Below are 57179 nucleotides of genomic sequence, written 5' to 3' on the forward strand. Positions count from 1 at the left end.
GCCGGTGATGGTGCGTCGCTCGACGTCGACCTGCGGCGGCTCAGTACCGCCGGCGAAGTCCCCGCCGGCGAACGTCATCGCAGGACCCTGGTCGTCGGCGGCGAACGTCACGCCCGCCGGCCGGGCCGCGTCGACCGATTCCTCTTCGCCCTCGGCCGCCGGCGCGGGCGGGGTGGGCTTCGCCTTCGGCTTCGGCGGCGCTCCGGACCAGCCAGCGGCGGCGCGGATCTCCGCCTCATCGATCACGTTCATGTCGTAGAGGCCCTTCCAGTAGGCGACCTGCCCGGCCGGGTCGGGCTTCAGGTAGTCCGACAGGTCGAAGCGCACGGTGTTCCCGCGCGGAGTCACGTCGCCCATGGACAGCCGCTGCGTGATCGCGGTCATGTACGGCGCGTACGTCTCATTGATCTTCGTCATGCGCCGGTCGGCCGCGTTGAAGTACGTGCGCGACGTGGTGCTGACGCCCAGGTCCTCGGGGTCCACACCGAGGCCGTTGGCGATCTCCAGCGTCACCTGCTGCTGAAGCTGCACCAGCTGCAGCTCCGCCGGCGACGGCGCGTTCGCGTCGACGCGCTTGACGTTGCCCGGGATCCAGCCGGTGGAGCCACGCTTGCGGCTCGCCTTCCAGTCGGCCAGGAACGCGTCGATCTCGTCGTCGTCCATCGGCTCGAACGACGGATCATCGCCGTCGGTGAACCAGTCCAAGGGCCTCGGGTTGTCGGCGTACGTCGACGCCAGCCGGTCCAGCAGCAACGCCCGCCGGATTGCCCGCGCGTTCGCCGACAGCAGGCCGGGGTTCGGGCTGTCGAACCGGATCACCTTGTCCACCGGCGTGCCCACCCCGGCCACCCACACGATCTTGATACCGCGTGCGTCCCGACCAGACGGAAACGGGTTCGGCTGGCCCTTCGGCGGATCCAGGCTCACCGTGGCCACGTCCAGGTGCCGGGCCGCGAGCGGGTACCCCTGGAAGTCCTGCGCGGTGATCAGCCACCACGAGATGCCGTCGAACGCCAGGTCCTCGATCGTCTGGCTGAGTGTCACGACGTTGGCGACGTCCGGGTCGATCTGATCCAGGAACGGTGAGCGGACGATGTCCAGTTTGCGGTATTGGCGCAGCGGTAGCGTCGCGATCGAGCAGAGCGAGTTGCGGCCCTTCTGCACGGCCGCCACCGACAGCGCCTCTTCCCGGGTGACCCGGCCCGTGCCGGCCGCGTTCAGCGCGGCGAACACCTGCTCGATCGGTCGCGGCGTCGAGTCGAACTCGACGTTGGCCGGCTCATCCAGGACCAGCGGCCGGGGCAGCGACAGCAGGTCGCGCAGCTGACTCGCCGCCGCCTTGATCCACCCCATGGCGAGCAGTGTACGGCGCGGAGCCGAAGAATCTACGGCCACAGCGCGTGGCGTCGAATAATCTACGGCGCGGCGCGAGTATGACGCGAAATCTTCCTGGTCTTGGGCAGAGTGCGGGCCAGCTGGGCAGCACCGGCGACCGCGTACACGGCGTCGACGTTGCCGCCGCCGGCGCGGGTGAACACCCAGGCGTCACCGCGCTTGGCCTTCTCCGCCTTGAGCACCTGAGCGTCGAGCATCTCCTGACCGGAGTGCGCCAGCGTCTTCGCCGCGATCTCCTTGCTCAGGCCCAGGCAGACCGCGGGCGTCTCGCCCCGAATCTCGGCGACCTTCACCCCGCGCGGCGGCCAGCTGTAGACGCCCTCCTTGCGGCGGTCGGCCACCTTGGACGCCACGGCGGCGGCCGGGCCCGCCGGGAACCACCCGAGCACCTTCGGCTTGACCGCGAGCACCCAGCCGGGCAGCTCCCGCTCCAACGCCATCGCCGCGCTCGGGCCGGTCCACTCGTGCACCGTCTCCACCCGCACCCGCTCGTCGTCGAGCACCGCCGCCACCGCAAGGGTCGCGTGCGTGCCGGCCGGGTTCAGGTCGATGCACGCCGCGAGGCGGCCCCGCTGCTCGGCCAGATCCCCGACGTCCAGGCACGCCTGCCAGGCGACCGGGTCGATCGCCGGATCCAACTTGTCGACCGACATGCACAGCGCCTCGGTCTTGAACCCGGCCAGCTCGGCGGGGTCCGCGTCCGGCTGCGACACCCGGGCCGCCGGGCCGGCCAGGACGGCCGGGTCCATCCGCCGGCCGAGCTGCGGGTTCGCCGCCGCCCACGCGGCCGGATCGGTCACGGCCGACCCGGGCGGCGCCGACCACTCCAGGATGCCCAGCGCCGGATCGTCGCCGGCGAGCGCCGAGCGGCGCAGCGCCGCCAGCACCACCGACCGGGCGTCGCCCTGGTTGGTGATGTAGACGATCTGCGCGTCCGCGACCGCGTTGGTCGCGAACGTCACCGCGTTGTACGCCTCCCAGGTGTGCTGCTCGCGCAGCTCGTCACCGATCGCCCGCCGGATCGTCTTACCGCGCCCGCCCTTGCGGTCGGCCGCGCCGATCTTGTACCGGCACCGGTCCGTGGTGGAGAGGACCTGCTGGCCGTTGCCGATGCGTACCGAGCTGACCCGGGCCGCGAGCGCCTCCGTCTGCTGGGCGGTCTCGACGGTGTGCTCCCACGACTCCTTGGCCTGCTCCAAGTTCGTCGACGTGCCGAACACCATGGCCTGCCGCTCGACGAACAGCCAGTAGAGCGCCAAGACTTTGCACAAATGAGTCTTGCCGTTCTGGCGTGCGACGAGCAGCAAGACCTGGCGGAAGCGCGGGCGCCCGTTCGGGAGCAGCTCGCCCAGGTGGATGACGGCCCATTGCTGCCACGGATCCAGCGGCTCACGCAGGATGAACGCGGCGAACCAGATGACCCGGAAGCCGTAGCTAGTCTCCGGCGTCAGCGGCCGTAACGGCCGGGTCCACAGCCGCGGCGTAATCGACCCCAGCGGTACCGGCTGCGGCGTCGGCTCGGAGCTCGTCGAGGGCGCGAGTGCCTGGGTCACCTGATTCCCCCTCTCCGCCACCACGAACGGCCGGCCGCGCGCCGGGGGACATGCCGAGTCGATCGAGCACGGCCTCCAGGCGGCGGCCCATGATGTCGATCTCCGTGATCACCCGCTTGTGGTGCGTGGCCGAGTCGGTGGCCTCGTCCTCGCCCAACCGGGTGAACAGGGCGTCCAGCTCACGGGCGTACACGCGGGCCAGCTCGGCGATCGCCGAGTCGCGCTTGAGTAGCGGCGTCGATTCCAGCGCCCTTTCAAGCGACGCGGCGATAGCCGATTCCGCTTTGTTGCTATTAGTCACGATTGCCCCGGAATGGCGAAAAAACGTGGGGCCGTGAAACTCGGGGGGAGAGAAAAAGGACAGGGCGGGCTGTCCACCGGGCCCCCCGATGGGGAAAACCGCAGGTCACGCGTCGACTCGACTGCGCTCGCGGTCGTGAGCGCAATGATAGGCCGCGCCATTCTGAATGCGAGGACCGACGCGCGGTCACAGTCGCCACTCATCATGGCGCGTCCTCGAAGCCGAGGTCCCGCAGTTCCTTGCATCGTTCGCATGAGTCGGGTGCGTACTCGTGCACGACCAGCTCGAACGTCTCGCGGTCCCAGTGCTGGACGATGCCCGGCTCTGGTCCGCCGGTCACCTCGCCTGTGCTCATGTTGATCACGTACAGCTCAGGCTTGGGCGCTGTGACCTCGATCAGCTGGTCGTCGATGGTGGGGCGGTGGTCCTCGGTGACGTGCTGCTCGGCCTGCTCGACGACTCTCGGCACGGTGTCGTTGTCGCCGACGAGAGGCAGCTCCCAGGCGTCGTGCTGGTGGCACCGGAGTACCGCCCCGCCGCCGTCGTCCCAGGACACGTAGACCATGGTCAGATCCATCTGGTGACCGCCTTGTTCGGTGGGTCGCTGCTCTTGGCTGGGTCCCCGATGTGGAGGTTGCACGGGGCGCACGCCGCCACGATGTGCCGCGGGTCGTCGCCCGTGACCGCTTTGCCGAGGGTGTGGTGGGCGTGGCCAGCGTCTGGTCCAGTCAGCGCGGCCACGCCCGTGCACAGGTGTTCGCCCTCCACCTGTGCACACCACCCGTCGGCGTGGGCCCGGCACCGTTCGAGATCCCGGGTGAGCACGTAGGCGCGGGTGCGGCGCCACCTCCTGGTGCTGCCGCCCTGCCAGCCCTCGCTCATGCCCACCTCCCCGCTGTCTCCGTACAACCGATCATGGCTGCGAAGGGTTCTCGGGCGGCGTGCGTGGGGGAGCGGGGCGGGAGCGTGGTGCTCTTCGTCCTCGCTTGCGGTTCGTCTGGGCTGGGCGGGGTGGAGCGCCCGACCCGTCCCGACCCGACCCGGGCTTTCCAGATCCTGGAGGCTTGGGTTCTGCCGGATCGGCCGATGATCGGCCGATGGGCTTCCCCCGCACCTGTTGATCTTGGGTCGGGTTGCGCGGTGTCGGGCCAGCGGCCCGGTCGCGCGAAGCGCGGTGTCCCTTGGCAGGGGTCGCGCTGGTGGTGGTGTGAGCGCGGTGTCCCGGTGGTGGGGTCGCGCTGACGGTGCGAGCGCGGTGCCCCTCGGTGGGGGTCGCGCTGGGTTGCGGGCGGCTGGCTGCGCGCTCGCGGCGGGTGGGCGTGGTCCGGCCGGGTGCCGGGTCGCCCTGGTCGTCGTGGTCCGGCCGGGTGCCGGGTCGACGCGGGTGCTGCTGGAGCGCGGGGTCCGGCTGGTCGTCGGGTCGCGCTTCGTCGATGCGGGGTCCACCGGGCAGGCCGGTGGGCCGCTTGCCGCTGGAGAGCGGCACGTCGTAGCCGTGCTTCGCGAGGTGCGTCACGGTGATCTGCCCGTAGTACGGCTTCGCGGGCGTGGGGAGCAGCTGCCACCGCTCCGGGTGGGAGTCCTTGCCGCGGCGGCCGTTGCACTGGTTGCAGGCGACCACCAGGTCGTCCGGGCCGGCCGCGCTGCGGCCCGGGTTGCGGTGGTCGTACGTGCCGGCCAGACCGCCCTTGCGGGCGTCCCAGTTGACGACTCGGCCGCAGTAGCGGCACGCATCGCCGTCGCGCAGCCGTACCGGGATGGTGAGGGCGGGGTTGCCGTTGTCGTTCTTGCGATTGCGTTCCCACTCCAGTTCGGCCTTGAGGCGGATGTGGAACAGGTGTTCGGAGTCGTCGGCGAGCAGGTAGCTACCGTCCGCGAGCGGGGTCCAGATGCCGGCGCGGGTCGCCCACTCGGCGAGGCGGCGCCACTGCGGGCCGCCGTAGAGCGCGACTGTCGCTGCGGGCACCACGTAGTCGGTGGTCTGGTCGGCGGAGTACGTCGCGCAGAGCCAAGCGATGCCGGCGACGGCTGGTAGCCGGAGGTCCCAGCCGTCCAGGTCGTCATCCGGCCCTTTCTCCCACGCCAACGGGGCTAGCACCGCCGGATGTTGGTTGCTGCTGTCGGACGACTTCAGCCAAGCCACGGGACACCCGGTCTAGCGATCTTGGTCAATGGATCTCCCGTTGTGCAGCGGCGCGGCCACCCGACGGGGATGGCCGCGCCGGAGGGTCGGAGCAGCAGAACAGGCAGGGACGTCCGTGCCTACGGGATCGGTGGATCCTCTGGTCGGTACGCCGCGAGCGCCGTGGCGTTGGTGATGAGCACTACGTTTTCCAGGCCCGGCAGCTTGGCGGAGAGCGCCCCCCTGATCTCGTCGGCTTCGGCCATCGTCAGGTCACCGGTTAAGGCCACAATCAAGGTGTCCCCGGGCCGAATGACCAGAGTTGCGGCGACGGCGCGGTGCTGCTCGGTGGTGTGGTCACAGGGTGGGCGACCGTAGGAAAGCAAATCATCCTCAGTCGGGATCGGAATGCGGATGCCGTTCGACTGGTCAGCCACGCTGGCCACCGCCGACCGAGGTCAGGTGCACGCCGGCACCGTCGCGCAGGTCCATACCCGGCAGCGGGTCCGGCCGCGTCGGCGGCGGGATCCGCTTGTCAGTCAGCCGCTTCGCATGGGCGAGCAGCCGGGCGGCTTCGTCCGGGTCGGTCTCCGGCTCGATGCGCAGGATCCGGATCGTGGGGGTGGGGACCAGGTCACCCTCCACCACGTCGTGTTTGATGCTCACGCAGTCGAGCACCACGATCGCGACGTGCTGGCCCTCCGGGTACTCCAGCAGCTGCTGGCGGATCTCGGACAGGCCGTTGACCTCGTACGGCGGCAGCGACTGCTTGATCTTCGTGGCCATCAGCGGGCCTCTGCCTGTCCGTTCGCGATGCGCTCCTGCTCCAGGGCCACGGTGAGCACCTGCTCGCCGAGGTCCGTGAGCTTGTACGGGCGGGCGGGCTTCCCGCCGGCGGCGTCGTCGTCGACCAGCTCCACCAGTCGTGCGGCCTTCAGCGGCCGAAGTCGCGCGGTGGCGCGGCGCTGGCCGAACGGGTACTCCGCGAGCTTCTCGAAGTCCGGCGAGTTGAACTGCGGGTCTGTGTGCACGCGGCCCTGCGCCACGGCGGTGAGCAGCTGCACCTGCTCCAGGTCCAGGGCGATCTCCATCAGTTGCTCCGATCGTGTGTTGTGCGGGCGGGCGGTCACGCCGCCGCCGTGGTGGTCGCGTCGCCGCCGACGACCCGCAGGTGCCGGCGGCGGACAGGTGGGGGCGGGGCGGGCAGCTCGGCGGGCGCCCGCACCACCGGATCCGGGGCGACGGGCGGGGGAGGCAGGTGCGCGTACCGCTCGACGAGGAGCAGCTCCATCAGCTTGTCCTTCGTCACGGCGCCGCCGACGAGTCGGGCGGTTCGGTGGCGGCCATGCGACGCAGGAGCAGCAGCATCCGGTCCGCGGTGCCCGGGTCGATCGCCGCGCGGGGGTGCAGGGTGTCCGGGTCGAGGTCGCCGCGCCAATGCGCGGCCCGGACGGCGAGGGCATTCGGGTTGCCGCCGTACCAGCCGCCGGGCGCCTTGATGCCGTACATGTCGCGGAGCAGGAAGACGCCGCGCTCGTGCCAGGTGACGAGCACCGGCCAGCCGAGCACCGCCCGCACCTGCTCGGCGACGTCGTCCGGCGCGACCGCGTCGGCGGGGACCGCCTTGACCCGCGCGCCGGCCAGCCGGATGGTCGCGTCGAGCAGCCGGCGGCCCGTGGCGTCCACGGCGTCGACGCGCAGCGCCACCGGGGTGAGGTTCTGACGGCCGGACAGCGCCGGCGGTCGCAGCACCTGCTCGATGCGCAGCACCACCGCAGGCTCGAACAGCGGGTCCAGGACGGTCCGCGCCCACTCGCCGACCTCGGCGCGGGAGCGGCGGGCCGACTCCACTGCCTTCTGCAACCGGGTGATCTGCGCGCACGCCACGCAGAGGCCAGCCGAGGCCGGCGGCCGGTCCGGGTACGCGCCGCACGCCTGACACTCGCGGGCGCCCGGGGCGCTGCGGTTGCGGGCCGCTTCCAGCTGCGCTGCGCTCGCTGGCGACGGCACCGACTCCGACAGCCGGTACAGCTTCACGCTGGTCTTGCGGTCGTTCCAGTCGCGGGTGTGCACGTACGCGCGGACCGGTCCACCCGGTGTGCGGGGGAAGTCGAGACCTGTCAGCTGCGTCTTGCTGAACAGGCCGGCCGGCACCTGCCGCCATCCCTCGTAGGCGGGCAGCTCACTCGGCAGAGGATCACGCATCGGTCGTCTCCGTCCACTCGCCGTCGATGGCGTTGCCGGCGCGCATGCCGGCCTGGACGCCGGCGGCGTACTGGCTGGACAGGCGGGCCGGCAACAGACGCAGCGCGCACAGCATGTCGATCGCCTGGTTGACGTCGGCGGCGTACAGCTCGGTGGCTGCCTCGCAGTAGCCGCCGGCCCTGAGGAAGCGGACGTGCATCTGCCCGTCGCTCCACCAGGTGACGTCGGCGGCGTCCACGGGCTGCGGGCTGGTCAGGCACGGCGCGGTCGGCGCGTACGGCACCTCATAGCTCCGCGCGTCGGTGCGGTTGCCACCGCAGGCGCTGAGGTGAGCGAGCGCAGCGCGGACCAGGCCGATCTGCGTCAACGCCAGCTTCGGCCGGTCGCTGGGAGTGGGGGTTACCCCCGCCCCGCCGGCCGCCGAGGAAGTGGCGGCCGGCGGGGCGGGAGCTGGAGCGGCGTGGTCGACGTCGGGCACCACCGGCGTACCGGGTCTCAGGGCCTCGGGTCCGACGTCCGCTCCATCCGCCGGGCGGGACGTGAGGTGCCCGGTGGCCGTTTCGGTGGTGGGGGTGCCTGCCGGGGCGGAGTCGCGACGCTCCGCCCCGGCTTCCCGTGAGGCCCGGGGGTCGTGGGCCTCGCCGGCCGGCCCGGTCGGGACCGGTTCACCCGCCGCGAAACGGGTGACGATCAGTGGGTCGCAGTCTTGGCAGCGGACGACCTCGTAACGCTTCTCGGCCTGGCTGAGCAGCATGGTCAAGCCGTTGCGGGTCGACCGGCCGCACACGGTGAAGTCGGCGGAACGCAGCTTGTGAACCGGAATGCCCTTGCGGGCTGCGGCGACCCACACCGACGTGTCCTTGCCCTTGGCCGGACGAGCCGGGGCGGTAGGAGGGCGGTTGGCGGGGCGCTCGCGGCCGTCGAGAGACCGGACGGTGTCCGGGAGGTCGTCTGTCTCAGTTGCGACAGTCGTGATGGCCCGGGCGGCGGTGTCCTTGCTGATGCCCAGCGTGCTGCCGATCGCCCTGGTCGACATGCCGACCCTTCGCAGGGTCTCCACCGCCTCGTCGCGGTGGACCTTCGGCACCCGTAGGCGCAGCTCGCCGAACTCACCGTCCAGGTACGCCTGCCAGTCCGCGTAGCCGAGGACCTGCCAGTCCTGGCGCTCCCACGCCAGGGCGAACTCGGCCACCGTTTCTAGGTAGTCGCGAAGGCCTTGGCGGATCCGCTCGGCGCGGGCCCGGGCGACCTCTTCCGTGGACCGTTCGGTCAGCTCTTCGAGGGTCACCGCGCTGCCCTCCGGGCCGCCCGGGCGGTGCGGCGGCGGGCGCCGCCCTGGGTCCAGGCGTAGCCGAGCTGCTTGCGGCCGTCGGCGGCGAGGACGCCCCAATGCCAGCGGGGTTGCCACCACGGTCTGGCTTCGATCAACCGGGGAACGAAGTCGTAGATGCGGGCCGGCGGCAGGGACTCCAGCAGCAGTGTCACGGTGGTCTGCGACGACGTCGGCAGCGGGCGACGTCCGTCCAGCGGATGCCGGACGTTCGCCGGCTCGGCACGGTCCGCGACGACCGGAACAGCAGGCCGAACCGCAGCGGGCAGACGGCCGAGGCGTTCGGCCTGGCCCGGCCGGTACTGCGGGTACGTGGCGTACCCGGGCCGACGGGCGGCGGCAACGCGCAGTTCGGCGTCGTTCAGTCCACGACCACTCACCGGTACTCCTCTCGATCGTGTTCGCCGAGCACCGCGGCGTCGAGCGCTGCGGCGGCCTCGATGCGCCACGCCGGTTGCGGCTTCGGTGCGGGCACGGTTTGGGGCGGGGGTGCGGTGTGGCCGGCGTCGCCGGCGGCGCCCACGCGCTGGCAGGAGCGGCAGACGCGGCGGCCTCGGTGGTCCGGGCCGATCCCCGGGTCCGGATCCCACGTGTCGCAGTAGCGCGGTGCCGTCACCGGTCGCCGCCCTCGGTCTCGTCGACCACCTGGTCGACGTCGGCGAGCAGATCCGGTCCGGTCTGGGCGGGCCCGCCGCCCGCCCGGCCGAGGCCGGGCAGGACGGCGGGTTCCGGTCTGGTGTTCGCGTCGCACACCGGGCCGCGACCACGAGCTCGGCTCTCCGGCGTACGCAGCTTCCGCCCGCACAGGTCGCAGTTCTTATCCATCGCTGAGCCCGGTCCGGACCGGCCAGCGGTCGATCACGTCGGTCGGGTGCACCGCGGTGATCGGGTGCCGGACCAGCTGGTGGGGGAGCGCGGCGGTCGCCTCGGCCGCGCCGATCAGGATCGCCCGGAGGCGGCCACGGACGTCTGGGGGCACCCAGCAGCCGGACAGGTCGACCGGGTCACCGGTGCCGTATGCGTCGACGATGCGGTGCACGTACACCGGCGTCACCTGGACGTCGGCCTGGTTGCGGTAGAAGGCGGCCAGGTGCAGCCCGTCGGGCCGCCACTGGTCCCAGATGTCCGCCGCCTGCCGCATCAGCTTGGGGACGTCGGCGGGGTTCGCGCAGTGCAGCGCGACGTCGCGCAGCTCCCGGTACGCGGCGCCGGCGCGTTCACCGTCGTCGAGCTGCCGGGCACGGGCACCGAGTCCGGTGACCAGGGCACCGAGGATCCCGCCGGCGATGAGCGCGCCGATCACCAGACTGGTCACGGCGTAGATGTCGAGCTTCATCGGGGGACCTCCGGGGTCTCGAAGCCGGTGGGGAGCAGTCGGGCGAGCGCCCGGGTGGCCCGGTACTGGAGCGCCTTGACCGCGCCCTCGTTCTTGCCCATCTCGGCCGCCACCTCGGCGACGGACAGGCCCTGCAGAAAGCGCAGGACGATGCACTTGCGCTGCTCCGGGTTGAGCTGCTGCACTGCGGTGAGCAGCGTCAGGTTCGTGATGTGGTCGACGACCAGCTGGTCGGGGCGGCCCTCCGGCGTGCGGTCGACGCGATCCGCGCCGTACTCGGCGACGTCGGTCGGGCGCTCCAGGCGGTACCGGCCCGACTTGAAGTGGTCGACGGACAGGTTCCGGGCGATCGTCACGAACCAGGCGCCCGGGTCACGGCCCAGCCAGGTCACGCGGTCGATGCTGCGCAGAGCGCGCACGAACGTGTCTGCTGCCAGGTCCTCGGTCAGGTGGTGATCGCCGACACGCCTGCGGATCACCTTGCAGACCATCGGGTGGTACAGCCGGTACAGCTCGGCGAAGGCCTCTCGGTCGCCGGTCTTCGCCGCGTCGATCAGCTGCCACCGCTCGCGGCCGTCGTCGTCGGTCTGCTCGATCGCCGGCGGGCCGGCCTGCCCCGGCACCCGCGCCAGCACGGTCACCGCGGCGGTCACCGGACACCCGCCGGGGACACGTCGAGCACGGTCAACAGGACCAGGTCGCCCTCGTCGGTGTCCGGCCACGGATCCGCCGGCGGCGGCAGTACGCCCCACGCCCCGGACACCGGCGGGAGCACGGCCGACGTACGCAGGGCACGCCGGCGAGCGGCGCGCTCTTCCCGTCGCCGCTGCGCCACCCGCACGTCGTGCCTGCGGCACAGCCACGCGACCAGCGCGACCAGCAGCACGGTGACGAGCAGCCCGCCGACCTCCGGAGCGGCGTCCCGGATGCCCTGGGCGATCCCGGCGATCACGCGCCACCGTCCCGGGTCTCGGTGTCGCGAGCCGCGTCGTGCTTGATCAGAGCGACCGTGATCGCCGACTGGAGGGACTGCACGAGCAGGTTCGCGGCCTCCAGATCCTTGACGGACATCTCCGCGACCGCAGCGATGAGCAGGTCCTCGCTGCTGCACGGCAGCGCCCAGTCGTGATCGATCTGCACGGCGGCGGCGAGCATGGCCCGGCCCTCGGGCGACACGCAGCGCCGACGCTCTTCCATCCGCTCCAGCGCCTGCTGGACCGTCAGCTTGACGGTCATGCCGAGGCCGCTTCCCGCTGCTGGGCCGGGCGGATGCAGGCGGCGACGGTGATGGGGAAGCCGCGCCAGGTCGCGTGCACGGTGTAGATCAGCCACCGGTCGCCGGCCAGGTCGACCGTTTCCTCGGTCTTCGCGTCGGCGGCCACGCCGAGCACGACGGCCCACTCCGCCGCGTCGGTCGGGGTGTCCAGCTCCACGTTGATCGCCTCGTCGGCGGTGAAGCGGACGATGCGGGGTGCGGGCAGGGCCGGGTCGTCTACCGCGAAGCAGAGCCGGGAGATCTCGCGGAGCATGTTCGCCCGAGCGATCCGGATCCGCGCCGGCTGGTTGGCGGGCGCCGCCGCGACCGGCACGTGCGCCGCCGATACCTGGGCGACCGGCTTGGCCTCGGCGCGGACCTGAGCGCGGCGGCGGTCGGCAAGCGACACCGGCTCAGCGTCGGTGAAGTCCACGCCGGAGCCGCACGGGCGGTTGCGGACGTCCTGGGTCAGACCGAAGGGCGTGAAGCCGGCCGCGGTGATGATGCTCGCCGCCGGGCCGGAGTGCTCGGCGCACAGGTTGACCGTGCCGACCAGGTCGCCGAGCACCCTGGCGTCGAGGTCGGGGGCGACCGGCCGGCGGATCTCGTAGCGGGTCGTCGACCGGTTGGCGCAGTGCGGCAGCTCCGGCAGACGCACCGGCGTTACCGCGGCGAGCGCGTCCTGCGCTGGAGTCGGTACGTTGGTCATCTCGACCGTCCTTCCTGACTGGGTTGGTTGCGGGTAGAGATCTGGGGTCACGGCGTGTGGAGCGCCGTGACCCCTTCTTGCTGGATCCGGTCCATCTCCTCGTGCAGCCGCTGCCGCTCGTACTCGCGCCGCTCTTCGGCGGTCGCCGGACGCAGCCACATCCGCAGCGGCTCCGCCGACGGCGGAGCCGGCGCGGTGACCGTGGCGACGACCAGGACCAGACCGGCCGCGATCAGCGCGATCGCCTGCGCGGCCAGCGCCACGGCGCGACCCGGCCTCGGCTGCGGCTGCGGCCGGGGCTGTGGACGCGGGCTGACCGGCGCACTGGGGCGAGGGCCTGGTGCCGGAGCCGGCGTCCACGGAGACGGGCGCGGGCTCATGCGACCGGGCTGAGCGACGGGGACAGGAACTGGGCGGCCGGTACGCCCAGCAGACGCCCGATCTCTTCGAGCTCGGACACGTTGAACGGGACGACGCCGCGGATCCGGCGGGAGACGGCCTGCTGGGAGATCCCGAGGCGCACCGCCACGGTGGTCTGCCGGATGCACTGCCGGTCCATCTCTTCGAGGACCCGACGGCCAACGTCGGTGGCGGTTCCATCGCTAGGCGACGCACTTGTTCGCATGGCGGTATTTCTACTCGCTCAGCGACTTAGCGTCAAGTCGCTGAGCGAGTTATTCACGCACGTGGATGAAGGATCATGGCGCCTAGGCTTGCTGTTACTCGCTCAGCGCGTCAGAATCACGCCATGAGTGACAACGCTGCGGGGACCGCGACCCCGATGCGCGAGCTCGTCGCCGAAGAGATTCGCGTGCTGCTGGCCCGGCAACGCATCTCCGCCAGCAAGCTCGCGCGCACGCTCGGAATGACGCAGTCGTACCTGGCGAGGCGCATGTCGGGGGATACCGCCTTCGACGTCGACGACCTCGCGCGCATCGCAAACGTGCTCGGCGTCACCGTCGTCGACCTGCTGCCCTCAGCTAAGGTGCGTCCTAACAATCGTTAAGGCGTACAGCTCGGCACCCCCCTCGGAGGCAGGCATGGCTTCGGTGATCGTCAGCGGCGCGCGCACCCCGATGGGGCGGCTGCTGGGCAACCTCAAGGACCTCCCGGCCACCAAGCTCGGCGGGATCGCGATCTCGGCGGCGCTGGAGCGTGCCGGGGTCAGCCCCGACCAGGTCCAGTACGTGATCATGGGGCAGGTGTTGCAGGCCGGCGCCGGCCAGATCCCGGCCCGCCAGGCGGCCGTCGAGGCGGGCGTGCCGATGTCCGTGCCGGCGCTGACGATCAACAAGGTCTGCCTCTCCGGCCTGGACGCGATCGCCCTGGCCGACCAGCTGATCCGGGCCGGCGAGTTCGACATCGTGGTGGCCGGCGGCATGGAGTCGATGACCAACGCCCCGCACCTGCTGTTGGGCCAGCGCTCCGGCTACAAGTACGGCGACGTGGTGGTCAAGGACCACATGGCGCACGACGGGCTCAGCGACGCCTGGGACTGCTGCTCGATGGGCGAGTCGACCGAGCGTCTCGGCACGAAGCACGGCATCTCCCGCGAGGAGCAGGACGCGTTCGCCGCGGCCAGCCACCAGCGGGCCGCCGCCGCGCAGAAGAACGGCCACTTCGCCGAGGAGATCACCCCCGTGGTGATCCCGCAGCGCAAGGGTGACCCGCTGGTGATCAGCGACGACGAGGGCATCCGCCCGGACACGACCGCCGAGTCGCTGGCCAAGCTGCGGCCCGCGTTCACCAAGGACGGCACCATCACCGCCGGCAGCTCCTCGCCGATCTCCGACGGCGCGGCGGCCGTGGTCGTGATGAGCAAGGCCAAGGCCAACGAGCTGGGCCTGACCTGGCTGGCCGAGGTCGGCGCGCACGGCAACGTCGCCGGCCCGGACAACTCCCTGCACTCGCAGCCGTCCAACGCGATCAACCACGCCCTGAAGAAGGGTGGCCTGAGCGTCGAGGACCTGGACCTCATCGAGATCAACGAGGCGTTCGCGCAGGTCGGCATCCAGTCCACCCGTGACCTCGGCGTCAGCCCGGACCGGGTCAACGTCAACGGCGGCGCGATCGCGCTGGGGCACCCGATCGGCATGTCCGGCGCGCGTCTCGTCCTCACTCTCGCCCTGGAGCTGAAGCGGCGCGGCGGCGGCACCGGTGCCGCGGCGCTCTGTGGCGGCGGTGGCCAGGGCGACGCGCTGATCATCCACGTGCCGGGTAAGGCTGAGACCGACAAGTGAGCGCAGAGGTGACCACGTCGGTGCGCCGCAGCCGGGACGTACCGATGCTGGTCGAGCGGGCCCGCGCGGGTGACCCCCGCGCGGTGGCCCGGCTGATCACGCTGGTGGAGAACGGCGACGCGCTGCTGCCGGAGATCGCCGCCGCGCTCGCGCCGTACGCCGGGCAGGCCCAGGTCGTCGGGCTGACCGGCTCCCCCGGGGTGGGCAAGTCGACCACCACCAACGAGCTGGTCCGCGCGCTGCGGGCGCGCGGGCACCGGGTGGGGGTGCTGGCGGTCGACCCGTCCAGCCCGTTCACCGGCGGCGCGATCCTCGGCGACCGGGTGCGGATGCAGGACCACGCGACCGATCCGGGCGTCTACATCCGGTCCATGTCCAGCCGGGGGCACCTCGGCGGGCTGTCCGCGGCGACGCCCCAGGCGGTCCGCGTGCTGGAGGGCGCCGGTTGCGACGTGGTGCTGGTGGAGACCGTCGGCGTCGGGCAGGCCGAGGTGGAGGTCGCCTCGCTGGCCGACACCACGCTGGTGCTGCTCGCACCCGGGATGGGCGACGCGATCCAGGCGGTCAAGGCCGGCATCCTGGAGATCGCCGACGTGTTCGTGGTCAACAAGGCCGACCGGGACGGCGTCGACGCCACCGTCCGCGACATCCAGGGCATGATCGCCCTCGGTGAGCGCGGGCCGGGGCAGTGGCGACCGCAGGTGGTCCGCTCGGTCGCCGCGCGGGGTGAGGGCATCGACGACATCGCCGCCGCGATCGACAAGCACCGTGGCTGGCTGGTCGAGCACGGCGAGCTGCGCCGCCGCCAGGAGGCGCGGGCCGCCGCCGAGGTCGAGGCCATCGCGCTCGGCACCCTCCGCGCCCGGATCGGCTCCCTGCGCGACGGTACGGAGCTGAGCACGCTCGCCGCCAGGGTGGCCGAGGGTGCCCTCGACCCGTACGCGGCGGCGGATACGCTGCTCGCCCAGCTCGCCCGCTGACCGTCTACCGGGGACACCTCGGCGGCACCTCGTCCTTGTAGGCTCGCACCGCCCCACGGCGGTGGGGTCGGCACGAGGAGCAGGGGAGCGGGCATGGATCACGAGGCGACGCAGGAGCTGAGCAGGGCATCGGTGCCGGCCGGCGGTACGACGCACGTCTCCGACGAGGTGATCGAGAAGATCGCCGTGGCGGCGGCCCGCGCGGTGCCCGGCGTGGCCGAGCTGGGCGGGGACGTGGCCCGGTTCTTCAACTCCGTGCTCGACCGGGTCGGGCTGGACCAGGTGGGCGACGCCCGGCGGGGCTGCTCGGCCCACGTGACCGGGGACGCCGCCGTGGTCAACCTGGTGCTGGTGATCGAGGCCGGTCAGCCGGTGCCGGAGATCACCGGCGAGGTGCGTGCCCGGGTCACCGAGGCCGTCGAGGCGTACGGGCTGCGGGTCGACGAGGTCAACATCCGGGTCGACGACGTGGCGATGGGTGGCCCCACCGCTCCCACCGTCTGACCTGGTTACCCGCCGGTACGGCGTGACTTAGCGATCGTTCAGGCGAGGGCTCTACACTCGACGTGCAGTCGAGGACCGAGGAGGATCCCTGCGCATGGACGCCGACGAGATCGACGCCGGACGGGCACGCTGGCAGGCCCGGTACGACGCCGCGCGCAAGCGTGACGCCGACTTCACCACGCTCTCCGGGATGCCGGTGGATCCGGTCTACGGGCCGCCGGAGGGCAGCGCGTACCCGGGCTTCGAGCGGATCGGCTGGCCGGGCGAGTACCCGTACACCCGGGGTCTGTACCCGACCGGCTACCGCGGGCGGACCTGGACGATCCGGCAGTTCGCCGGCTTCGGCAATGCCCAGCAGACCAACGAGCGCTACAAGATGATCCTCGGTGCCGGCGGTGGCGGCCTCTCGGTCGCGTTCGACATGCCGACGCTGATGGGCCGCGACTCGGACGACCCGCAGGCCCTCGGCGAGGTCGGGCACTGCGGCGTCGCGATCGACACCGCCACCGACATGCAGGCGCTCTTCGACGGCATCGACCTGGCCGGCGTCACCACCTCGATGACCATCTCCGGGCCGGCGGTGCCGGTGTTCTGCATGTACCTGGTGGCCGCCGAGCGGCAGGGCGCCGACCTGTCCAAGCTGGACGGCACCCTGCAGACCGACATCTTCAAGGAGTACATCGCGCAGAAGGAGTGGCTGTTCGACCCCGAGCCGCACCTGCGCCTGATCGGCGACCTGATGGAGTACTGCGCCGCCGAGATCCCGCGCTACAAGCCGCTGTCGGTCTCCGGCTACCACATCCGCGAGGCCGGCTCCACCGCCGCGCAGGAGCTGGCGTACACCCTGGCCGACGGATTCGGGTACGTGGAGCTGGGCCTCTCGCGCGGGCTGGACGTGAACGTCTTCGCGCCGGGACTGAGCTTCTTCTTCGACTCGCACGTCGACTTCTTCGAGGAGATCGCCAAGTTCCGCGCCGCCCGCCGGATCTGGGCCCGCTGGCTGCGCGACGTCTACGGCGCGACCAGTGAGAAGGCGCTGTGGCTGCGGTTCCACACGCAGACCGCCGGGGTGTCGCTGACCGCCCAGCAGCCGGTCAACAACGTCGTACGGACGGCCGTCGAGGCCCTCGCCGCGGTGCTGGGCGGCACGAACTCGCTGCACACCAACGCGCTGGACGAGACCCTGGCGCTGCCCACCGACGAGTCCGCCGAGATCGCCCTGCGAACGCAGCAGGTGCTGATGGAGGAGACCGGCGTGGTCAACGTGGCGGATCCGCTCGGCGGCTCCTGGTACGTCGAGGCGCTGACCGACAAGATCGAGGCCGAGGCGGAGGAGATCTTCGCCCGGATCCGGCAGCTCGGCGGCGAGGGGCCGCACCAGATCGGCCCGATGACCTCCGGCATCCTGCGCGGCATCGAGGACGGCTGGTTCACCGGGCACATCGCCGAGTCGGCCTTCGTCTACCAGCAGGCCCTGGAGAAGGGCGACAAGAAGATCGTCGGCGTCAACTGCCACACCGGCACGGTCGCCAAGGAGCTGGAGATCCTGCGCATCTCGCACGAGGTGGAGCTGGAGCAGCGCCGGGTGCTCGCCGAGCGCAAGGGTGCACGGGACGAGGGCGCGGTCCGCGCCGCGGTCACCCGGATGGTCCAGGCCAGTAGGACGGACGAGAACATGATCCCCGCCATGCTCGACGCCGTCCGCGCCGAGGCGACCCTCGGCGAGATCTGCGACGCCCTCCGCGCCGAGTGGGGCACCTACCGAGAGCCCGCCCGCTTCTAACCCCCACCTCCCACCCCACCCCCGTCGATCTTGCGGATTCTGTTGCCGGTACGCCGTTTTTGCGACGAAATGTCGGGACGGGAAGTGCAAGATCGCGGGGGTGGGGGGCGGGGGTGAGAGTTGCAACGTCGGGGTTGTGGGTGAGCTGAGAATCCTCGCCCGCGTGCGAGACTAGGTAACCATGAGCGACCCACGGATCACCTCGTCGATCTTCACCCGCGGCGCGGTCGACCTCAGCACGCTGCGCGGCCCCGCACCTGCCAGTTCCCGCCCCGGCACACCCCCGCAGGGCGGTCCGTCCACCGGCGCACCCGGCGGGCCCACCGCCGGCGGCAACGCCGCCATCGTCGACGTCACCGAGGCGACCATCCAGTCCGAGGTGCTCGAACGCTCGATGGCCATGCCCGTCGTCGTCTTCTTCGGCGCGGCCGGCTTCCCGGAGAGCGACGAGTTCGCCCCGGTGCTGGAGCGACTGGCCGCCGAGAGTGACGGCGCCTGGGTGCTCGCCCGCGTCGACGTGCAGCAGAGCCCGCGGATCGCCCAGATGTTCCGGGTCCAGGGCATCCCCATGGTCTACGCGGTGGTCGGCGGCCAGCCGATCGACGCCTTCTCCGGCGTGGTCGGAGAGGCGCAGCTGCGCCAGTGGCTGCAGGCCGTGCTCAAGGCCGGCGGCGTGACCGTCGCCGAACCGGAGGACCCGCGCCTCGACGAGGCGGACGACGCGCTGATGAGTGGTGACCTGGACGCCGCCGAGCGGGCGTACCGCAAGATCCTCGCCGACTCCCCGGCGGACGCCGCGGCCGAGGCCGGCCTCGCCCAGGTCGGTGTGGCCCGCCGGGTGGCCGGCGCCGACCCGGCCACCGCGCTGGCCGCCGCCGAGAGCGCCCCCGACGACGTGGCCGCCCAGCTGCTCGCCGCCGACATCGAGGTGCTCAGCGGCCTCGCCGAGCAGGCGTACGCCCGGCTGGTCGGTCTGGTCCGGCGCACCGCCGGTGAGGACCGGGAGGCGGTCCGCCAGCACCTGGTGTCGCTGTTCACCATCGCCGGTCCGGACGATCCGGCGGTCGCCTCGGCGCGTCGCGCCCTGGCCAGCGCCCTGTTCTGAGTTCGTAGCACGCCAGCGCGGGCCGGCGTTCCGGCCGGCCCGCCCGACCACCGAGGACGGGAGCTCACGATGCGCCGGATCGCCGTCCTCGACGCGCCGACAAATCTCGGTCTGCGGCCGCCGACGCCCACGTCGGTCCCGGGCTGCGCGAAGGCACCCGGAGCGCTGCGCGACCACGACCTGCTGGCCCGGCTGCGCGCCCGCGACGCCGGCTGCCTCACCCCACCCCGGTACGACCCGGGCGACTGGCGGCCCGGCGACGGGGTGTGCCACGCCCGGGAGATCGCCGACTACTCCCTCGCCCTCGCCGAACGGATCGGCTCGATCATCGACCGGGGTGAGTTCCCGGTGGTGCTGGGCGGCGACTGCTCGGTGCTGCTCGGCTCCGCGCTGGCCATGCACCGGCTCGGCGAGGCGGTCGGCGGGCGCATCGGTCTGGTCTTCGTGGACGGGCACTCCGACTTCCGGCACCCCGGCAACGCCTCCTACGTGGGCGCGGCCGCCGGCGAGGATCTGGCCCTGGTCACCGGGCGCGGGCAGGCCGACCTGGCCGCACTGGAGGGGCGCCGTCCCTACTTCCGTGACATCGACGTGGTGGTGCTCGGCATCCGGGCGCAGGACGAGTACCGGCTCGACCTCCAGGCGGCGGGGATCACCACCCGGCCGGTGCCGGCGCTGCGCGCCGAGGGTGCCGCCCGGACGGCCCAGTGGGCACACGAGCAGCTCGCCGACTGCGCGGGCTACTGGGTGCACATCGACGTGGACGTGCTCGACCCGGCGGTGATGCCCGCCGTGGACGCCCCCGACCCGGGTGGGATCGCCTTCGCCGAGCTGGAGATCCTGCTCGCCGGCCTGGTCGACACCCCGCACTGCCTCGGCGTCGAGCTGACCGTCTTCGACCCCGACTACGACCCGGACGGCTCGTACGCCGCCGAGATCGTCAACACCGTGGTCGCGGGCTTGGCCCCGGTCACCGCCCCGGAGGCCGTACCGCCCCGGCTGCTGTCGCCCCGTCCGGCGCCCGCCCCCCGCCGCGGCCCCAGCCGACCCACGCTCGTCCCCGGGTCACCGCGTCCCGGGGTGGACGACGAGGAGCAGCACGAGGTGCCCGAGCCCACCGGTGTGCACCCGGTCGAGCGCAACGGCGCCGAGGTGGCGGGTCGGCTGAGCCGCGGCGTGCCCGTCCCGGCCCAACCGGAACCGCTCAGCCTCCTCGGGCCGGCCGCCGCCGAGCCGGCCGTCCTGAGGCCGGCCGGCGTCTCGGGTATGGCTCCTGCCGAGCCGGTGGGGGCGGAACCAGAACCGGTCGGCCCGCCCGCATCGGCCGGCCCGGGCCTGCTCCGCCGACCGGCCTCCACCAATCCGAACCCCACCGACCACCCCAGAACCGAACCAGCCTGACGCCCCACCCCGCCCGGGTGATCAAGAAGTTTGCGTCACATCCGCGCCGGATTCTGACGCAAACCTCTTGATCACGGCGCGGGGAGGGGCGGGGCAGGGAGGGGCGGGGCGGAGAGGGCGGGGCAGGGAGGGGTGGGGCAGGGAGGCTCGTCAGGGGTTGGGGAGGGCGCGGAGGAAGCGCTCGGCGATCGGGACGGCCGAGGTGCTGCTGGCGCCGCCCTTCTCCACGAACACGGCGAACGCGACGTCGCCCCGCCAGCCGACGAACCAGGCGTGCGTGTGGGCCGGGTCGTTGTCGTACTCGGCGGTGCCGGTCTTGCCGTACACCTCGCCGCCCGGCACGTCCTTGAGGGCGGTGCCGGTGCCGGCGGTCACCACCTCGCGCATCATGGTGCGCAGCGCCGAGACGGACTCCGGCTTGAGTTGCTCGCCGGCCGCGGCCGGCGTGGCCGGCGCGGGGTCGACCAGCAGCTTCGGCTGCTCGAACCGGCCCCGGGCGACGGCCGCCGTGGCACCGGCCATGGCCACCGGACTGACCAGTGTGGTGCCCTGACCGAACGAGGCCGCGGCCTGCTCGGCCGGGCTGCCGCCCGTCGACACCTTGCCGGTGAAGGCGTCGGTGCCGAGATCCCACTGACCCTCCAGGCCCAGCGACCGGCCGGCGGCGGCCAGCCCGTCGCCGCCCAGCTTCGGCGCCAAGGTGGCGAACGCGGTGTTGCAGGACTTGGCGAAGTCGGTGCGGAACGGCACCGAGCCGAGCTCGAAGTTGTCCGAGTTCTTGAAGGACCGGCCGTCGACGGTGGCCGTCTTCTTGCAGTCCACCGGCCCGTCGAGGGTGACCGCGCCCCGGTCCAGCAGGCCGAGCGCGCTGACCATCTTGAACGTCGAACCCGGAGGGACCTGGGCGGTGAACGCCAGGTTCTCGCCGGCCGGGCCGGGGCCGTTCGCGGCGGCGAGGACAGCGCCGTCGCTGATCCTTACCGCCACCAGCGAGGACCGACGGGTCTCGGCGCGCAGCGCCTCGTCGGCGGCGTTCTGGGCGGCCACGTCCAGGGTGGTCTTCAGCGCCTGCCCCGGCTGGGGCTCCCGGCGGAACAGTTCGGTGCCGGTGGCCTCCAACGTGCCGCCCTCGGCGGGACGCTCGACGACCACGGTCAACCCGGGGGTGCCGCGCAGACGCTCGTCGTAGCGGCCCTGCAGTCCGCCGTGGCCGACCAGGTCACCGACCGCGTACCGGTCGGGGTGCGCGGCCAAATCGTCGGCCTGCGCCTGATCGACCGAACCGAGCAGCGCGCGGGCGAACTCCCGGGTCGGAGCCAGGTCGAGCTTGGCGGAGATGAACGTGGTGCCGGGCAGGTCGTCGATCCGTGGCTTGATCTGGCGGTACGCCTCCTCGCGCAGCGTCACCACCTCGACGAAGGCACCCGGCTCGGCCTTGGCCACCCGTTCGGGCAGGTCCGCCAGGTCGACCGCCGGGACCAGCGCCGGACGGATCGCCTTGAAGGCCGCGTCGAGGTCCTTGACCAGCTTCTTGATGTCGGCGACCCCGTCGGGCTGCACCCCCACCCGGATCACCGGGCGAGGGGCGACGATCGGCTGCCCGGCGGCGTCCAGCACCCCGGCGCGGGGAGCGGCGTCGCGGCGCAACCCCAGCCGGTCACCCCTGGTGAGCTGCTCGTGCAGGACCCGGGGCTCCCAGATCACCTGCCACTGGTCGTCGTCGCCCTGGGCGAGCCGCACCTCGCGGTCGTACGCCCAGCGGGTCTGACCGGGCAGGGTCCACTCCACCTGGACCGTCGCGGTCGCGATGTCCTTGGTGACCTTCGGTTCGCCGCGGCGGGTCAGCTTGGGCGGGCTGCCCGCCAGCTCGCCGGAGAGTTCCTTGATCTCGCGGCTCACCTCGGCGGCCGCCAGCTTGCCGCCCGTCGGGCCCACCAGCCCGACCGCCTGGAGGTCACCGCTGCGCCAGCCGGCCAGGAAGGCGTCGACGCTGTGCTCCGGGCCGTCGTCGCCCGAGCAGGCGGCCAGGACGCCAGCGGTGAGGAGCGCCGCCGTGACGGCGGCCACCCGCCGCCGGGCGGGGTTCGGTCGGTGGGGCCGGGGGTACGACAGGAGCATGACGCGAGGTCCTTCCGATCTCGGGCTGCCCTGCACGGTAGTACGAGAACCCTGTCCCCAACGTCCCCTCATGTGGCCGGACGTGCGGAAAGAGGGTGGGCGCCGGTGTGATGAACATCGCGCGGCGGGGTATCCCGCATCCGGCCAACCTCGGACCCGCAACGGGTGAAAGGACAAAGTCCCGATCCGGACGTCCGGCCAGTGGTCCGCCGACAAAGGCGAAGAACGTCAGGGCCTAGGCTGGGCGGCAGAGTGACCCACAACGCGGTGGGTCGAGGGGAGTGGCACCGATGGACCGGCGTCCGGCGATCAAACCGGAACCCGACCTCCGGCAGGATGACTCCGGCCGGGACGACGACAGCTTCGATTCCGCGACCGACGGGGACGGCTACGGCCGACTCGACACGGGCGTCACCGGCCTCACCGGGGCGAGCATCGACACCCTCTACGATCTGGGCCTGCCGACCGAGGCGTTGGCCGACGACGTGGAGGACGCCGAGCTCGACGAACCGGTACCGAATGCGGAGCGCCTGGTAGCCCAGGCCGTCGCACTCGCCGGGGACGACCACGACGCGGCGACCCTGGTGGGTCGTTTCTGGCGGTTCGCCCCGGACGAGGAGCTGGTCGGCTTCACGGCGGAAGAGATGCTCGACGCGGCCCGGGCACACCGGGACCTCGCTCAACAACGGGTGCCCGGCGAGCTGAAGCTGCGGATCCACGAACCGTACGCGGACCAGCACCACACGGTCGTCGAGATCGTCACCGACGACATGCCGTTCCTGGTCGACTCGGTGACCGCGCTGCTCAACTCGTACCACCTGGATGTGCACCTGCTGGTGCACCCGCTGGTGGTGGTGCGGCGGGAGCCGTTGGGTCGGCTCACCGAGGTCTCCGCCGACGTGGAGCCGGACGACGCGATCGCCGGCGACATCATCGAGAGCTGGATGCGGATCGAGATCGACCCGGTCCGGGACGCGGCCGAGCGGGACCGGCTGCGCCGCGAGCTGCAGCGGGTGCTCACCGACGTCCGCGAGGCGGTGGAGGACTGGCCGAAGATGCGTCAGCGCGCCCTCGCGCTCGCCGACGAGCTGGCCTCGGCCCGCACCTCCGACGACCGTCCGCCGGTGCCGGAGAAGGACATCACCGACTCGGTGGAGCTGCTGCGGTGGCTCGCCCACGACCACTTCACCTTCCTCGGCTACCGCGAGTACCGGTTGGTCGACGCTCCCGGCGGGAACGCCGCGGACCCGGTCGACGGCAAGGCCCTCGAAGCGGTGCTCGGCACCGGTCTGGGCATCCTGCGCTCCGATTCGCCGGAGGCCCGGTCGCTGTCGTCCATGACACCCGAGGCACACGAGAAGGTGCTGGAGAAGCGCCTGCTCATCATCACCAAGGCCAACTCGCGGGCCACCGTGCACCGCTCGGCGTACCTGGACTACATCGGCTTCAAGATCTTCAACTCCGCCGGTGACGTGATCGGCGAACGGCGCTTCCTGGGGCTGTTCTCCACCGCCGCGTACCGCACCAGCGTGCGCGAGCTTCCGGTGGTGCGCCGTAAGGTCGCCGAGGTCCTGGACCGCTCCGGCCTGAGCCAGCGCAGCCACTCCGGCAAGGATCTGATCCAGATCCTGGAGACCTACCCGCGCGACGAGCTGTTCCAGATCAAGACCGACGACCTGTACCACGCGGTGGTCGGTGTGCTGCGGATGGCGGGGCGGCGGCAGCTGCGGGTGTTCCTGCGCCGGGACGCGTACGGGCGGTTCATCTCCTGCCTCATCTACCTGCCCCGGGACCGGTTCACCACGCAGAACCGGCTGCGCATGCAGGACATCCTGCTGCGTGAGCTGAACGGTGTCGGGGTGGACTACACCACCCGGGTCACCGAGTCGATGCTCGCCCGGATCCACTTCATCGTCCGCACCGATCCCACCCGGCCGCCCGGCGACATCGACGCCGACCTGCTGGCCGAGGAGCTGGCCGACGCGACCCGGCTCTGGGACGACGACTACCGGCTGGTGCTGGAGCGCAAGCTCGGCGACGAGCAGGCCAAGCACCTGTTCGCCCGGTACGCCGACGCGTTCCCGGAGGGCTACAAGGACGGGCACACGCCGTACGAGGCGATGAAGGACCTGGCCAAGCTGGAGCTGCTGGAGGAGCCCGGCCAGCTGGAGATGCACCTGTTCCGCAAGCAGCTCGCGCCCCGGCCGGGCACCCGGATGCCCGGTGCGGACCTGGCCGAGACGATGAACGTCCGGTTCAAGGTCTACCGGTACGGCGAGCCGATGATGCTCTCCGCCGTGCTGCCGGTGCTGCACTCACTCGGCGTGCGGGTGGTCGACGAGCACCCGTACGAGGTGGACCGGATCGACGGTCGGGTCTACCTGTACGACTTCGGCCTGATGCTGCCCGAGGGGCACCACGAGCTGGCCGAGGTGCGCCCACACGTGGAGAACGCCTTCGCGGCGGCGTGGCGCGGTGAGGCCGAGGTGGACCGGTTCAACGAGCTGGTGCTGCGCGGCGGCCTGACCTGGCGGCAGGTGGTGGTGCTGCGGGCGTACGCGAAGTATCTGCGGCAGGCCGGCACGGTCTTCTCGCAGGACTACATGGAGCAGACCTTCGTCGCGTACCCGAAGCTGGCGAGTCTGCTGGTGGAGCTGTTCGAGACCCGGTTCGCGCCGGGCGACCTCAGCCCCGAGCAGCGTCAGCAGCGCAGCGGCGAGCTGGTGGAGACGATCCGGGGCGCGCTGGACGACGTGGCCAGCCTCGACCAGGACCGGATCCTGCGCTCGTACCTGACGCTGATCGAGGCGACCCTGCGCACGAGCTTCTACCAGAAGCGCGCCGACGGGCGGCCGAAGGCGTACGTGGCGTTCAAGCTCGACCCGCAGGCCATTCCGGACCTGCCGGCGCCGCGGCCGAAGTTCGAGATCTTCGTGTACTCGCCCCGCTTCGAGGGCGTGCACCTGCGGTTCGGGCCGGTGGCCCGGGGCGGGTTGCGCTGGTCCGACCGTCGCGAGGACTTCCGTACCGAGGTGCTGGGCCTGGTCAAGGCGCAGATGGTGAAGAACACCGTGATCGTGCCGGTGGGCGCCAAGGGCGGCTTCGTGCTCAAGCAGAAGCCGGGCGACCGGGACGAGGCGGTCGCCTGCTACCAGGAGTTCGTCGGCGCGATGCTGGACGTCACCGACAACATCGTCAGCGGGCAGATCGTGCCGCCCGAGGACGTCGTCCGGCACGACGCGGACGACCCGTACCTGGTGGTGGCGGCCGACAAGGGCACCGCGACGTTCTCCGACATCGCCAACGAGATCTCCACGGCCCACCACTTCTGGCTCGGTGACGCGTTCGCCTCCGGTGGTTCCGCCGGCTACGACCACAAGAAGATGGGCATCACCGCCCGGGGCGCCTGGGAGTCGGTGAAGCGGCACTTCCGGGAGCTGGGTCTGGACACCCAGACCGAGGACTTCACGGTGGTCGGCGTCGGCGACATGTCCGGCGACGTGTTCGGCAACGGGATGCTGCTCTCCGAGCACATCCGGCTGGTGGCCGCGTTCGACCACCGGCACATCTTCCTGGACCCGGAGCCGGATGCGGCCACCTCGTACGCGGAGCGGCGACGGCTGTTCGACCTGCCCCGTTCCTCCTGGGAGGACTACAACCCGGAGCTGATCTCGGCCGGCGGCGGCATCTTCGCGCGTACCGCCAAGTCGATCCCGATCACGCCGCAGGTGCGGGCGGCGATCGGCCTGGACGACGACGTCACGCAGATGTCGCCGCAGGACCTGATGAAGGCGATCGTCACCGCGCCGGTGGACCTGTTCTGGAACGGTGGCATCGGCACCTACGTCAAGGCGTCGACCCAGACCAACGCCGAGGTGGGCGACAAGTCCAACGACGCGATCCGGGTGGACGGGCGCAGCCTGCGCTGCCGGGTGGCCGGTGAGGGCGGAAACCTGGGTTGGACGCAGCTCGGCCGGATCGAGTACGCGTTGACCGGCGGCCGGATCTACACCGACTTCATCGACAACGCGGCCGGTGTGGACACCTCCGACCACGAGGTGAACATCAAGATCTTGCTGAACACCGCGGTCGCCGACGGCGAGCTGACCACGGCGGAGCGCGACGAGCTGCTGGCCGGGATGACCGACGAGGTCGGGGAGCTGGTGCTGCGGGACAACTACGACCAGGCTCGGGCGATCAACAACGCCCAGGCCCAGGCCGCCTCGCTGCTCCCGGTGCACCGCCGCATGATCAACGAGCTGGAGCGTTCGGGTGCGTTGGACCGGGCACTGGAGGCGCTGCCGCCGGACGAGGAACTGGCGGTCCGCAGCGAGTCCGGGCTGACCGCGCCGGAGTTCGCGGTGCTGCTCGCGTACGTGAAGATCGTCCTGGAGCGGGAGATCCTCACCGAGGGGTTGGCCGACGAGGAGTGGACGACCGAGGTGCTGGTCAACTACTTCCCGACGCCGATGCGCGAGCGGTTCGCCGACCGGATGGGCCGCCACCGGCTGCGCCGGGACATCGTCACGACCGTGCTGGTCAACGAGGCGATCAACCGGGGTGGCATCTCGTTCATCTTCCGGGTCGTCGAGGAGACCGCGGCCAGCGCGGCCGACGTGATCCGGGCGTACGTGGTGGTCCGCGAGGTGTTCGGGCTGCGCGAACTGTGGGACGCGGTGGAGGCCCTGGACAACAAGGTCTCCCCGGAGTTGCAGACCAGCGTCTACCTGGACACCCGTCGACTGTTGGACCGCGCGGTGCGCTGGCTGGTGACCAACCGACGCTCGCCGATCGACGTGCCCACCGAGATCGCCCGCCTGCGGGACGGGGTGGCCCGGTTGCTGCCGGGGCTGGAGGAGCTGTTCTACGGCAGCGAGCGGCAGGCCATCGAGGCGCACATGGACTCGATGACCGAGCGTGGGCTGCCCCGCGAGTTGGCGGAGCGGGCGACCCGACTGATGTACAGCTTCGGCCTGCTGGACGTGGTGGAGACCGCCACGCGCAGCGGTCGGGACGTCGGCGAGGTGGCTTCGGTCTACTTCGTGCTCTCCGACCTGTTCCGGGTGGACTCGCTGCTGTCGAAGATCTCCCTGCTACCGAGGGAGGACCGCTGGCAGACCCTCGCCCGGATGGCGCTGCGCTACGACCTGTACGCCGCGCTGGCCGCACTCACCGCCGAGGTGCTCGGCTCCACCCCGGAGGATCTGCCGCCGCACGAGCGGGTGCAGCAGTGGGAGCAGTCGAACGCCACGTCGATCCACCGCGCCCGGCGGGCGATGGGTGAGTTCGACGAGTCGCGGGCGGATCTCGCCGCCCTGTCCGTGCTGCTGCGCCAGATCCGCACCCTGGTGCGGACCTCCGCCGCCGCCTGAGCCGGTACGCCGGACGCGGTCCGGCCGGTCGGGTCACCCCGACCGGCCGGACCGCGTTTCGTGTCGGTTGGTCACGCCACCAGGGTGGCGAAGACGACCACGTTGTCCGGGTAGCTCCTGACGGCCTCGTCGAACTGGCCGCCGCAGGTGACCACCCGCAGGCCGGGCCGGTCGTTCGGCCCGTACACCAACTCGGTGGGGAACGCCGTCTTCGGGTACGACTTCACCGAGTCGACCCGGAAACTCGCCGGTCGACCGTCGGCCCGCCGAACGGTGATCGTGTCGCCCGGCGTGAGGGCGCCGAGGTCGAAGAAGACGGCCGGGCCCAGTTTCGCCGAGTCCACGTGCCCGACGATGACCGCGTTGCCGGTCTCGCCCGGGCTCGCCCCCGGCTCGTACCAGCCGGCCCGGTCGGCCTGCTCCAGCGGGGGGACCTGGACAGTGCCGTCCGGGTTGGTGCCCAGCGACATGATCGTCGCGTTGACGCCGATCCGGGGGATCTCGATGCTGGTGGGGGCGGAGCGCGCCAGTCCGGAGACGGCGTTCCCCTGCGCGGCGGGCGCATCGTCGAGCGGCGACACGTCGGTGGCGGTGGCCGCCGGGCCGTTGACCTCGGGGCCGGCCTGGGACAGCGGCTGCGGTGGGCGGGGAGCGGACGTGGTCTTCAGGGCCGCACCGATCATGCCGGCCCCGATCATGGCGAGGGTGACGACGACGGCCGCGCCGGCGGCGCGCCACGGTTTCCCGTGACGGCCGCCGGCCGGTGTCGTCGTCACGTCAGACGAGCGAACCATCGGTCCGCCGACGACGCATCAGCACGATCCCACCCAGCGCGGCAGCGCCGAGCAGGCTCGCCCCGCCGGTGGCCAGGCCACGGTCGGTGCCGGTGCTCGCGCCACCGTCACCACCGTCGACACCGCCGTGCGGCAGCACGACCAGCTCACCCTCGCCGCAGGAGCCCTTGAGCTCGTAGCGACCAGGCTTCGCGTCCTCGTCGACCTTGGCCTCGCCGTAGTAGACGAATTCCCGCTCGTCGTCCCAGCGGTCCTCGTCCTTGCCGTAGTCACCGCGCTCGTCGGAGCCGTACTCGTCGTGGCCCTTGGACTCCCAGCCCTTGTCCGAGCCGTACTCGTCGGAGCCGCGCTCGTCGGAGCCGTACTCGTCGTGGCCCTTGGACTCCCAGCCCTTGTCCGAGCCGCGCTCGTCGGAGCCGTACTCGTCGTGGCCCTTGGACTCCCAGCCCTTGTCCGAGCCGCGCTCGTCGGAGCCGTACTCGTCGTGGCCCTTGGACTCCCAGCCCTTGTCCGAGCCGTACTCGTCGGAGCCGCGCTCGTCCGAGCCGTACTCCTCGTCGCCCTTGGAGTCCCAGTCCTTCTTGTCCTCGTCCTTGGACTCCCAGTCCTTCTTGCCTTCGTCCTTGGAGTCGCGGCTGTCCTCCGCGTCCTGGCCGTGCTCCTCGCCCTTCCAGTCCTTGCTGTCTTCGTCGGCGTTGGCGTCGGCGGCAGCGCCGCCGCCCTGGCCGCCAGGCTGCGGCTTCTCCTCGCCGTTCTCGCCCTTGCCGTTCTCGTCCTTGCCCTCGTGGTCCTTGCCCTTGTCGTCCTTGCCGTGCTCGTCCTTGCCCTTGTCGTCGTGGCCGGAGTTCTCCTCCTCGCGCCACTCGCCGCGGTCCTCGCCCCGGTCGTCGGCCGGCTTGAGCTTGACCTTGCCGGTGACCTTGGACCACACGTACGCGTGCTCCTGCCGATCCGGGCAGATCTCGAGGAGCTTGACCTCGTCGCCAGCCTTGACGACGTGCGGCTTGGCGTACACCTTGCCGTCATGGTCCTTGCCGCCGTCGTGGTGCCCATCTGCGAACGCGATTCCCGGCGCGAACACCAGGAGCGACGCGCCGCCGAGCGCGGCGCCCGCAACGACCTTCCCGAGCATCTTCTTAGCCATGACCTGCGTCACTCCATCCCTGTTGTCCTGAGCCCGGCGACAACCGAGCTAAGACCGACGTTAGACGGTTTCATGACCTATGAAGGGAAAGATTCGCGTTTTGACCTTTGATGCTGGTAAGAGGTGAAGGGGTGCTGCGCGGCTTTCACGGCGTGCCGTGTCGTCTCGAATGCGTCGAGCCCTTGCGGGTGGCCCAGGGTGTTGTGCGCCTCCCGTGTCCAACCCTCCGCTGCCACCCGGTAGTGCCGGGACTGATCCGCTCGTGCCTCCCGGCCTCACTCGGGGGTATCGTCCGAGTCTGAGGCGGATTCCCGTGGCCCGACGCATCGAGCCATTGCCATGGAAGCGCTCCCATGCAAGAATCGGCGCACGCGGTTCGGGGAGCCACACCGCGCAGGCAGACAGCCGAGGGCATCCGGTTCACCGGACGGCGTCCTGCCGCCGACCGCCCGGCCGCGTGCCGGTCGATCACCCCACCACCACCATCGCCCGTCCGGGTCGGGCACCCCCGAAGAATCCCGTTGGCGCCGGCGGCCGTCCGCGCAGGACGCCCACCGGGCCGTCCCGCCGGGCCGTACCTGGGCCCGGTCTCGCCCAAGGAGATCAGTGGCATGAATGTGTGGAGAAGGCTGTCCGGCCCACGCCGGGCCCTCGCGCTCGCCGGCGCGGGTGCCCTGGTCGCCGGCGGGCTGGTGACGATTCCCGTCACCGCGGCGCAGGCCGCGACCCAGTGCGACATCGCATACACGAGCAACGACTGGCCCGGCGGCTTCACCGCGAGCATCACCATCAAGAACCTCGGCGACCCGATCAACGGCTGGACGCTGGGCTGGACCTTCCCCAACTCCAGCCAGCGGGTGCAGCAGGGCTGGTCGGCCGAGTTCAGCCAGTCCGGCAGCCAGGTCACCGCCCGGAGCCTGTCCTACAACGGCAGCCTCGCCACCGGCGCGTCGACGAGCATCGGCTTCAACGGCGCCTGGAGCGGCAGCAACCCGAAGCCGGCCTCGTTCACCCTCAACGGGGTGGTCTGCAACGGTGGCACCACCCCGCCGACCACCACGCCGCCGACCACCACGCCCCCTCCGACCGACCCGCCGCCCACCACCACCCCGCCCCCGGCGGGGACGAAGGTGGACAACCCGTACGCCGGAGCGCGGGGCTACGTGAACCCGGAGTGGAAGGCCAAGGCGGACGCCGAGCCGGGCGGAAGCCGGGTCTCCAACAACCCCACCGCCGTCTGGCTGGACCGGATCGCCGCGATCAACGGCACCCCGGACAGCAGCTCGAACGGCGCCTTCGGGGTGCGTGACCACCTGGACGAGGCGCTGCGTCAGGGCGCCGGGTACATCCAGTTCGTGATCTACAACCTGCCCGGCCGGGACTGCTCCGCGCTCGCCTCCAACGGAGAGCTGGGTCCGAACGAGCTGCCTCGCTACAAGGCCGAGTACATCGACCCGATCGCCGCGATCCAGAGCGACGCGAAGTACCGCAACCTGCGGATCATCAACGTCATCGAGATCGACTCACTGCCCAACCTGGTCACCAACACCTCCGGCCAGGCCGGCGGCACGGCGATGTGCGACACGGTCAAGGCCAACGGCGCGTACGTCAACGGTGTCGGCTACGCCCTGGCCAAGCTGGGCGCGATCGGCAACGTCTACAACTACATCGACGCTGGCCACCACGGCTGGCTCGGCTGGGACACCAACTTCGGCCCGACCGCCGACATCCTGAAGACCGCCGCGGTCGCCTCCGGCAGCACGGTCAACAACGTGCACGGCTTCATCACCAACACCGCCAACTACTCGGCCCTGCGTGAGCCGTACTTCAAGGTCACCGACACGGTCAACGGTCAGACGGTGCGGCAGTCCAAGTGGGTCGACTGGAACTTCTACGTCGACGAGCTGTCGTTCGCCCAGGCGTTCCGCGACAAGCTGGTCTCGGTCGGCTTCAACTCCAACATCGGCATGCTGATCGACACCTCCCGCAACGGTTGGGGCGGCTCCGCCCGGCCCACCGGCCCGGGTGCGACGACCAGCGTCGACACCTACGTCAACGGTGGCCGCATCGACCGCCGGATCCACCTCGGCAACTGGTGCAACCAGTCCGGCGCGGGCATCGGCGAGCGGCCCCGGGCGAACCCGGAGCCGGGCATCGACGCCTACGTCTGGGTGAAGCCCCCGGGTGAGTCGGACGGCTCCAGCAAGGAGATCCCGAACACCGAGGGCAAGGGCTTCGACCGGATGTGCGACCCGACGTACGGCGGCAACGCCCGCAACGGCAACAACCCGTCCGGAGCGCTCGCCAACGCGCCGATCTCGGGTGCGTGGTTCTCCGCGCAGTTCCAGGAGTTGATGCGCAACGCGTACCCGGCGCTCTGACCGGATCGCTCCCGCACCCACCCGCCGCCGGCAGTAGGTGAGGCACTGCCGGCGGCAGGTTCCCCCGGGTCCCCGACCCGACCGTGACGGTCGGGTCGGGGACCCCCCTTGTCACGCGCGGATCAGGGCACCGTGCGCTCGATCGCCGCCCGACCCTGCTCGGCCAGGTCGCGGCGGGCCTTGTCCAGGTTCTCCGGCGTGAGGTCCTGCCCGCGGGCCATCACCAGATCCTCCGGCTCCCACGGCTGCTCGGCGCCGGTACGGATGTTGTCCCCGCCGGCCCCGGTGCCCGTCCCGGTCGCCCCGGTGCCCGCGGCGTACGGGTCGCCGATCAGTTCATCGGTGTCCGGCGCGAGGTCCGGCGGCCGATTGCGGGGCTCGGCGAAGCCCGGGGTGTCCCGGTCGGGCCCGCCCCCGCCGCGCAGCTGCGGGACGGTGCTGTCGTCGTCCGCCGCGGCGGCCATCTCCGGGCTCTCCTCCAGCGGCGGTCGGCGGTCGCGATCGGTCATGGTGTCGCCTCCTGTGTCCGGCGCGTTGCCCTATCCCCCTCGGCTACCCGGTGCGAGGGCCGCCATGCGCGCGGGTCGGTCGATCAGGTGCCGGGCTGCTGCTCGTTCGGCGGCGGCGGTTCCGCCGGGCGCAACCACTGCCAGAGCAGCATGAACAGCCCGAAGGCGAGCATCACCAAACCCGCCCACAGGTTGATCCGCACCCCCTCTGCCTTGTCGATCTCGGCCCGGCTGTCGAAGATGCCGATCAACGTCACGATGATCCCGTACGCCACGAAGAGGCCCCCGATCACCCGACGGATGTCGAACAAGCGGGCGGCCGCGGAACGACGCTGCTCCGCCTGCGTCTCGTCGATCAGCGGATCCTGCGCCGGCTGGCCGTCGTTGCTCATCTGCCGACTCCTTTCCTAGAAGACCGGGATGTAGAAGAGAGCGGCCAGCACGACCGCGATCACGCCGAGCAGAAGGGGGGAGCGGTACCAGACGGCGTCCCCGGCGAGCACGTCACCCTTCAGGTCGACGCCGCCCAGCCCGTACACCAGGCCACGCAGTTCCTCGTCGCGCTTGGGCGCGGTGAGCGGGGTCATGATCACGGCGACCACCGCCACGGTGACGAACGCGATGCCGGCCCCCCAGAAGCTCTCCTCCAGGTCGGAGTTGAAGTCGATGACACCGCCCTTGTAGAGCAGGTAGGTGGCCAGCGACGCCAGGGTGCCCAGCAGCAGCGACCAGAAGCCGGCGAGGGCGCTCATCCGCTTCCAGAACATGCCGATGATGAAGGTGGCGAACAGCGGCGCGTTGAACAGCGAGAAGAGCGCCTGGATGTAGTTCATGATGTTGCTGAAGCCGGCCGCGATGAACGCGGTGCCGATCCCGATCACCACGGCGGCGACCGTCGCCCACCGACCGACCCGCAGGTAGTACTCGTCCGACCGGCCGGGGCGCAGGTACGCCTGCCAGATGTCGTAGGTGAAGACGGTGTTGAAGCCGCTCACGTTGGCCGCCATGCCGGCCATGAACGAGGCGAGCAGGCCGGTGACCGCCACCCCGAGCACGCCGTTGGGGAGCAGATCACGCATCAGCAGCGGGATTGCGTTGTTGTACTGCAGGTCGCCGCTCTCCGCGCCCAGGCCCTTGACCGTCACCAGGGCCACCAGGCCCGGGATGATCGTGACCAGGGGGATGAACAGCTTCGGGTACGCGGCGATGATCGGCGTACGCCGGGCGGCGCTCATGTTCTTCGCCGAGAGGGCGCGCTGCACCTCGGCGAAGTTCGTCGTCCAGTAGCCGAACGACAGCACGAAACCGAGGCCGAAGACGATACCGATCCACTGCGCACCCAGCGGGTTGGCGGTGCTGCCGGTGTCCTGCCAGGCGTGCAGGCCCGCCTCGCCGAGCTTGGAGTCCCGCACCGCGTCCATCAGGCCGTTCACCCCACCGACCTTGACCAGGCCGATCACGGTGACCGGGATGAGTCCCGCCAGGATGACGAAGAACTGGAGCACCTCGTTGTAGATCGCCCCGGACAGACCACCGATGGTGATGTACGCCAGCACGATCGCCGCGCCGACGACGACCGCGGTCCAGAGCGGCCAGCCGAGCAGCGCCTGCATCACCAGGGCCAGCGCGTAGAGGTTCACGCCGGCGATCAGCACCTGGGCGACGGCGAAGCTGAGCGCGTTGAGCAGGTGCGTGGGGCGGTTGAACCGCAGCCGCAGGTACTCCGGCACGCTGCGGACCTTGGAGCCGTAGTAGAAGGGCATCATCACGATGCCCAGGAACACCATCGCCGGCACCGCGCCGATCCAGTAGTAGTGGACCGTCATCACGCCGTACTGGGCGCCGTTCGCGGCCATGCCGATGATCTCCAGGGCGCCCAGGTTCGCCGAGACGAAGGCGAGACCGGTCACCCAGGCCGGGAGGGACCGGCCGGAGAGGAAGAAGTCGACGCTGGTCCGGATCGCCCGTCGGGCCGCGAAGCCCACCCCGAGGACGGTGACGAAGTACAGCGCCAGAATCAGGTAGTCCAGCCCGTTCATGTTGAGCCGAAGACCGCCGCCGTCCATCCCGTCACCCCTCATCCCGACGCTGGCACCGGTTCGATGCGCGCGCCCTATTACCCGGTACGCGCGGTTTCACGCCTGCACGGCGGTTCCGGTGGTGTTCCGGCCCGCTCGGGCGGTCTCGCGACCCGCGACCGCACGCCGAAGGGCGCCCCGGCCTGACGGCTGGGGCGCCCTTCGGGTCGGGTGACGTCAGCGACCGAGTACGCGGTCCAGGAAGTCGCGGTAGTTGCGGACCGCCATCCGTAGCTGCTCGGTGTCCGCCGAGCCGGCGTCCTGCCAACCACCCAGCGTGCTCTTCTGCGCGGCGAGCGCCGAGGAGAGGGCCTGGATGGCCTCCTCCACCAGCGACTGCGCCTCGCCGGCCGCGGCCTGCGGGTCGTCGACGAACCGCAGCTGCACGTCGCGCCACCGGTCCCGGAAGCCCTGCGCGGTGTCCCCGTCGAGGAGCGTGGCCGGCTCGGCCGCGACGGTCGCCCCGGCGGGCCGGGACGTCCCGGCAGACTCCAGCGAGGTGCCGCTGGCCTCGGTGGTGACCGGTTCGGCGTCCGCGTCCGGGTCGACCATCTCCGGTGTCGCGCTGCCGTAGCCGACCGCGCCCGCGGTGGCGATGTCCGAGCCGTCGGTCAGGTCGTCGCGCCGCTCCGGTGCGCCGTCCGTCGCCCCCGGCGGTACGACGGTCCGCGCGGACGTGTCCGCGTCGGCGCGGCCGTCGCCGTCCGTGTCATAGCCGTCCGTGTCGGGCCGGTCCGCGTCGTGCCGGTCCGCGTCGTAGACGTCCGTGCTGTCCACGTCCGCGTCACGGCGGTGCAGCTCGGCGGTCGGGTCGGCCCGCAGGCCCTCACGCTCGCCGTCCTCGGCACCGTCGCCCGGCTCCGCGGTCCGCTCGGCCCGAGGGTCCGGCTGGTCCTGTCGACGCGGGCTGGCCAGCGCGGAGGCGGCGACCGCGTCGCCCACCGTGGTGGCGCCGAAAACCGTCGGCAGCGGCCCCGGCTCGTGGAACCCACCCTCGTCGGTGGACCGGTCGTCCCCCCGGTGGCGGGTGTCGGTGTCGTCGGTCAGGTCCTCGTCGGCGGGGTCGTACGCGGCGTCCCGTCCGGTGCCGTCGGTGGGCTCGCGGCCGGCGTCCGGGTCGTCGAAGGCCCCCCGCTCGTCCAGGGCGTCCTCGGGCGAATCGGCACGGTCGGCACGGTCACCGGTTGGCGGTACCGGAACCGGCGTTGACCGTACGGCCTCCGGGTGGTCGTTGCTCACCTGCTGCTCTTCCTGGCGCATCGGCGGCCTCCTCAGCGGCTCGTGGCGTCGTGCGGGGTGTCCGGGTGGCGCTGTTCGGGTGCGCGGTGACCGACCGGTTCCTCACCGAGCAGGTCGGTGAAGAGGGACCGGTAGTGCACCACCGCCTGGCGCAGTTCCTCGGTGCTCGCCTCACCCCGGGTGTTGCGCAGGTGGATCTCGTGCGCGTCCCGGTAGTTGGTCAGAGTGCGGGCGTGGTCGACGGAGAGGTGGGCGATCTGGTCGGAGAAGTCCCCAGTCGGGTAGCCCTGCTCCTCGATGAGCCGGGTGACCAGTTCATCCGCGTCGCCCACGGTCTCGCCCGGCGAGTCGATGAAGCGGACCTGGATCTCCTCCCAGGCGGCGGCGTAGCGGGCCCGGGACTCCGGGCTGAGCGGGGTGAGCGTGAGCTCGGCGTGCCGGCGTTCCCGGTCGCGCAGCTCGCGCTCCGCGGCGGACCGGCTGTCCTGCTCGGCCACCACCCGGTCGTACTCCGGCCCGAAACGGTTGCGCAGCGCGCGGCGCCGGCCGAGCGACCGGACGGCCACGGCCAGCGCGGCGACGATCACCAGCACGACGAGCACGATGACGATTACCTGCGTGGGCGACATGGGCTCCTCCTTCGTCACCTGGTATTCCCTCGGCGTACTGATCGCCAATCCCGTTCCGGGGCACTTTCCTCGTCGGCCCGCGTCCGCCGTCCGGAAACGTCCCTCCGGTCCGCTTCCGATTGCGGCCCTGACGTGGGGTGCCGCCCTCCCGCGAGGCGAAACTTGACTCGTTCCAGAAGCGAGTTTGGTGAAACGGCGCGCAGCGCCGACGACACCTGAGCCGTCCCCGTACCGAAACGGGCGCCCCGCCGACCAACCGGCGTGGAGGCGGCGCATTCCGGAGCGTCGATGTCGGCGCGACGGGCGGTAGTGCAACCGGCCGCGATTACGTATCCTGCCCAAGGCGCGCGCGCCGGTGTCCGGCGTCGCCGCCGGGCGCAGCAGGTCCGCGTGCTGCCCGGCCGGTGCCGGCGCCCCTCCTGCCACCCCTGTACGGGCGAGGTCTGATGAGAACCCGCGACTGGCCGATCCGCTCGAAGCTGACCGCGTTGGTCGTCGCTCCGGTGACCGCGTTGCTGGCACTGTGGATCTTCGCGACGACGTTGACCTTCGGCCCCGCTCTGAACCTGCTCTCCGCCCGCACCCTGCTCTACGACCTGGGGCGCCCCGGCGAGGCCGTGGTCAGCGAGCTGCAACGCGAACGCCGGCTGTCGGTGGTGCAGCTTGCCGGCACCACCGAGCTGCCGGCCCTCGCCGAGCAGCGTCAGCGCACCGACCGGGCGATCACCGAGCTGCGCCGTCGGGTGGACGGGGAGGCGTTGCGCGACGCCGCCGACGACCTGTTGGAGGACCGCGTCGACCGGCTGCTCACCGCACTGGCGGCGCTGCCCACCGGCCGGGACTTCATCGACGACCGCATGATGGACCGCACCGGCGCGCTGGGCCTGTACAGCGGCGTGGTCTCCGCGGCCTTCCAGGCGTTCGCCGGGATGGCGACCCTGAACGATCCCGCCATCAACCGGCAGGCGCTGGCGCTCACCGCCCTGGGACGCTCGCGGGAACTGCTCGGCCAGACCGACGCCATGCTGGCCGGCGTGCTGACCGCCGGCCGGTTCGCCGACGGGGAACACGCCCAGCTCGTGCAGGCCATCGGCAACCAGCGGTGGCTCACCGAGAGCGCGGTGGCCGACCTGCCCGAGGCCGGGCGCACGGCGTACCAGCGGTTGACCGAGAGCGCCGCGTTCACCAGCCTGCGCGCCATGCAGGACGCGCTGGTCGCGGCCAACCGGTCCGGTCGACCACCGGTTGACGCGGCGGCCTGGCAGGCCAGCTACGACGCCGTCCAGCAGCAGTTGCGCGACTTCGAGCTGGCCGAGGCGGACGATCTCACCGACCGCTCGGTGCCGATGGCGGTCCGGATCCTGGTCCGGCTGGCCGCCGCCGGGGTGCTCGGTCTCCTCGCCGTGGTGGTCTCGGTGCTGGTGGCGTTGCGGGTGGGCCGCACCCTGGTCCGACGGCTCAGCGGGGTGCGCACCGCCGCGCTGGAGCTGGCCGAACACCGCCTGCCGGACGTGGTGGCCCGGCTGCGTCGCGGCGAGCAGGTCGACGTGGCCCGGGAGGCGCCCCCGCTGGAGTACGGCCACGACGAGATCGGCGAGGTCGGGCGGGCCTTCACCGAGGTGCAGCGGACGGCCGTCCAGGCGGCGGTGGACGAGGTCACCCTGCGCCGAGGGCTCAACGAGGTCTTCCTCAACATCGCCCGCCGCAGCCAGGGCCTGGTGCACCGGCAGCTGCACCTGCTGGATCGGATGGAGCGGCGCGCCGAGGACCCGGACGAGCTGGCCGAACTGTTCCAGGTGGACCACCTGGCCACCCGACTGCGCCGGCACGCCGAGGACCTGGTGATCCTCGCCGGCTCCGCGCCCGGCCGGGGCTGGCGCAACCCGGTCGCGATGGTCGACCTGATCCGGGGCGCGACCAGCGAGGTCGAGGCGTACGACCGGGTGGACATCACCGCCGTGCAGCCGGCCGGCGTGCTGGGCCGGGCCGTCGGCGACGTCATCCACCTGCTCGCCGAGCTGATCGAGAACGCGACCGCCTTCTCCGCGCCGGACACCAGGGTCACGGTCTCGGGGGAGCAGGTCGCCAACGGGTACGCCCTGGAGATCACCGACCAGGGTCTGGGGATGTCCGCCACGGCGCTGGAGAGCGCCAACAACCGGCTGACCAGCTCGCCCGAGTTCGACCCGGCGCAGAGCGCCCGACTCGGCCTGTTCGTGGTGGCCCGGCTGGCGGCCCGGCACGGCGTCCGGGTGCGCCTGCGATCGTCCGGGGACAGCGGGGTGACCGCCGTGGTGCTGGTCCCTGCCGAGCTGGTCACCACCGAGCCGCCGGCCGGTCCCGACCCGGCCACGCTGGGTGCCGCGCCGGCCGGCCCGGACCGGCGGCTGGCCCGCACCGTCCGTCGCGGCAGCGTTCCCCGCCCCCGGACCGGCCGTACCCGGTCGCTCACCGTCGACGCCCCGCCGGCCAGCCCTCCGCCCGTCGCGGCACCGGCTCCGGTCGCGCCGACCGGCGAGGCATCGCCGGACGCGGCGGGCGACGAGCTGGACGGCCTGCCCCGCCGGGTACGTCGGCAGACCCCCGCCACCCGATCCCGCTCGACCATCACCGACACCCCGTCGCCCCGCTCTCCGGAGGAGGTACGCCGGGTCATGGCCGCCCTCCAGGCCGGCACCGCCCGGGGGCGCGCCACCGTCGTCACCCCGGCGGCGGCGACACCGGCCCCGGAGACCAGCTCGGGCGACGCGGACACGCAGCCCATCCCAGCCGCTCCGGTAGGTCGCGCCAACCCGGCGAGCCCGGCCACCCGACCGAATCCGACCAGCCCGCTCAGCGCCGACCCGGGTACCGATCCGGCTGCCGAGCCGGGGGCCGTCGCACCGAGGCATCCCCGGCCGGTGCCGGCCCCCGAATCACCGACCGCGACTGAGAGGGACGCCTAGTGCCGCATTCGACGAAGCAGAGCGCCGGCCTCGACTGGCTGCTCGACGAGTTGGTGGAACGCGTCCCGGCCGCCCGGGAAGCAGTGGTGCTCTCGGCGGACGGGCTGCTGCTCGGCTCCTCGGCCGAGCTGGAGCGCTCCGACGCCGAGCACCTCTGCGCACTCGCCGCCGGGTTCTCCAGCCTGGCCCGGGGCGCCAGCCGGCACGTCGACGGCGGTCCGGTCCGGCAGACCGTGGTGGAGATGGAGTCGGCGTACCTCTTCGTCACCGCCGCCGGCCAGGGCACCTGCCTGGCCGTGGTGAGCGACGCCGACGCGGACATCGGTCTGGTCGCGTACGAGATGGCGATGTTGGTCATCCGGGTGGGGGAGAACCTCACCGTTCCGGCCCGACCGTCGGCGGGTGCCGGTGACGTGGGCTGAGCCACCCGGCCCCCAGCACGAGTGGCTGGACAACGACGCCGGGCCGGTAGCGCGTCCGTACATCCTCACCGGCGGTCGGGTGCGCTCCGCCGCCGACGGGTTCGACCTGGTCGCGTTCGTGCTCGCCGGATCGGATCTCGACCCGGCGGCCCATCCCCGGCTGCTCCCGGAGCATCGGCGGCTGGTCGCGCTCGCCCGCCAACCGGTGTCGGTGGCCGAGTTGGCGGCCGAGCTGGATCTCGCGGTCGGGGTCGTCCGGGTGCTGCTCGGTGACCTCCTCGCCCAGGGCCTGGTCGCGGTGCACGAGCCGCCGGGCGCCGGCAAACTTCCCGACGACGACATTCTCAAGGCGGTGGTCAGTGGACTCCGTGCACTTTGACCATGCGGGCTCCGGCGTCACCATCCCGCTGGCACTGAAGATCCTCATCGCCGGTGGCTTCGGGGCCGGCAAGACGACCCTGGTGAGCGCGCTCAGCGAGGTCCGCCCGCTGCAGACCGAGGAGGTGTTGACCGGGGCGGGGATCGGCACCGACGACATCTCCGGTGTCGAGGGGAAGTCGACCACCACGGTGGCGATGGACTTCGGCCGCATCACCATCAACGATGATCTTCAGGTCTACCTCTTCGGCACCCCGGGCCAGGACCGGTTCTGGTTCCTCTGGGACGAGCTGGCCTTCGGCGCGCTCGGCGCGGTGGTGCTCGCCGACACCCGGCGGCTGGCCGACTGCTTCCCCTCCATCGACTACTTCGAGCAGCGCGGCATCCCGTTCGTGGTGGGCGTGAACTGCTTCGACGACGCCCGCCGGTTCAACCTGGACACCGTGCGCCGGGCGCTCGACCTGGACCCGGACGTGCCCATGGTGCTCTGCGACGCCCGCGACCGGCAGTCCGGCAAACTGGTGTTGATCTCCCTGGTGGAGCACGTGGCCCGCCAGCGTGGAGAGCCGGTGCCGGCCGCCTGACCCGCGCGCGTCCCACCCGGATCGGCGTCGGCGACCACGCGGCGGCGTCGATCCGGGTGCCGGAAAGCCGGTTAACGCGCGGGATTCGTGGGCAGCCTCTGGTTGGATCGACGAAGGAAACCGGCGGAGGGGTGGGACGTGAGTGCTCAGGGCGAGGTCGTCCACATCGGGGGTTACACCGCGCAGAGCGGCGGACGGGGCAGCGGCATCGTCGCGGCCCGCCGCGACCCGGCCACCGGGGCACTGACCCCGCTCGGCACGGTCGCGGTCACCCCGTCCCCCTCCTTCCTGGCGCGGCACCCCACCCAGCCCGTCCTCTACGCGGCCAACGAGCTGAAGGACGGCGAGATCAGCGCCTGGCGGGTCGGTCATGACGGCGCGTTGGACCCGCTCGGCAGCCGGCCGACCGGCGGGGCCGAGCCCTGCCACCTGGCGGTGCTCCCGGACGGCACGCACCTGGTGGCGGCCAACTACGGCGGTGGCAGCATCGCGGTGTTCCCGCTCGACGAGCAGGGCGTCCCCGGTGAGCGCACCGACCTGGTGGTGCACGAGGGTCACGGTCCGGACCCGGAGCGTCAGGAGCAGGCGCACACCCACATGGTCTCGCCGGGGGCCGGCCGAGGGCCGCTGCTCGCGGTGGACCTCGGCACGGACTCGGTCTACCGGTACGACCTGGACGTCGCGACCGGGCGGCTGGTGCCCCGGGGGCCGCGGGTGCGGACGGCACCCGGCACCGGCCCACGGCACCTGGCCCGGCACCCGGACGGACGCCGGTGCTACCTCGTCGGCGAGCTGGACGCCTCGGTCACCGCGTACGAGCTGACCGAGGACGGCGCGCTGCATCAGCGTGGTCGGGTGGAGGCGAGCGAACGCTCGGGTCACGTCCAGCCGTCGGAGGTCGCGGTCGGCCCGGACGGCCGTTTCCTCTACGTCGCCAACCGGGGAGTCGGCACCATCGCCGTCTTCGATCTCGCGGGGGAGTTGCCCGAGCTGGTCGCCGAGGTGGACACCGGCGGCGAGTGGCCGCGGCACTTCGCGGTGATCGGCGAGCATCTCTACGTGGCCGACGAGCGGGCGGACATGGTGCGCGTCTTCCGGCGCAACGTCGACACCGGTGTGCCGGAGCCGGTCGGGGAACCGGTGCCCGTGCCGAGCCCGACCTGCGTGCTGCCGTGAACCGTTATGCCGGCTTCGCAACACCACGGGACTGCGTCGTCACGCTGAGTCTCTAATCAGTGATCAACTGTCTCTTCAGTGTAACTTTAGTCCGAACGGTTATGGCACGGACGGCACGTTGTACGCAAGATGGTCACCGTGTCAGCAGGCCGCCATCGCATGCGTTCGAAACTCCATCTAGCAGCCGCCGCCGCGACGGCGACGGTGCTCGTCGTCACGACCGGTGTCTGGTTCGGCTATCGGGAGTTGATCCAACCGAGCTGCTCGGGCGAGATCCGGCTCGCCGTGGCGGTCGCACCCGAGCTCGCGCCGGCGGTGGACGCCGCCGCGTCCCAGTGGGTCAAGGACGGCGCCGCGGTGGGGCCCACCTGCATCCGGGTGGACGTGTCCGCGTCCGACCCGGTCGACGTTGCCGCTGTGGTGGCGGCGAAGCACGGTGCCGTGCTCGCGGGTGTGGGGCAGGCCAGCGGCACCGCCGTGAGCCCGGACGTGTGGGTGCCCGACTCCTCGACCTGGCTGCTGCGGTTGAAGAAGGAGGCGAGCGCGTTCGCGCCGACGAACGGCGCGCCCATCGCGCGCAGCCCGATCGTCGTGGCGATGCCCGAGCCGATCGCCGCCCGCCTGGGCTGGCCCAACAGGAAGTTCAACTGGACCGACCTGCTCAAGCAGGTCAGCAACACCAGCGCCCCGCTGCGCACCGGGATCGTCGAGCCGACCCGGGACGCGGCCGGCCTGTCCGGCCTGCTCTCGCTGACCGCGGCCGCCAGCGCCTCCGGCGGCGATACGCAGGGCAAGACCGTCGGCGCGCTGCGAGCGCTGGCCACCGGGCGGTCCTCGCTGCGCAACGACCTGCTGGCCCGCTTCCCGACCGCGAACGACGCCACGTCGATCGCCAGCGGCCTCGGTGCGGCGGCGCTCTCCGAAGAGGACGTGATCGCCTACAACAGCAAGAAGCCGCCGGTACCGCTCGCCGCGCTCTACATGGAGCCGGCCCCGATGCCGCTGGACTACCCGTACGCGGTGCTGCCCGGCATCGAGCCGACCAAGGCGTCGGCGGCCCGGGTGCTGTTCGAGCTGCTCACCAGTCCCAGCTTCCGCGACCGCCTGGCGGCGCAGTCGCTGCGCGCGCCGGACGGCAACTGGGGTGACGGCTTCAAGGCGCCGCAGGGTGCTCCGAGCCCCTCCGGCGGCGCGCCGACCGCACCGGCGAACGGTGGCACCGCGGCGGGTGGCCTGGACCCGGCCGCCATCCAGCGGGTCGTCTCCAGTTGGTCGATCGCCACCCAGTCCGGTCGGATGCTGGCCGTCATCGACGTGTCCGGCTCGATGAAGGACCCGGTGCCCTCCGCCAACAACCGGAGCCGCGAGGAGGTCACCGTGGACGCGGCGCGCCGCGGCCTCGGCCTCTTCGACGACTCCTGGTCGATCGGCCTGTGGACCTTCTCCACGAAGCTGGTCGGCAGCCGGGACTACAAGGAGCTGGTCGGCATCGGCCCGCTCTCCGGGCAGCGGGCTCAGCTGGAGGCGGCACTCGCCACCGTCAAGCCCTCCGACGGCGGCACCGGCCTGTACGACACCACCCTGGCCGCCTACAAGGCGGTACAGGAGGACTGGCAGCCCGGCCGGGTCAACTCGATCGTGCTGTTCACCGACGGCGAGAACGAGGACAGCAACGGCATCTCCCAGGGCCAGTTGCTCGCTGAGCTGAAGCGGGTCGCCGATCCGGAGCGGCCGGTCCAGGTCATCATGATCGGTATCGGTGAGGGCGTCAGCAAGGCCGAGCTGGAGTCGATCACGAAGGTGACCGGTGGCGACGTCTTCGTCACGAAGGACCCGAACGAGATCGGCAGCATCTTCCTCAGCGCCATCGCCCGGCGCCCCCCGGCGCCGCGCTGAGCCGACGCACAGCAACGCACGGGCCCGTCGTACCTGATCAGGGGTACGGCGGGCCCTTTCGGTCGTCCATCGCCGCTGAAGAAAAGTGACGGCAATACGTCCGAAGCAATCGGCCGCCATAGTTGTCGGGGCAGGATGTCGACGTGTTCCGGCATCGTCGGTCCGCCTCCGGTCCGACGCGTCGGCCGGGGCCGTCCTGAGCAGAGTGGGAGGGCCGGTGAGTGCGTCGACGCTGTTGACCCCCGCGAGCACGGCGACGCCGAAGCCCCGCCCCGCCGGGCTGGTGGAGCGCGCCGACGAACGGGCGTACGTCCGGGTCCTCGTGGTGCTGGACACCACCATCCTGATCATCGCGTTGCTCGTCGGGCACATCGCCCGGTTCGGTGACGAGGAACCGAGCGGCTCGAAGATCCCGTACGTGCTGGTGGCGCCAGGTCTGGTGCTGGCCTGGCTGCTCTCGCTCAAGGCGTTGGGCTGCTACGACGACCGGGTGGTCGGCTACGGCGCGGACGAGTACCGCCGGGTCAGTTCCGCCAGCCTGCGACTGGCCGGCGCGATCGCCATCGCCGGGTACATCGCCGACGTCGGTGTCTCGCGAGGCTTCCTCGGCATCTCCTTCGCGGTGGGCACCGCCGGGCTGGAGGTGGCCCGCTTCGCCGCCCGCAAGCGCCTGCACCGCGCCCGTTCCCGTGGGGCCGGCTGGTCCCGCAAGGTGCTGGTGGTCGGCGACACCGCGCACGTGCTGGAGTTGGTGCACACGTTGCGCCGGGAGCCGTACGCCGGCTACCAGGTCGTCGGAGCGTGCATCCCGGACGCGCTGCTGGCGCCGGTGGCGCAGCGACTCGGCGACGTACCGGTGGTGGGATCGTTCCGGGGCATCCCGGAGGCGGCCACCGCGATCGGCGCGGACACCGTCGCGGTCACCGCCTCCGGTGAGCTGACCGCGGCCCGGCTGCGCCGGCTCGGCTGGCAGTTGGAGGGGACCGGCGTCGACCTGGTGGTGGCGCCCGCGCTGACCGACGTGGCCGGCCCCCGCATCCACACCCGGCCGGTCGCCGGGCTGCCGCTGATCCACGTCGAGGCACCCGAGTTCCGTGGCGCACGCAAGCTGGTGAAGGGCTTCGTCGACCGGTCGGCGTCGTCGCTGGCGCTCGCGCTGCTCTGTCCGCTGATCGCGGTCATCGCGTTGGCCATCAAACTCGACAGCCGGGGGCCGGTGCTGTTCCGCCAGGTCCGGGTCGGCCGGGGCGGGCAGGAGTTCGGGGTGTTCAAGTTCCGCACCATGGTGGTGAACGCCGACGCGCTGCTCGCCGAGCTGACCGCCCGTAACGAGACCGACGGCCTGATGTTCAAGATGCGCGACGACCCCCGGGTGACCCGGGTCGGACGGCTGCTGCGCAAGTGGTCACTGGACGAGCTGCCGCAACTGGTCAACGTGCTGCTGGGTCAGATGAGCCTGGTCGGGCCGCGTCCGCCGCTGCCCTCGGAGGTGGCCCGCTACGACGGCGACGTGGCCCGGCGGCTGCTGGTCAAGCCCGGCATGACCGGTCTGTGGCAGGTCAGTGGGCGGTCCGACCTGAGCTGGGAGGACGGCATCCGACTCGATCTCTACTACGTGGAGAACTGGTCGCTCGCCGCCGACCTCACCATCCTCTGGAAGACCTTCGGCGCGGTGCTGAACAGCCGGGGCGCGTACTGACGTCGTCGGTCAGGTCTGCGGGCCGGTCCAGTCCAGGCAGACCACCACCGCGTCGTCGACCAGGTCGCCGGCCACGAACGCCCGCAGGTCGCCGATCAACGACCGGACGGCGTCCAGCGGCTCCATCGGACCGGTCCTTCGCAGGAACCGGTCCAGCGCCGTCTCGCCGTAGCGTGCGTCCTGCCCGGTGGCCTCCAGGACCCCATCGCTGACCACGAAGACCCGATCGCCGCGCTCCAGCGCGAACTTCTGCTCGTGGTAGTCCGTCGCCTCGAACATGCCGAGCGGGAACTGCGCCTCCAGGGGCTGCGGGGTGACCTCACCGTCGCGCAGCAGCACCAGCCGGGGAGAGCCCGCGTCGACCACGGTCATCACGCCGGAGCGCAGGTCCAGTTCCATCAGCAGCGCCGAGATGTGCTGCTGACCCCGGTACAGGTCGTAGATCGCCTGGTCGGCGAGGGCGGCCTGGTCGGCCAGGTCGAGTCCGGCCCGGCGGGCGTTGCGCAGCGCCTGGGTGGCCAGCGAGGTGAGCAGCGACGCCGCGACACCCTCACCGGTGCCGTTGACGGTCGACAGCCAGAGCCGCTCCCCGTCGTCGGACCAGTCGAAGCTGTCGCCGCGCACCGCGTACGCCGGTTCGAGCTGGCCGGCCAGGCTGAACGACGGTCGGATCCGGCTGCGGCCGGGCAGCAGGTCCCACTGCATCTCCGCGGCCAGAGTGAGTCGCTGGCTGCGCCGCGCCGCGTGGTAGACGTCGGTGCCGGCGGAGACGGCGGCCAGTTCGTGGGCCAGCGCGGTCGCGATCTCGTCCAGCTCGCTGAGGACGGCCGGGTCGTTCGGCACCGGCGACAGTCGCAGCACCCCCCGTCGCTCACCGCGCATGCTGACCGGGAACCAGCCGGTGTCGTCGGCGAGCAGCGGCGACTGGTGGTCGAAGGAGCGCCACGCGGGGTGCCCGGGGCCGGTGATGGGGTCACCCTCCGTGAGGGGTAGCAGCTGCGAAAGCCGGTAGTCGACCTGGTACAGCTCGGCGTCGGTGATCCCGTACGCGGTGGCGAGGACATCCGCGACACCGCCGACGATCCAGTCCGCAGGTGTCTCGTTCAGGGCACGTCGTGCCCGATTGACCGGTTCGCTCATCACCACTCCCTCGCTCAAAGCCCAACCACCTGTGGGTTCGGAGTAGTCTCGGGCCACCATGGCCGAAGTGAACGGTCCACCGGACCCTGAGACGAGTATGGCTGCCGCACTGGACGCGGCGGCGGCTGCCCTGCTGAGCGTGTGGGAATCCGCCCGGGAGGAGACCACCAACCGGTTGTCCGGAGCCCAGTTACGGGCTGTCATGGTGGTGGAGCAGTACGACGGTATCAACCTGCGTCGGCTCGCCACCGGGCTCGACATGCTGCTCAGCTCAGCGAGCCGACTCTGCGACCGGTTGGTCGCCGCCGGGATGTTGGAGCGGGAGCCCGGTCGCTTCGACCGGCGGGAGATCGCCCTGCACCTCACCCCGGAGGCTCGCCGGCTCCTCGCCGAGCTGCGGGCGGACCGTCAGGCGCGGCTGACCGCCGTGTTGACCGGGATGAGCCCGGCCGGCCGTGACGCACTGCTGCGCGGGATGCGGGAATTCGACGAGACCGCTCGTCGGCAGCAGGCGCAGAACGCGCCGGTACCGGGTGGACCGGAGGACCCGGACCGACCGACCGGCCGGGCGGACTGGCCGGACGACCCGGACCGGCCCCCGGGCCGGGCGGGGGAGTTGCCGCGCGATCCGGACCGGCAGCCCCGCGGGATGTGGACGAGTGCGCCCGGCACCCCGGACCGGCCGGTCGACACCCACCGGGAGTGGCCCACCGGCGAGCCGCCGGTGGCGCGGACCGCCTGATCCGACCGGTCGGGCGGCGACGACGACGACCGTGAGGCTCGTCGTCACCGGGGCGCCGACGCGCACACGGCCAGCATGGCGATGTCGTCGTGGGCCTGCCCGTCCTGCCACTCGTCGATCATCTGGAGCAGCCGCTCGACCAGCGCGACCGGCGGCAGCCCGGCCGCCGAGGCGAGCGCGGCCCGCAATCGGTCCTCGCCGAACATCTCCACGTCACGCCGGCCGCCACGCGCCTCGGTCACCCCGTCGGTGTACGCGAGCAGCAGGTCGCCCGGGTCGAGGTGCACCCGGGTCTCGGCGAATCGGGCGGTGGCCAGCGCGCCGACCGGCATACCGCCGATCGGGACCGGGGTGACCGTGCCGCCGGGTGTGACCAGCAGCGGCGCCGGGTGGCCCCCACCGGCGATCCGCACGTCCACGCCGGTCGGCCCGCGTTGCAGGGAGCCGAGCAGCAGGGTGGTGAACTGGCTGCGCCGGGCCGCGTCGGGTGCGTCGAACAACGCGCGGTTGAGCAGCCGGATCAGCTCCAGCGGGCGCTGTTCGACCAGCCGCAGCGTCTGCATCGACTGGCGGACCCGGCCGGTCAGCACGGCCGCGCCGACGCCCTTGCCGCACACGTCGCCGAGCGCGAACAGGGCGCCGTCGCGGTGTGGGAACACCTCGTAGAAGTCGCCGCCGATGCGCAGGGTGTCGCCGGCGGCCCGGTAGCCGCCGGCCAGGCTGACGCCGGGCACCGTGGGCAGCTCCGGGGGGAGCAGGCTGGTCTGCAGCACCCGGGCCAGGTGGGCCTGTTCGCCGTACAAATCGGCGGTGGCCAGCGCGGCGCCGGCCCGGGCGGCGAACTCGCGTGCCAGGTCGATGTCGCGCCGGTCGAAGCCGGCCCGCCCGGCCTGGCGGATCAGCAGCAGGGCGCCGGCCGGGCCGCCGGCGGCGCGCATCGGGCTGACCAGCACGGTGCCGGGGCGGCCGAACCCGGGTGGCAGCACGGTGGCCAGGTCGGCGAGGTCGGCGTCCAGCCAGGGGCTCGGCTCGGTGAGGTCGCCGGCCAGCGCCTCGGTCAGCCCGGGGACGGTGTCGGTCAGCTCCGGCCCGGCGAGCCCGGTGCTCGGGGACGGCTCGCCGTCGGCGTACCGGACCCAGCGCAGGTGCGGCTCGTTCGGCGCGGACGGCCGGTGCAGGGCAACGGCGGCGTCGGCCAGGTAGGGGACGGCGAGCGTCGCGGTGGCCCGCAGCGTCTGGTCGCGGTGCAGGGACGATCCGAGTCGGCTGCCGGCTCGGGCGAGGAACGCGGTGCGGGACCGCTCGGCCAGCAGGGCCTCACTGCGGGCCTGCTCCTCGGTGACGTCCCGGATGTACCAGGCGTACCGGTGGCCGGCGAGCTGCCGCCGCGCGCCGCGCAGCCGGCGGCCGCGATGATCGCCGTCGAAGCGCTCGGCGTCGTCGGTGACAGCCCGGGCCAGTGCCGGCACCGGGCACCGGCCCAGCTCGGTGCCGGCGGTGATCTCCGGGAGCAGCTCCGCCGCCATCGCGTTGACCAGGGTGACCCGGCCGGCCTCGTCGGTGGTCAGCACGGCCTCGGCGAGCCCGTCGAGCAGCTCGCGGGCCAACCGGGAATCGGCCGGGAGCGGTTGGTCGGCCCGCCGACGGGGTACCCGCCCACCGCCGCTGACCGGACCGGCGATGCCGCCCTGTCGGGTCGTGGTCACCGCCGGACGCCGGCCCGCGTCTGACGACCTGTGCGCATGGTGCCGTGGACTCCTCGCCTGCGGATCGTTGCCTGACGGCAAGCGTACCGAGGCCCTGTGACAGACGCCCAGCGTGCCGGGGACGGTCAGCCCGTGCGGGCCAGCCATCCGGCGGGCCGGGCGATGATGTGGCGGACCACCGAACCGGCGGCCCCGACCGCTGCGGCCTCCGCGCCGAGTGTCGAGGGCCGCACCGTGACCGGCGACCAGGCGGCGGTGAGCACCCGGGCGGCGACCTCGGTGAGCACCGGCGGGCACAGCCAGGGCGCCAGCGGGGCGTACCCGCCGCCGAGCACCACGGTGTCCAGGTCCAGCAAATTGACCACGCCGGCCACCGCGACACCGAGTGCCGTCCCGGCATCCTGCAGAGCCCGCAGCGCGTCCGCGTCGCCCGCCCCGGCCAGCTCGGCCAGCCGGGCCGTGGCGGTGTCGGCGGGCAGCTCCGCCCGGGCCAGCCCGGCGGCGGCCACGATCGCCTCCTGGCCGGCGTACTGCTCCAGGCAGCCCCGTCCGCCGCAGCGGCACGGGCGGCCCTGCGGGTGGACCGGCAGGTGCCCGATCTCGCCGCTCCAGCCGCGGACGCCGCGGAACAGGGCGCCGTCCAGCACGATCCCGGCGCCGATGCCGACCTCGCCGGAGATGTGCAGGAAGCTGGCCGGGCCGGGCGGTCGGGAGTGCAGCTCGCCGAGAGCGGCGAGGTTCGCCTCGTTGTCCACCACCAACGCCGGTACGCCGGGCACCTGCTCGGTCAGCGCCGGGTGCGCGGCGAGCAGCGCGGGCACCGCGACGTCGCGCCAGCCGAGGTTGGGTGCGAGCCGGACCAGCCCCGCGTCGTCCACCAGGCCGGGCACGGCGAGCGCGGCTCCGGCCAGGGTGAGGCCCTGCCGGGCGGCGTCGGTGCGGGCCTGGCCGGCCAGCTCGACCAGTCGGGCCAGGGCGTCGGCGGGAGCGACCGGGCGCAGGTCGGCCCGGTGCACCGTGCGGTGCCGGACCTGGCCGGCGAGGTCCACCACGCAGACCGCCAGGTAGTCGACGTTGACCTCCAGGCCGAGCCCGGCCGGTCCCTGGTCGGCCAGCACCAGTCCACGGGCCGGGCGGCCGGCGCCGGCCCGGGGGGCGGGGTCGGCCTCGTCGACGAGGCGGCCGGCGAGCAGGTCCTCGACCACCGCGGAGACGGTGGCCCGGGTCAGGCCGGTCGCCGTGGCCAGGTCGGCTCGGGACGGGGGGCGATCGGCGGCGGCGATCCGGCCGAGCACCAGGGCGAGGTTGAGTTCGCGCAGGCTGCCCTGTCGGACCGCGCCGGCCGGGGCGTGGGTGCGGATCACCCCTTGACAGTGCCATACGGTGGGCAAATAATTCAATCGCTGAACAAATAGCGGACACCACCACCCCGGAGGTTGCTCATGGCACCCCGTCCCACCCCCGCCGACAAGTTCTCCTTCGGGCTCTGGACCGTGGGCTGGCAGGCCCGCGACCCGTTCGGCGACGCGACCCGCCCCGAGCTCGACGCGGTCGAGGCGGTGCACCGGCTCGCCGAGCTGGGCGCGTACGGCATCACCTTCCACGACGACGACCTGATCCCGTTCGGGGCCGACGCCGCCACCCGCGACCAGCACATCGCCCGGTTCCGCAAGGCCCTCGACGAGACCGGCCTCGTGGTGCCGATGGTCACCACCAACCTCTTCACCCACCCGATCTTCAAGGACGGCGGCTTCACCAGCAACGACCGCGACGTCCGCCGCTACGCCCTGCGTAAGGTGCTGCGCAACGTCGACCTGGCCGCCGAGCTGGGCGCCAGCACGTTCGTCATGTGGGGTGGCCGCGAGGGCTCCGAGTACGACGTCGCCAAGGACGTCCGCGCCGCCCTGGACCGCTACCGCGAGGCCGTCGACCTGCTCACCCAGTACGTCATCGACAAGGGCTACAACCTGCGGTTCGCCCTGGAGCCCAAGCCCAACGAGCCGCGCGGCGACATCCTGCTGCCCACCATCGGGCACGCGCTCGGTTTCATCTCCCAGCTGGCCCACCCGGAGATGGTCGGCCTCAACCCCGAGGTCGGGCACGAGCAGATGGCCGGGCTCAACTACGCCCACGGCATCGCGCAGGCGCTCTGGCAGGGCAAGCTGTTCCACCTGGACCTCAACGGCCAGCGCGGCATCAAGTACGACCAGGACCTGGTCTTCGGCCACGGTGACCTGATGAACGCGTTCGCCCTGGTGGACCTCCTGGAGAACGGCAGCCCGAACGGCGGGCCGACCTACGACGGCCCCCGGCACTTCGACTACAAGCCCTCCCGGACCGAGGACATGGACGGGGTGTGGGCGTCGGCGGCTGCCAACATGAGCACGTACCTGCTGCTCAAGGAGCGGGCGGCGGCCTTCCGCGCCGACCCGGAGGTCGTCGAGGCGCTGGCCGCGAGCAAGGTCGGCGAGCTGAGCACGCCGACGCTCAACGACGGCGAGGGTTACGACGAGCTGCTCGCCGACCGGTCGGCGTTCGAGGATGTCGACGTGGACGCGGTGGCCGCCCGGGGCTTCGCCTTCGTCCGGCTCAACCAGCTCGCCGTCGAGCACCTGCTCGGCGCTCGCTGAGGCCGCGCCATGCCGCTGGTCGCGGGCGTCGACTCGTCCACACAGTCCTGCAAGGTGGTCATCCGGGACGCGGAGACCGGCGCCCTGCTCCGGCAGGGCCGGGCACCGCACCCGGACGGCACCGAGGTCGACCCGGAAGCCTGGTGGCAGGCGCTGCGCAGCGCCGCCGACCAGGCCGGCGGGTTGGCCGACGTGGCGGCGGTCTCGGTCGCCGGCCAGCAGCACGGCATGGTCTGCCTCGACGAGGACGGCCGGGTGGTCCGTCCGGCTCTGCTGTGGAACGACACCCGATCCGCTGACGCCGCCGCCGACCTGATCGAGGAGGCTGGCGGCGGCGCGGCGGGAGGTCGGTTCTGGGCCGAGGCCACCGGCAGCGTCCCGGTGGCCAGCTTCACCCTCACCAAGCTGCGCTGGCTGGCCCGGCACGAGCCGGAGCTGGCCGCCCGGGTCGCCGCCGTGTGCCTGCCGCACGACTGGCTGACCTGGCGGCTGGCCGGCGCACCGGGCCTGGGCGCGCTGCGTACCGACCGGGGTGATGCCAGCGGCACCAGCTACTGGTCGCCGGCCACCGGCGAGTATCGACTGGACCTGCTGGAGCAGGGCTTCGGTCGGCAGCTGATCGTGCCGGAGGTGCTCGGTCCGGCAGAGTCGGCGGGCAAGCTGGCCGACGAGTTGGGTGGGGCCGGTGGCGCGCTGCTCGGCGCGGGCACGGGCGACAATGCCGCCGCCGCGTTCGGCGTCGGTGCCGGCCCGGGTGACGTGATCGTGTCGATCGGCACCTCCGGCACCGTGTTCAGCGTCGCCGACGTGCCGGCGGCCGACGAGAGCGGCGCCGTGGCGGGCTTCGCCGACGCGTCCGGTCGGTTCCTCCCGCTGGTCGCCACGCTCAACGCCGCGCGGGTGCTGGACGCCGCCGCCGCGCTGCTCGGCGTCGGCCTGGACGAGCTGGCCGACCTGGCGCTCTCCGCGCCGGCCGGCGCGGACGGGCTGGTCATGGTGCCCTATCTGGAGGGGGAACGGACCCCGAACCGTCCGCTCGCCACCGGCGCGGTGCACGGGCTGACCCTGCGCACGTCAACCCCCGCGCACCTGGCCCGGGCCGCCGTGGAGGGCATGCTCTGCGCGCTCGCCGACGGCCTGGACGCGCTGAAGGCGCAGGGCGCCACCGCCCGCCGGGTCATCCTGATCGGCGGCGGGGCCCGGTCCGCCGCGGTCCGTCGGATCGCACCGCAGGTGTTCGGCTGCCCGGTGGTCGTCCCACCGGCCGGGGAGTATGTCGCCGACGGCGCCGCCCGGCAGGCCGCCTGGGTCGCGCTGGGCGGTCCGACGGCACCGGTCTGGGAGGTCAAGGGCACCGAGGAGTACGCGGCCGAGCCCGTGCCCGCCGTCCGGGAGCGGTACGCGGCGGCCCGTGGGCTGGTCCTCGACCGGCGCTGACCTCGACGCGCACCGATATGGTCGTTACCGTTTCGTAGCCGCACCGTTGGTCACCGCCCCGATCGGCGCTGCTCGGTGCCGTGGTCGGCCTGTTGGCCGGGATCTACCCGGCCCGGTGCGCCTCCCGGGTCGAGCCGATCGCCGCCCTGCGGACGGACGGGTGACAGGAGCACCCAGGTACGGCGTCGTCTGCCGCCTCTGGTTGGCTGCCGGTCATGACAGTTGCCAGGGGCGGGCCTCGGCGGGCCCGGGGCGGTGGCCGGGCGCACCGGTTGTACAGCGTCGTGGTGTTCGTGCTGCTCGCCGCACTGGACAACGTGGCGATCGGGCTGGTCCCGCCGCTGTACAAGCCGATCGCCGGCGCGTTCGACGTGTCGGAGCGGCTGCTCGGGCTCGTCACCGCGGTCAGCTTCCTGGTCAGCGCGGTGGCCGCGGTCGGCTGGGCGTACGTCGGTGACCGGACCAACCGCAAGCCGCTGCTCATGGTCGGCACGCTGCTCTGGGCGGCGGGCATCGGTGGCAGCGCGTTCGCCGGCGGGTACCTCACGTTCCTGGTCGCCCAACTCGTCGCGGCGGTCGGCCTCGGTGCCGTCGGTTCGGTGGGCTACTCGGTGGTCACCGACCTGATCTCACCAACCCGTCGAGGGCTGGTGATGAGCTTCTGGGGGCTGTCCCAGGGCGTCGGAACCCTGGCGGGAACGCTCGTCGGCGGGCTGCTCGGGGCCAGCGACTGGCGGCGGCCGTTCCTGCTGCTGACCGGTGTGGGCCTGGCCGCCACCCTGGCATACCTGTTCACCTACGACATCCGGCGGGGCCAGAGCGAACCGGAGCTGGCCGGGGCGTTGAACGCCGGCGCCGAGTACGACTACCGGATCAGCCGCGCCGACCTGCCGCGGATCCTCGCCCGGCGGACCAACCGGTGGCTGATCCTGCAGGGCCTGACCGCGCAGGCCGCCTTCGGCTCGCTGGTCTGGCTGCCGGTGCTGTTCGCCGAACGGGCCGAGGCCCAGGGCTACTCCGAGTCGACCGCAGTGGTGGTGGGCAGCGTCTTCGCCACGTTGTTCCAGCTCGGCGGGGTGCTCTCCATCGTGGGCGGGCTGGTCGGTGACGCCGTGCAACGGCGTACCCCTCGGGGCCGGGCGATGGTCGCGGCCGTCGGAATCCTCGCCGCGTTGCCGTTCTACCTGGTGTTGTTCTTCGTGCCGGTGACCATCGACGTGCCGGACGGCGCGGGCGGGGGCGCGGTGGTCGGTGCGGTGCTGGCCAGTGTGTTCACCGAACCATCGGTCGGGCTGAGCCTGCTCACCGCGATCGTGGCGCTCGCGCTGACCTCGGCCAACTCGCCGAACTGGTTCGCGCTGATCGCCGACGTGAACCCGCCGGAGCACCGGGGCACCGTCTACAGCCTGGGCAACCTGGTCAACGGGGTCGGTCGGGCGGCCGGCAACGGGTTGGTCGGGGCCGCCTTCCAGGGCCTGCGTACGGCGTTCCCACCGCCGTTGAACTTCGCCGTCGGGTTGGCCGCGTTCCAGCTCTTCTTCATTCCCACCGGCGTCATGTACTGGCTCGCCTCGCGGACGTCACCGGCGGATATCGAGAACGTGCACGACCTGCTGCACACCCGCGCCGACCGCCTCTGACCCCGCCTGCGGCGCGCACCGCCCGCCCGCCGGCCCGCGCGCGTCGCCGGACCCGCCCGTCAAGATCGCGCTATTTCCGTGTTCCAGTGGCCTCGCGCCGAATCGAGGCCACTACATCCTGGACGCAGCGCGATCTTGGCGCTCGGGCGCGGAGGTGCGGGAGCGGCACGAGGGTGGCCCGGCCGCGCGACGAGGGGCCGCCGCGCGCGTTCCGCGAAGGGTGCCAGTCGGCGGTCCGCCGACGTGATCCGTTTGCGACATCAACTCCAAAGCGAGCCGGCCCACCCCGCCGGCCCGCCCGTGAGCACGGGTCGGCGGGGCGGCGGGGTGGGCCGGATCGGGTCGGATCAGGTTGGGTCAGGTCGGATCAGGTCAGCCGCGCAGCCAGACGGTCACGTCGGTGGGGACCGCGCCGTCGTCGTCCAGCGGCGCGCTGGCGGCGAGCACCTCTGCGCCGGCCGGGACCGGCACCGGGGCGTCACCGAAGTTGGTGAGCACGGTCAGCTCGCCGTTGCGGAAGGTCAGCACCTCATCGCCGGAGGACAGCCACTCCAACGTCCCCCGGCCCAGCCCGTGGGCGCGGCGCAGCCGCAGCGCCGTGCGGTACAGCTCGTACGTCGAGCCGGGCACGCCGCGCTGCCGGTCCAGGGCGTACTCCGCCCAGAGCGAAGGCTGCGGCAGCCAGCTCGCGTCGGTCGGGCCGAAACCGTACGACGGGGCGTCGGCCTCCCACGGGATCGGCACCCGGCACCCGTCGCGGCCGCGTTGGGTGTGCCCACTGCGCACCCAGGTCGGGTCCTGCCGGGCCTCGTCCGGCAGCGTGGTGTGCTCGGGAAGCCCCAGCTCCTCGCCCTGGAAGAGGTACGCCGAACCGGGCAGGGCCAGCATCAGCAGGGTCGCTGCCCGGGCCCGGCGCAGGCCGAGCGCGGCGTCCGGCTGCGGGTCGCCGATGCCGATGCCATTGGGTCGGCCGCCGCCGATCGGCAGGCCCAGCCGGGACGCGTGCCGCACCACGTCGTGGTTGGACAGCACCCAGGTGGTGGGCGCGCCGACCGAGTCGGTCGCCTCCAACGAGCGGGTGATCACCGCGTACTGGGCCGGCGCGGTCCACGCGGCGAGCAGGTACTCGAAGTTGAACGCCTGGTGCATCTCGTCCGGGCGGACGTAGCGGGCCAGCCGCTCGGCCGGTTCCACCCACGCCTCGGCGACGAGCACCCGCTCACCGGCGTAGCTGTCCAGGACCTGCCGCCACTGCCGGTAGATCTCGTGCACGCCCTCCTGGTCCCACATCGGCGGGCGGGGCTTGTCCACCTCGTTGCCGGAGAGGATCTCCTGCGGCTCCTGCCAGTCGGCCAGGTCGGCCTGCTTGACCAGGCCGTGCGCCACGTCGACCCGGAAGCCGTCCACACCACGGTCCAGCCAGAACCGCAGCACGTCCAGGAACTCGGTGTGCACCTCCGGGTTGTCCCAGTTGAGGTCCGGCTGACCGGTGTCGAACAGGTGCAGGTACCACTGGCCGGGTCGCCCGTCCGGGTCGACCGTGCGCGTCCAGGCTGGACCGCCGAAGACGCTCTGCCAGTCGTTCGGCGGCTGGTCGCCGTCCGGGCCCAGGCCGTCCCGGAAGATGTACCGGGCGCGCTCCGGGCTGCCGGGGGCGGCCGACATCGCCGCCTGGAACCAGCGGTGCGCCGAGGACGTGTGGTTGGGCACGAGGTCCACGATCACCCGCAGGTTGCGGGACCGGGCCTCGGCGATCAGCTTGTCCGCGTCGGCGAGGGTACCGAACAGCGGGTCGATGTCGCGGTAGTCGGCCACGTCGTAGCCCGCGTCGGCCTGCGGCGACGGGTAGAAGGGGGAGAGCCACACCGCGTCCACGCCCAGCTCGACCAGGTGGTCGAGGCGGGCGGTGATGCCGGGCAGGTCACCGATTCCGTCGCCGTCCGAGTCAGCGAACGAGCGGGGGTAGATCTGGTAGATGGCGGCCTCGGTCCACCAGCCGGTGGCGGTCTGCTGCGTCGGATCGGTGTTCAGGGTCTTCTCCCGTGTCTTGCTGTGGTTGAGGTTCCAGTGTGCCCGGGGTCAGTGTGCCCGGGGTGGTGCGGTGGAGTCCCGGACGACCAGCCGGGTCGGCAGGATCACCGGTGTGTCGCGACCGGTGCCGCGCTGCCCGACGATCGGGCCGAGGGTACGGGCGCCGAGTGGGTCGAGGAGGATCCGCGCGGCCAGCCGGCCCTGCTCGGCGGCGGGTTGGGCGACGGTGCTGAGCCCGAGCACTCCCGCCAGGTCGTGGTCGTCGATGCC

53 protein-coding genes and 2 pseudogenes (1 of these 55 running past the window's edge) are annotated in these 57179 nt (G+C 72.2%); 20 read left to right on the forward strand and 35 right to left on the reverse strand.

Annotated elements, in window-relative coordinates; genetic code table 11:
• The 22 genes and pseudogenes from O7620_RS00005 to O7620_RS00110 all read right to left on the reverse strand — a co-directional run.
• Positions 1-1353: phage portal protein (locus O7620_RS00005; RefSeq protein ID WP_278121032.1), on the reverse strand; the 1353-nt coding region annotated here is incomplete at its 3' end.
• Positions 1354-1415: 62 nt separating this feature from the next.
• A complete protein-coding gene (locus O7620_RS00010) occupies positions 1416-2948 on the reverse strand; it encodes a terminase (RefSeq protein ID WP_278121034.1) in 1533 nt (510 codons plus the stop codon).
• On the reverse strand, positions 2830-3249 hold the full coding sequence (locus O7620_RS00015; protein WP_278121035.1) for a hypothetical protein: 420 nt from the start codon (positions 3247-3249) through the stop codon (positions 2830-2832). Before O7620_RS00015 ends, O7620_RS00010 begins: the two co-directional genes overlap by 119 nt.
• Before the next feature lie 202 nt (positions 3250-3451).
• Positions 3452-3826 carry a hypothetical protein gene (locus O7620_RS00020; RefSeq protein WP_278121037.1) on the reverse strand — a complete coding sequence of 125 codons (375 nt, stop codon included), beginning with the start codon at positions 3824-3826 and terminating at the stop codon, positions 3452-3454.
• Positions 3817-4131 (reverse strand): hypothetical protein, encoded by a 315-nt coding sequence (locus tag O7620_RS00025; RefSeq protein ID WP_278121039.1) that lies wholly within the window; start codon positions 4129-4131, stop codon positions 3817-3819. Before O7620_RS00025 ends, O7620_RS00020 begins: the two co-directional genes overlap by 10 nt.
• Before the next feature lie 31 nt (positions 4132-4162).
• Entirely contained in the window at positions 4163-5392 is a 1230-nt protein-coding gene (locus O7620_RS00030; RefSeq protein ID WP_278121042.1) for a hypothetical protein, read from the reverse strand.
• 119 nt (positions 5393-5511) lie between these two features.
• Positions 5512-5808, reverse strand: coding sequence for a hypothetical protein (locus tag O7620_RS00035; protein ID WP_278121044.1), 297 nt, complete (start codon positions 5806-5808; stop codon positions 5512-5514).
• Positions 5801-6157 carry a hypothetical protein gene (locus O7620_RS00040; RefSeq protein WP_278121047.1) on the reverse strand — a complete coding sequence of 119 codons (357 nt, stop codon included), beginning with the start codon at positions 6155-6157 and terminating at the stop codon, positions 5801-5803. Before O7620_RS00040 ends, O7620_RS00035 begins: the two co-directional genes overlap by 8 nt.
• Positions 6157-6462 (reverse strand): hypothetical protein, encoded by a 306-nt coding sequence (locus tag O7620_RS00045; protein WP_278121049.1) that lies wholly within the window; start codon positions 6460-6462, stop codon positions 6157-6159. The genes O7620_RS00040 and O7620_RS00045 overlap by 1 nt, the downstream gene beginning before the upstream one ends.
• A gap of 35 nt (positions 6463-6497) precedes the next feature.
• Positions 6498-6680: a hypothetical protein gene (locus tag O7620_RS00050; protein WP_030488180.1), complete on the reverse strand. Its 183-nt coding sequence runs from the start codon at positions 6678-6680 to the stop codon at positions 6498-6500.
• Positions 6677-7576, reverse strand: a complete 900-nt coding sequence (locus O7620_RS00055; protein WP_278121052.1) for a hypothetical protein — start codon at positions 7574-7576, stop codon at positions 6677-6679. Before O7620_RS00055 ends, O7620_RS00050 begins: the two co-directional genes overlap by 4 nt.
• The gene (locus O7620_RS00060; RefSeq protein ID WP_278121054.1) at positions 7569-8864 is read right to left on the reverse strand and encodes a hypothetical protein; all 1296 of its coding nucleotides are present in this window, start codon (positions 8862-8864) and stop codon (positions 7569-7571) included. The genes O7620_RS00055 and O7620_RS00060 overlap by 8 nt, the downstream gene beginning before the upstream one ends.
• Complete coding sequence (locus O7620_RS00065; RefSeq protein WP_278121056.1) at positions 8861-9286, reverse strand: hypothetical protein; 426 nt, start codon at positions 9284-9286, stop codon at positions 8861-8863. The genes O7620_RS00060 and O7620_RS00065 overlap by 4 nt, the downstream gene beginning before the upstream one ends.
• Positions 9283-9522 (reverse strand): hypothetical protein, encoded by a 240-nt coding sequence (locus O7620_RS00070; RefSeq protein ID WP_278121058.1) that lies wholly within the window; start codon positions 9520-9522, stop codon positions 9283-9285. Before O7620_RS00070 ends, O7620_RS00065 begins: the two co-directional genes overlap by 4 nt.
• Positions 9519-9731 carry a DUF6011 domain-containing protein gene (locus tag O7620_RS00075; RefSeq protein ID WP_278121060.1) on the reverse strand — a complete coding sequence of 71 codons (213 nt, stop codon included), beginning with the start codon at positions 9729-9731 and terminating at the stop codon, positions 9519-9521. Before O7620_RS00075 ends, O7620_RS00070 begins: the two co-directional genes overlap by 4 nt.
• A complete protein-coding gene (locus O7620_RS00080; protein WP_278121061.1) occupies positions 9724-10242 on the reverse strand; it encodes a hypothetical protein in 519 nt (172 codons plus the stop codon). The genes O7620_RS00075 and O7620_RS00080 overlap by 8 nt, the downstream gene beginning before the upstream one ends.
• Positions 10239-10811, reverse strand: a pseudogene (locus O7620_RS00085) (sigma-70 family RNA polymerase sigma factor); the annotation flags it as partial. The pseudogene O7620_RS00085 and the gene O7620_RS00080, both read right to left, overlap by 4 nt.
• Before the next feature lie 80 nt (positions 10812-10891).
• On the reverse strand, positions 10892-11194 hold the full coding sequence (locus tag O7620_RS00090) for a hypothetical protein (protein ID WP_278121062.1): 303 nt from the start codon (positions 11192-11194) through the stop codon (positions 10892-10894).
• Positions 11191-11478 carry a hypothetical protein gene (locus tag O7620_RS00095; RefSeq protein ID WP_278121064.1) on the reverse strand — a complete coding sequence of 96 codons (288 nt, stop codon included), beginning with the start codon at positions 11476-11478 and terminating at the stop codon, positions 11191-11193. Before O7620_RS00095 ends, O7620_RS00090 begins: the two co-directional genes overlap by 4 nt.
• Positions 11475-12206, reverse strand: a complete 732-nt coding sequence (locus O7620_RS00100) for a hypothetical protein (RefSeq protein WP_278121066.1) — start codon at positions 12204-12206, stop codon at positions 11475-11477. Before O7620_RS00100 ends, O7620_RS00095 begins: the two co-directional genes overlap by 4 nt.
• 47 nt (positions 12207-12253) lie before the next feature.
• The gene (locus tag O7620_RS00105) at positions 12254-12469 is read right to left on the reverse strand and encodes a hypothetical protein (protein WP_278121068.1); all 216 of its coding nucleotides are present in this window, start codon (positions 12467-12469) and stop codon (positions 12254-12256) included.
• 113 nt (positions 12470-12582) lie between these two features.
• Positions 12583-12831, reverse strand: coding sequence for a helix-turn-helix domain-containing protein (locus O7620_RS00110; protein WP_278121069.1), 249 nt, complete (start codon positions 12829-12831; stop codon positions 12583-12585).
• A 123-nt stretch (positions 12832-12954) separates the two neighbouring features.
• Between O7620_RS00110 and O7620_RS00115 the strand changes: the two genes are divergently transcribed.
• The 7 genes and pseudogenes from O7620_RS00115 to O7620_RS00145 all read left to right on the forward strand — a co-directional run.
• Positions 12955-13212, forward strand: coding sequence for a helix-turn-helix transcriptional regulator (locus O7620_RS00115; RefSeq protein WP_278121071.1), 258 nt, complete (start codon positions 12955-12957; stop codon positions 13210-13212).
• Positions 13213-13246: 34 nt separating this feature from the next.
• Positions 13247-14446: an acetyl-CoA C-acetyltransferase gene (locus O7620_RS00120; RefSeq protein ID WP_278121073.1), complete on the forward strand. Its 1200-nt coding sequence runs from the start codon at positions 13247-13249 to the stop codon at positions 14444-14446.
• A gap of 44 nt (positions 14447-14490) precedes the next feature.
• Positions 14491-15426 carry a methylmalonyl Co-A mutase-associated GTPase MeaB gene (gene meaB / locus O7620_RS00125; RefSeq protein WP_278126775.1) on the forward strand — a complete coding sequence of 312 codons (936 nt, stop codon included), beginning with the start codon at positions 14491-14493 and terminating at the stop codon, positions 15424-15426.
• A gap of 93 nt (positions 15427-15519) precedes the next feature.
• A complete protein-coding gene (locus O7620_RS00130) occupies positions 15520-15930 on the forward strand; it encodes an Asp23/Gls24 family envelope stress response protein (RefSeq protein WP_278121075.1) in 411 nt (136 codons plus the stop codon).
• Positions 15931-16024: 94 nt separating this feature from the next.
• The gene (locus O7620_RS00135; RefSeq protein WP_151490927.1) at positions 16025-17713 is read left to right on the forward strand and encodes a methylmalonyl-CoA mutase family protein; all 1689 of its coding nucleotides are present in this window, start codon (positions 16025-16027) and stop codon (positions 17711-17713) included.
• A 181-nt stretch (positions 17714-17894) separates the two neighbouring features.
• Positions 17895-18818 carry a tetratricopeptide repeat protein gene (locus O7620_RS00140; protein ID WP_278121078.1) on the forward strand — a complete coding sequence of 308 codons (924 nt, stop codon included), beginning with the start codon at positions 17895-17897 and terminating at the stop codon, positions 18816-18818.
• Between the two features lie 69 nt (positions 18819-18887).
• Positions 18888-19853 (forward strand): annotated as a pseudogene (locus O7620_RS00145) (arginase family protein); the annotation flags it as partial.
• A 516-nt stretch (positions 19854-20369) separates the two neighbouring features.
• On the opposite strand, the gene O7620_RS00150 reads toward O7620_RS00145, so the two are convergent.
• Positions 20370-22337, reverse strand: a complete 1968-nt coding sequence (locus O7620_RS00150) for a penicillin-binding transpeptidase domain-containing protein (protein WP_278121079.1) — start codon at positions 22335-22337, stop codon at positions 20370-20372.
• Positions 22338-22627: 290 nt separating this feature from the next.
• Between O7620_RS00150 and O7620_RS00155 the strand changes: the two genes are divergently transcribed.
• Positions 22628-27709: an NAD-glutamate dehydrogenase gene (locus O7620_RS00155; protein WP_278121080.1), complete on the forward strand. Its 5082-nt coding sequence runs from the start codon at positions 22628-22630 to the stop codon at positions 27707-27709.
• A gap of 71 nt (positions 27710-27780) precedes the next feature.
• Here O7620_RS00155 and O7620_RS00160 read toward each other — a convergent pair whose 3' ends face one another.
• Positions 27781-28485 carry a class F sortase gene (locus O7620_RS00160; protein WP_278121082.1) on the reverse strand — a complete coding sequence of 235 codons (705 nt, stop codon included), beginning with the start codon at positions 28483-28485 and terminating at the stop codon, positions 27781-27783.
• A 1-nt stretch (position 28486) separates the two neighbouring features.
• On the reverse strand, positions 28487-29647 hold the full coding sequence (locus tag O7620_RS00165; RefSeq protein ID WP_278121084.1) for a hypothetical protein: 1161 nt from the start codon (positions 29645-29647) through the stop codon (positions 28487-28489).
• Between the two features lie 611 nt (positions 29648-30258).
• Between O7620_RS00165 and O7620_RS00170 the strand changes: the two genes are divergently transcribed.
• The gene (locus tag O7620_RS00170; protein WP_278121085.1) at positions 30259-32028 is read left to right on the forward strand and encodes a glycoside hydrolase family 6 protein; all 1770 of its coding nucleotides are present in this window, start codon (positions 30259-30261) and stop codon (positions 32026-32028) included.
• 122 nt (positions 32029-32150) lie between these two features.
• Here the strand turns inward: O7620_RS00170 and O7620_RS00175 are convergent, their stop codons facing one another.
• The 5 genes from O7620_RS00175 to O7620_RS00195 all read right to left on the reverse strand — a co-directional run bounded on the left by O7620_RS00175 (position 32151) and on the right by O7620_RS00195 (position 36483).
• Positions 32151-32537 (reverse strand): hypothetical protein, encoded by a 387-nt coding sequence (locus O7620_RS00175; protein WP_151490012.1) that lies wholly within the window; start codon positions 32535-32537, stop codon positions 32151-32153.
• A gap of 83 nt (positions 32538-32620) precedes the next feature.
• Positions 32621-32929 carry a hypothetical protein gene (locus O7620_RS00180; RefSeq protein WP_278121088.1) on the reverse strand — a complete coding sequence of 103 codons (309 nt, stop codon included), beginning with the start codon at positions 32927-32929 and terminating at the stop codon, positions 32621-32623.
• Positions 32930-32944: 15 nt separating this feature from the next.
• Positions 32945-34603: a sodium:solute symporter family protein gene (locus tag O7620_RS00185; RefSeq protein ID WP_278121090.1), complete on the reverse strand. Its 1659-nt coding sequence runs from the start codon at positions 34601-34603 to the stop codon at positions 32945-32947.
• Positions 34604-34792: 189 nt separating this feature from the next.
• Complete coding sequence (locus tag O7620_RS00190) at positions 34793-35875, reverse strand: hypothetical protein (RefSeq protein WP_278121092.1); 1083 nt, start codon at positions 35873-35875, stop codon at positions 34793-34795.
• Positions 35876-35886: 11 nt separating this feature from the next.
• The gene (locus O7620_RS00195; protein ID WP_278121094.1) at positions 35887-36483 is read right to left on the reverse strand and encodes a hypothetical protein; all 597 of its coding nucleotides are present in this window, start codon (positions 36481-36483) and stop codon (positions 35887-35889) included.
• Between the two features lie 446 nt (positions 36484-36929).
• On the opposite strand from O7620_RS00195, the gene O7620_RS00200 reads away from it, so the two are divergent.
• The 7 genes from O7620_RS00200 to O7620_RS00230 all read left to right on the forward strand — a co-directional run bounded on the left by O7620_RS00200 (position 36930) and on the right by O7620_RS00230 (position 45583).
• Positions 36930-39428 (forward strand): nitrate- and nitrite sensing domain-containing protein, encoded by a 2499-nt coding sequence (locus tag O7620_RS00200; protein ID WP_278121095.1) that lies wholly within the window; start codon positions 36930-36932, stop codon positions 39426-39428.
• A complete protein-coding gene (locus O7620_RS00205; RefSeq protein ID WP_278121097.1) occupies positions 39428-39850 on the forward strand; it encodes a roadblock/LC7 domain-containing protein in 423 nt (140 codons plus the stop codon). Before O7620_RS00200 ends, O7620_RS00205 begins: the two co-directional genes overlap by 1 nt.
• Positions 39837-40229, forward strand: a complete 393-nt coding sequence (locus O7620_RS00210) for a DUF742 domain-containing protein (protein WP_278126777.1) — start codon at positions 39837-39839, stop codon at positions 40227-40229. The genes O7620_RS00205 and O7620_RS00210 overlap by 14 nt, the downstream gene beginning before the upstream one ends.
• The gene (locus O7620_RS00215) at positions 40210-40812 is read left to right on the forward strand and encodes an ATP/GTP-binding protein (protein WP_278121098.1); all 603 of its coding nucleotides are present in this window, start codon (positions 40210-40212) and stop codon (positions 40810-40812) included. Before O7620_RS00210 ends, O7620_RS00215 begins: the two co-directional genes overlap by 20 nt.
• 138 nt (positions 40813-40950) lie before the next feature.
• Entirely contained in the window at positions 40951-41988 is a 1038-nt protein-coding gene (locus O7620_RS00220) for a lactonase family protein (protein WP_278121100.1), read from the forward strand.
• 138 nt (positions 41989-42126) lie between these two features.
• A complete protein-coding gene (locus O7620_RS00225; protein ID WP_278121102.1) occupies positions 42127-43884 on the forward strand; it encodes a substrate-binding domain-containing protein in 1758 nt (585 codons plus the stop codon).
• Positions 43885-44116: 232 nt separating this feature from the next.
• Positions 44117-45583, forward strand: a complete 1467-nt coding sequence (locus O7620_RS00230; protein ID WP_278126779.1) for a sugar transferase — start codon at positions 44117-44119, stop codon at positions 45581-45583.
• 9 nt (positions 45584-45592) lie between these two features.
• On the opposite strand, the gene O7620_RS00235 is transcribed toward O7620_RS00230, so the two are convergent.
• Entirely contained in the window at positions 45593-46723 is a 1131-nt protein-coding gene (locus tag O7620_RS00235) for a PP2C family protein-serine/threonine phosphatase (RefSeq protein WP_278121104.1), read from the reverse strand.
• A 97-nt stretch (positions 46724-46820) separates the two neighbouring features.
• Between O7620_RS00235 and O7620_RS00240 the strand changes: the two genes are divergently transcribed.
• Complete coding sequence (locus tag O7620_RS00240) at positions 46821-47465, forward strand: MarR family winged helix-turn-helix transcriptional regulator (RefSeq protein WP_278121106.1); 645 nt, start codon at positions 46821-46823, stop codon at positions 47463-47465.
• Between the two features lie 44 nt (positions 47466-47509).
• Here O7620_RS00240 and O7620_RS00245 read toward each other — a convergent pair whose 3' ends face one another.
• Positions 47510-49171: a PP2C family protein-serine/threonine phosphatase gene (locus tag O7620_RS00245; protein ID WP_278121107.1), complete on the reverse strand. Its 1662-nt coding sequence runs from the start codon at positions 49169-49171 to the stop codon at positions 47510-47512.
• A gap of 125 nt (positions 49172-49296) precedes the next feature.
• Positions 49297-50535: an ROK family transcriptional regulator gene (locus tag O7620_RS00250; protein WP_278121109.1), complete on the reverse strand. Its 1239-nt coding sequence runs from the start codon at positions 50533-50535 to the stop codon at positions 49297-49299.
• 78 nt (positions 50536-50613) lie between these two features.
• Between O7620_RS00250 and xylA the strand changes: the two genes are divergently transcribed.
• The 3 genes from xylA to O7620_RS00265 all read left to right on the forward strand — a co-directional run bounded on the left by xylA (position 50614) and on the right by O7620_RS00265 (position 54878).
• Positions 50614-51801 carry a xylose isomerase gene (xylA, locus tag O7620_RS00255; RefSeq protein WP_151490026.1) on the forward strand — a complete coding sequence of 396 codons (1188 nt, stop codon included), beginning with the start codon at positions 50614-50616 and terminating at the stop codon, positions 51799-51801.
• 9 nt (positions 51802-51810) lie between these two features.
• Positions 51811-53238 (forward strand): xylulokinase, encoded by a 1428-nt coding sequence (xylB, locus tag O7620_RS00260; protein WP_278121111.1) that lies wholly within the window; start codon positions 51811-51813, stop codon positions 53236-53238.
• A 215-nt stretch (positions 53239-53453) separates the two neighbouring features.
• On the forward strand, positions 53454-54878 hold the full coding sequence (locus tag O7620_RS00265) for an MFS transporter (RefSeq protein ID WP_278121113.1): 1425 nt from the start codon (positions 53454-53456) through the stop codon (positions 54876-54878).
• A 372-nt stretch (positions 54879-55250) separates the two neighbouring features.
• Here O7620_RS00265 and O7620_RS00270 read toward each other — a convergent pair whose 3' ends face one another.
• Both O7620_RS00270 and O7620_RS00275 read right to left on the reverse strand, forming a co-directional pair.
• Positions 55251-56909: a glycoside hydrolase family 13 protein gene (locus tag O7620_RS00270; RefSeq protein WP_278126781.1), complete on the reverse strand. Its 1659-nt coding sequence runs from the start codon at positions 56907-56909 to the stop codon at positions 55251-55253.
• Positions 56910-56957: 48 nt separating this feature from the next.
• Positions 56958-57179 carry the 3' end of a LacI family DNA-binding transcriptional regulator gene (locus O7620_RS00275; RefSeq protein WP_278121115.1) on the reverse strand. Its footprint extends 825 nt past the window's final position, so only the last 222 of its 1047 coding nucleotides appear in the window; its start codon lies beyond the right edge, outside the window; the stop codon is at positions 56958-56960.

This window comes from Micromonospora sp. WMMD710, assembly GCF_029626045.1.
In the GTDB taxonomy this organism is placed as follows: Bacteria; Actinomycetota; Actinomycetes; order Mycobacteriales; family Micromonosporaceae; genus Micromonospora.

Coding starts and splice junctions, on each gene's coding strand:
- O7620_RS00200 (WP_278121095.1), top strand. CDS start 36,930: ATGAGAACCCGCGACTGGCCGATCCGCTCGAAGCTGACCGCGTTGGTC.
- O7620_RS00055 (WP_278121052.1), bottom strand. CDS start 7,576: ATGCGTGATCCTCTGCCGAGTGAGCTGCCCGCCTACGAGGGATGGCGG.
- O7620_RS00155 (WP_278121080.1), top strand. CDS start 22,628: ATGGACCGGCGTCCGGCGATCAAACCGGAACCCGACCTCCGGCAGGAT.
- O7620_RS00170 (WP_278121085.1), top strand. CDS start 30,259: ATGAATGTGTGGAGAAGGCTGTCCGGCCCACGCCGGGCCCTCGCGCTC.
- O7620_RS00120 (WP_278121073.1), top strand. CDS start 13,247: ATGGCTTCGGTGATCGTCAGCGGCGCGCGCACCCCGATGGGGCGGCTG.
- O7620_RS00020 (WP_278121037.1), bottom strand. CDS start 3,826: ATGGATCTGACCATGGTCTACGTGTCCTGGGACGACGGCGGCGGGGCG.
- O7620_RS00165 (WP_278121084.1), bottom strand. CDS start 29,647: ATGGCTAAGAAGATGCTCGGGAAGGTCGTTGCGGGCGCCGCGCTCGGC.
- O7620_RS00150 (WP_278121079.1), bottom strand. CDS start 22,337: ATGCTCCTGTCGTACCCCCGGCCCCACCGACCGAACCCCGCCCGGCGG.
- O7620_RS00190 (WP_278121092.1), bottom strand. CDS start 35,875: ATGCGCCAGGAAGAGCAGCAGGTGAGCAACGACCACCCGGAGGCCGTA.
- O7620_RS00075 (WP_278121060.1), bottom strand. CDS start 9,731: ATGGATAAGAACTGCGACCTGTGCGGGCGGAAGCTGCGTACGCCGGAG.
- O7620_RS00240 (WP_278121106.1), top strand. CDS start 46,821: ATGGCTGCCGCACTGGACGCGGCGGCGGCTGCCCTGCTGAGCGTGTGG.
- O7620_RS00185 (WP_278121090.1), bottom strand. CDS start 34,603: ATGGACGGCGGCGGTCTTCGGCTCAACATGAACGGGCTGGACTACCTG.
- O7620_RS00080 (WP_278121061.1), bottom strand. CDS start 10,242: ATGAAGCTCGACATCTACGCCGTGACCAGTCTGGTGATCGGCGCGCTC.
- O7620_RS00115 (WP_278121071.1), top strand. CDS start 12,955: ATGAGTGACAACGCTGCGGGGACCGCGACCCCGATGCGCGAGCTCGTC.
- O7620_RS00235 (WP_278121104.1), bottom strand. CDS start 46,723: ATGAGCGAACCGGTCAATCGGGCACGACGTGCCCTGAACGAGACACCT.
- O7620_RS00175 (WP_151490012.1), bottom strand. CDS start 32,537: ATGACCGATCGCGACCGCCGACCGCCGCTGGAGGAGAGCCCGGAGATG.
- O7620_RS00135 (WP_151490927.1), top strand. CDS start 16,025: ATGGACGCCGACGAGATCGACGCCGGACGGGCACGCTGGCAGGCCCGG.
- O7620_RS00100 (WP_278121066.1), bottom strand. CDS start 12,206: ATGACCAACGTACCGACTCCAGCGCAGGACGCGCTCGCCGCGGTAACG.
- O7620_RS00025 (WP_278121039.1), bottom strand. CDS start 4,131: ATGAGCGAGGGCTGGCAGGGCGGCAGCACCAGGAGGTGGCGCCGCACC.
- O7620_RS00265 (WP_278121113.1), top strand. CDS start 53,454: ATGACAGTTGCCAGGGGCGGGCCTCGGCGGGCCCGGGGCGGTGGCCGG.
- O7620_RS00130 (WP_278121075.1), top strand. CDS start 15,520: ATGGATCACGAGGCGACGCAGGAGCTGAGCAGGGCATCGGTGCCGGCC.
- meaB (WP_278126775.1), top strand. CDS start 14,491: ATGCTGGTCGAGCGGGCCCGCGCGGGTGACCCCCGCGCGGTGGCCCGG.
- O7620_RS00040 (WP_278121047.1), bottom strand. CDS start 6,157: ATGGCCACGAAGATCAAGCAGTCGCTGCCGCCGTACGAGGTCAACGGC.
- O7620_RS00110 (WP_278121069.1), bottom strand. CDS start 12,831: ATGCGAACAAGTGCGTCGCCTAGCGATGGAACCGCCACCGACGTTGGC.
- O7620_RS00140 (WP_278121078.1), top strand. CDS start 17,895: ATGAGCGACCCACGGATCACCTCGTCGATCTTCACCCGCGGCGCGGTC.
- O7620_RS00095 (WP_278121064.1), bottom strand. CDS start 11,478: ATGACCGTCAAGCTGACGGTCCAGCAGGCGCTGGAGCGGATGGAAGAG.
- O7620_RS00180 (WP_278121088.1), bottom strand. CDS start 32,929: ATGAGCAACGACGGCCAGCCGGCGCAGGATCCGCTGATCGACGAGACG.
- xylA (WP_151490026.1), top strand. CDS start 50,614: ATGGCACCCCGTCCCACCCCCGCCGACAAGTTCTCCTTCGGGCTCTGG.
- xylB (WP_278121111.1), top strand. CDS start 51,811: ATGCCGCTGGTCGCGGGCGTCGACTCGTCCACACAGTCCTGCAAGGTG.
- O7620_RS00195 (WP_278121094.1), bottom strand. CDS start 36,483: ATGTCGCCCACGCAGGTAATCGTCATCGTGCTCGTCGTGCTGGTGATC.
- O7620_RS00045 (WP_278121049.1), bottom strand. CDS start 6,462: ATGGAGATCGCCCTGGACCTGGAGCAGGTGCAGCTGCTCACCGCCGTG.